The following is a 43,628-nucleotide window of genomic DNA, read 5'->3' as shown; positions in this document are numbered from 1 at the left end:
AATCAACGCACTCTAAAACCGGAAGGGCCGGTAATCCTTATTTTAAGAGCATTACAGTGCAGAGTGGAACTATCAGGATTGAACTTCGTCGAGTTGAGATAGCAATGGTATTCCGCGAACCGCTGAGGTTAGCGTCATCATGGTGGCAATGAGCGCGATTGTTGAAATGAGTCCGAGTGTTGTTGAAGCTCCCCAGTGCTCAAATCCAAAGCCAGCGAGAAATGCTCCGAATGGCATGAGAAATATTCCAGGAATGGTAGAAGCTGTGGTTACTGCGCCCATTCGGTAGTCAGGGGTAATGGCGGCAGTAAAAGCCCCAATTGCAGTATTAAAAGACGCTAGGGGTAGACCCGCGATAAACAAAGCAATGATGGTGGCGACCGTATTGCTATGTAGTGTGGTAAGCACAATAAGGCTTATTGTGAAGGTAAGTAAAGCTATAGTGCCAAGTTTTCCTAGTGGTACAACCTCTGCTAGCTTGCTGGCCAAAAAAGAACCTACGATGACACCGGATCCAAAAGATGCTGAAATCAAACCGATAATGAATGCAGATTCTCCTGTAGCGCGGTATGAAAAAATCAGTACCAAGATAAAAGCTGACATTGGAATGTTGGCAACGGCTGCCACGAGAGTGATTGCGCGCAGCCCTGTGTGGCTAAATACAAAACGGAACCCATCAGTCGAGGACTTTAAAACAGAAACATTTGTGTCGTGTTCTTCGGGTAGCTGATTTGCTGACGCTGAATTAGGCTTTCGAGGAACGAGAGCGCAGGCGATGGCATGGAATGCTCCCTGGACAAAAAGAGCTAAGTGGGGGTTTAAACCGTAAAGAAGTCCGGCGCTCGGTCCGCCGAAAACTTCCGCAGTGGATTCACGTCCATGCGCGATAGCATTTGCTGTACCTAGATCGCTTGTAGGGACCATCTGCTTGATGAGACTTTGTTCGCTTGGTGCGTCGAATGCAGAGAGCGCGGAAGCGAGAACGATGCATAAAACTATGGGGAGTAACGGAAGATCACTAAAGGAGAGCATGAGAGCAATGCTGATCCAAATGATCGTTTGAGCGAGAGTAACTCGTTTTAGCACTACTGAGGGATGAAACTTATCTGTTAATGCACCGGCAAACAGGCTCAAAAGAATAAGCGAACCTGTTCCAAAAGCTGATACTGATCCTGCCAGTGTGGCGTTTTTGCTTATGTCAAAAATCAATAGTGGAACTATTACTGAAGCCATTGCATAACCAGTTTGGTTGAACGCCATTGTTCCGACTAAGCGGCGATAGCCAGGAATACTCATTAAGGTGGCCATTTCTTAGTCCTTTCATGAAGGCTAATGTTGGCAAGACGAGGGGAAATCAATGGAATATTGATTTGAATAGTCTGCAAGGTTTTGATGTAGAACTTTGCCCATAGATAAGTTGGTTCTTGAGACTAAGAACCTTAAGGCTTCGAGTGAAGCCAATGCACTGGCTATTGACACGATAGGTGCTATCGCAGCGTTAATTCCAAGAGGGGTTTCCTCATAGAGTCCAGAAATATTATTCTGTTGCAGCCGTTGTTTTTCACTTTCTCGAAGGCATCGGTAGCACCCTGTCGTTCCGGGGACAAAAGTCGCGCAAACCGCCATCGGCCCGGCGTAGCTGCAGTCAATCCAGGGCCTTTTGGTGGCTATTGCGGCTTCTGATACCCAATATGCCGATTCGGGTGGGTTGTCGATTGCTCTTATAACTAGATCTGCTTCCTTGAAAATGGGAATTAATTCCTCTACTCCTTCAATTTTTCGCTCGATCGTACGTACTGAGCAATCGCTATTTAACTCTCTAATCCTATTTTTGAGTTCATCAGTCTTTAATTTGCCGATAGATTTTTCCGAATAAGCAATTTGTCGATTCAGGTTGGACAACTCGACAGTGTCAAAATCAACGAGAGTTATTTTTCCTATTCCACTTGCGGCCATCTGTAACGCGATGCTAGATCCAATGCCTCCGGCCCCTAAAATGCAAATGCTCGACGAGCAGATAATTTCTTGAGGAGCCCATCGATCAAATTTCCCAAATCCGCCTAGCCATGAGTAGAGCGCAGTACTGCGAGAAAAACGAGTCTGTTGTTCTGGGGTTAAGTTGGGTTGAGAAATGGCCTCAATGTGTCCTAGCTGGATTAGCTTCTCGAGCAGAGTATGTGCATTAAAGGGAGAAATTCCCGTTTGCTTAGCGATCTGTTCGGTAGCTTCTTGCTGATTTAGGGTGCCGTTTAAAATTTTATTCAATTTTTGGAGATGGTGGTCTGGATCTTGGACATAGTGGCCGATTCCTGCCGTGTTTGATCCAACAACTGACCTGCCATCCCCTAGAGGCCTAACTTCATGGGCGGTCCGGAATGATATCAAGGACATTGTTCTCCTTAAAGTAAAAAAGGGGGCCCGAATGTATTCAGGTCCCCGTGGTTGTCTGATGTTTTATGCCTGTCCAACGCGGTGGGCTTCCATCAGATTCTGGGTGGAAATCACTTCAAAATCGAATGACATTGGCCTCCTCCTTTCATAAGTGAAGTTACAGACAAGGTAGCAGGGATCCAAAGCACAGTCAATGAAAAATATAATTTAAATCTCTAAGGGGTGAACGTAGGACATATATCATAATGTTTAAAAGGCATCTCATGTGAAGGTTGTCTGGGGTGGTGGTTTGTTGCTGTGACGTCTTTCGAGTTTCCAGGGTCACAGCTTTGACTATGGCCAACTTGCCCAATGATTGCGGTGGTTGAGTGGTGTTTTAGTGTTAGTGTTATGACGTTAAAACGCTAACGTTTGACTTCAGTGATGTCGGTAATCGGGGGGTTCGCATTCTCGATGAATTGTTAGCGGACATGAAAAGCTGACCGGAGGCGGACATAAAAAGTCCACCTATGGCCATGAGAAACTGACCAGTGGCGGACACCACGGGGGCAAGGCGTGTTCGAATGATTGAGTCGTCCTGTTGGAGTATGGTAAGCGAACTTATCCCCTCTGGTTCAGAGCCCTGTTGTGACGTCGATCTAGCGCTGGGATGCTCCTCGAGTTCGAACGACGATGACGTGGTGCATCAGCCGACCGATGGGAGCCGTGTTGTTCGGTGTCGGGCGCACCTGTGGCATGAGGTCCGTGAAGCTTGGCACATGTGATTTCACGGAACGTGCCGACGGCGCGGCCGCGTGCTGTGGTTGCCTTCGATAGGCACGAGGAACCCGGTGTTGGAGTCACCATCGGCGACGGCGGGGCCACAGACCTGACACCTCAACTTCACCCCTACTTCTTCTAGAAGACAATTGCTGCTGATTAGAGACGGAGTCAGGTCCGTCCATGCTTTTCGCTAGATGAGTCCGGTTAGACTCTTCTATCGAACATCGGATGAAGACCCCTTATTTTCCTACCCCCAATAAAAACTCCCCAAACCCCTAAATCCCGTGTCCGCCACTGGTCAGTTTTCATGTCCGCCAACATGAATTGAACCGCGTAGCCTTTGACGAAACTCGTCACTTACGGAATGGTGATGATGCGGATAAATTTAATGAGGGAAACTCAAAAAATCGGCTGGCACGAGTTGTTGAAGTAGAACTTCCAGGACCAGCGAATAGTGAACTGCGTAGTTTTGTTCGTAAGGCAGTTTCGTTAGCTCATTCGATAAAACACGCACCGAACTCATCGCGCCGTGAAGCTGGCATAATCGCTGATTCCGTAATCATGCTTGTCAATATTTTTCGGCGGATGTTTGAAAGCGTGTGATGGAACATTTAATTGAAAAGCGTTGGTGAGCAAATATCGTCGCGACATAGAGCGAAACGAGGTTAGTCCGAAAGGAAAGGGCCAGTTCGTACTTGAACTGGCCCTAATTGCTAGAGGCTACGCACTCGGGAATTCACCGGTTGCGCCCAGGCGCGCATCGGCGTCGAGAAGCATGGAGATTTCCGCGGCCTTGTCGGCGTCGACGAGGCCGTAGCCGTCAATCATCACCTTGGTGTCGGCGTGCGGCATGCGGCGGCCGTCGATGACCTCGAAGAGCGGCGCGCGGCCCAGCATGCCTGCCTCGAAGCGGGCGTGACCCGCGGCGAGGCGCTGCTCGGCACGCTCGCGCCAAGCAGCTGCAGCGTCAGTGCCGCGTTGCTGCTTGATGGCCTCCTCAAACACGCCCGGGTGCGCGTACACAATGAGCGCGCCGACGTGTCCGAAGCCGAGTGAGGTCAGCGCCGCTGCCTTCACACTGCGGCCCGCGGCTGCCAGATCCAGCGGCGAACGCAGCCACACCAGGTTTTTCGCCTTCGGTGCGATGAGCGGATCAACGCAGTCCAGCGACACGTTGGCCGGGATGCGCCCGGTGCGGAAGACGTCGATGATACCGCCGGTCTGGAAGAGCGCGGCGCCGGCTTTGGAGTGGCCGGTGAGCGTCTTTTGGGAGATGACAAACATCGGTTGATCCGCGTCGCGCCCGATGGCCGGCCACAGGATGGAGTGCAGCTCCGACTCGTTGGGATCGTTGGCGTTGGTGGAGGTGTCGTGCTTGGACAGGACGCTGACGTCGTTGGGTGTCAGGCTCAGTCCGCGCAGCGAGCGTGCGAGACGAGAGTTCTCGCGACCACGACCGGCGCCCAGGGCGCCGAGGCCCGGAGCCGGGATGGAGGTGTGGGCGCCGTCGCCGTAGGAAGCGGCGTGGGCGACCACGGCGAGCACAGGAAGGCCCAGCTCTTGCGCGAGGCTACCTCGCACAAGCAGGACGGTGCCGCCGCCCTCGCCCTCGAGGAATCCGCCGCGGCGGCGGTCGTTGGCGCGGGAGATGAAGCGCTTGTCGATGCCCTTCGCAGTCATCGCTGCGGTCTCTGCGGTGGCGTTCATATCGCCAAAGCCCTGCAGCGACTCGACCTGAACGTCGTCGATACCACCAGCGACCACGACGTCGGCTTTACCCAGCGCAATCTTGTCGACGCCCTCTTCAATCGAGACCGCCGCCGTCGCGCACGCGCCGATGGGGTGAATCATCGAGCCGTAGCCGCCGACCAGCGATTGCATGGTGTGCGCCGCGATGACGTTGGGTAGGGCTTCCTGCAGGATGTCGGAGGGGCGGTCCTCGCCCAAGAAGCGGGAAACGAAGACCTTGTGCAGGGACTCCATGCCGCCGATGCCGGTGCCCTGCGTGGTGGAAACCTGGCCTGGGTGGATGGACTGCAGCAGTTCAGCAGGGGAGAAGCCAGCCTGGATGAAGGCGTCGACGGCCGTGACCAGGTTCCAGACCGCCATGCGGTCGAGCGAGTCAAGCATGTGGTCCGGGATGCCCCAGCGGGCCGCGTCGAAGTTGTCCGGCATCTGCGCGGCCACGGTGCGGGTGAGCGTGGCCTTGCGCGGCACCTTTGCGGTGGCGCCCTTGCGGCGGGTGACCTCCCACTCGCCGTCAGCCTCGCGGATGCTGGTGAACTCTGGGTCGGCCTCGGCGATATCGCGGGCGGTGGCCTCGGAATCGACGGTGAAGGTGATGTCGCGGTCCAAGAACACCGTGGTCAGGTCGATGGAGCCACGGTCAACCAGGTGGTACTTATCGGTGAGCTCGCGGACGCCGGCGCGGGCCACGACCTCGTCGCGGAAGCGCTCGTAGATGTCCTCTTCCGCAATCTGTTCGTCAGTCTCGCCGACGAACCAGCCCGGCGCGGGCTCCTCGCGCCATGCAATGAGGCCGGTCATCCACGCGAGCTCGATGACACCGGCGGCGGTCAGCTCGGCGGAGCCGTCGCGCTGCAGGCCATACTCGGCCTCGAAGCGGGTGCGGCCGGAACCCCAGGAGCTCACCTCGCCGATACCGGCGATGACGACCATGTCGTCGAGGTCGGTGGTGATGTCGCCAAGTTCCTCAGCCAGCTGCGGCTGCACCGGGCGCGCCGGGGAAGGCAGTGCCTTGATGCGGGCGGTGGTGTCCTTGGCGGCACCCTCTGCAGCGGACTGCGCAGCAGGCTTCTCGACCTCTAGAGAAGTCAGCGAGAAGCCTTCGAGACCGCCGGTGAGGTCTGCCTCGATCGGGCGTTCGGTGGCGCGGGCGCGGGACTCGGCGGAAGCTAGGTCTAGCAGCTCAGAGGAAATTTCCTCCGGCGACCAGACGTGGATGCCGGCCTTCTGCGCGGCTGGAACGAGGACGTCGTTGCCGCCCATGAGGTGAGTGCCTGCGACCCAGCCGATCTTGGCTTGCGCAAGGGTGACGCCGGCAGGCCAACCAGCCTCGACGTTCCACTTGGCCAGGATGGCGTCGAGCGCGGCCTTGACTTCGCCATAAGCGCCGTCGCCGCCGAAGGTGCCGCGGTTGGGCGAGCCCGGCAGGACCACGTGGCACCGGGTGGGGCTCGGGGCCTTGACCGCGAGGTCAGAGAGGCCGCCGATGAGGCGCTCGACCGACCACAGCAGCAGGCGAGCCTGGGATTCCGTGGAGGAACCGGCGTCTGCGAGCGAGCCGGAAACAGATGGTGCCGCGAATGGGAATGCCAAGGTTGGGGTGAGCGCTGGCTTGAGAATCTTCACCTCGTTGCCCACGGATTCGCGCTGCTCGGAGCCGATCCACTCAACCAGGGAGTCCACGTCGCGGAAGCTGGTGAGGTTGGCTGGAACCAACCACAGGGCAGATCCCTGGCGGCCGTGCTCGGCGTAGAGGCGGCGGGCGAATTCCTTACGGGATTGGGTCACTCGCGATGCCGTCATGATGACGGTTGCGCCGCCTGCGAGGAGGCGCTCGACAAGCGCGGCGGCGATGGAGCCAGGAGCGGCACCGGTGACGAGGGCGACGTCGCCGGCGTAAGCGCCGTGTTCGGTGGACTCGGCGGCTGCTGCTATCTGCTCGAAGTAGGCAGAGTCGACGGCGGTGTTGCCCGAGCGTGCCCACCAACGGGCCTGTTCAGCCACGGTGGCGCCGGCGCCCTGGAAGGCGGCTGGCTGCGCGCGCTCGTCGTCGGCATCGATCTCACCGAGTGCTACGCGGGCGAGGCGCTCGCGGGCGATGGCCCAGGCGTCGTCGAAAAGCACGGCGTGTGCCGCGTCGAAAGAAGGGGTGACGGACTTGAGCCAGCCGGAACCGAGCTCGGCCTCGACGGCCTCGATGACCTCGGTGTCTGGGGCGGTGGCCTCGGCAGGCTCGGCGACGTGGCCGAGCTGGGTGAGGACCTGGCGGGCCACGGTGGCGAGTACGCCGTTCTCACCGGTCACGGTCTCGGCGTAGGCCTCGAGGGCGGCGGAATCCACGACCCCGCCGGAGGCTCCACCTGCGCCAGTGTCCTTGGAGACACTGGCGCCGTGCGCATTGGCGACGCCCTGGACGGCGGCGTCGATAAGCTCGTGCGCCGCGGACTTGCTGGTGGCGCTGGACGGAACCGTGTTCAGGCTGCCGCCGCGGACGGAATCCTCGTCGCGGGAGCCGAGCAGGATTTCGGCCTCGACGTGGGCGACCCAAGACTCGGGCAGGCCCCAGGTGCCGGTGACGTACTCGGCCACCGCGGCGGGCTTGAGGCCCGCAGCACCGAGCAGCTGGCGCAGGCGTGCGGTGACGGCCTCGCCAAGGACGCTGCCGAAAGGCGCGTAGCCAGGGGCGGCGGCGTTGACCTTCTCGCGCAGCGAGGCGACGTCGGCGTCTGCGGCGCCGTCGATTGCAGGCACGCCGATCTCAGCGGACATGTCCATCAGGAGCTGGTTGCGGCGCGAGGACACGCCGTTGGTCAGCTCCTCCACGGTGTCGGAGTCCATAATCTGATCCACGCGAATCTTGTTTTGGAAGGCGAAGAGCACCATGATGGCCTCGGCGGCGCCGAAGCGCAGTTCGGGGGCGTCGCTCGCAGCTGACGCGGTAGGTGCAGGAGTTGGTGCAGTCGGAGCTGCCTCAGCCGGAACCTCGGCTGGTGCCTCGTTGGCTTGCGGTGCCTCCTCGGCGTCGGCTTCCGGTGCCGGTTCGGCGGCGGGGGCCTCGGAGACGTCGGCAAGCATGACCTGCTCCTGGTCTCGCTCCACATTGAGCACGCGGATGGTGCCCTCCGGGATGCCGGCGACGGCCAGCGAGCGGGTGGCCAGGTTGGTCAGCGTCGGGGAAGAAGCCAAGCCGACCTCGATGATCTGCTCGACCTTGCCAAAGAGGAGCTCCTGGGTCTCAATCCAGCGCACAGGCGAAGCGAACTGCCAGGACAGTAGCTCGATGAGCAGCAGGCGGGCGAGCTCGTGCTCGGAAAGATCCTCCACCTTCAGCCCGTCCAGCTTGCCGGAGGGAGCCAGCGGTGCCACGGCGTCGACGAAGTCTTGGGTGAGCTCGAAGGGGCGGGCCACCAGGTTCGGGATATAGCGGCCTACCAGGGCATCGAGGTCCAGCTCCTGCGGCAGCAGCTCATCGAGCTTCTCAGCGAAGGCCGGCACGCCCTCGCGCAGCACACGGGAGTGGAAAGGAACATCAATCCCCGGGACCATAACGGCTGCGCGCGGGGCGATGGCATTGGCCTTGTCTACCAGGGCCTTGAGTCCCTTCTTGGTGCCGGCAACGGAGTACTGCTGGCCGCGGATGTTGTAGTTCACGATCTCTAGGAACTCGCTGGTAGTCTCAGCGAGCTCAGCGACCCAGGCATCGACGTTGTCCGCATCAATGCCCGCCATGTTCGGGCGCAGTGCCGCCATGGCGTATTCGGAGTTACCTTCTTCGTCGCGCGGCACCAGGCTGCCCATGGCGGAGCCGCGGGAGTAAACGATGTCAATAACGCCCTCGAGGTCAAAGATATTCGCCAGCGAGGCCAGCGCGGTGTATTCGCCCAGGGAGTGGCCGGCGAAGTAGGAGGTCGGCGCCAGTGTGTCCTCGGCGCGCAGGCGCTCGGTCTGGGCATAGGCCACCACGGCCAGGGCCACCTGCGTGAACTGGGTCAGGTGCAGCACGCCCTTCGGGTGACGGAAGGTAGTACCCCGAACGGTGAGTTCCGTGGGGTTCTCATCGATGATCTTCTGGATGCTAAAGCCCAGGTTCTCGCGGGTATGCGCATCGGCACGGCGCCAGGCCTCGCGAGCTGCCGGGGAAGCGTGGCGGTCACCCTTGCCCATACCTTCGGTCTGGATGCCCTGGCCGGGGTAGACGTAGGCCGTGGTTGGCGCGGCGAGCAGGGCCTGGCCGCGGGAGACTACCTCGCCGTCGATGCGGCAGGTGACCTCGAGTGCTTGGCGGATGCCTTTGCGGCCGACGCGCTCGACGGTGATCTCAATGTCATCACCCAGCTGCACCATTCCATACATGGAGTAGGTCCAGCCCACCACGCGGCCGTGACGCCCGGCCACCTGCTGGGCGGCGGCCGAGAGCCACATGCCGTGCACCAGAGGTGCGTCCAAGTTGACCAACTGGGCCGCGTTATAGGAGGTGTGGATGGGGTTGTAGTCGCCCGAAACCAGCGCAAATGGCGTCATATCCTGCGGGGCAGTCACGGTAGCGCGGTCGACAAAGGAGCGTGGGGTAGCCACCACCTTGGTGGCGGACTTACCCCCGCCCCATTCCGGCGCGGGCTTCGGTGCCGCGGTGCCGGTGGCGCGCCCACGGATGGCAAAGCGGTGCATCTGCGTGGCTACGATGTCACCAGAGGCGTGATCCGTGAGTTCCAGCTCCACGGTGACGATGCGCCCGGAGGCGGATTCCTCCACGGCGGTGCAGGAGGAGGTGACGTCTATCTGGCGGCCGTCGGCAAGCTGCTCTAGTGGCACGCGCACGTCGATGACGTGGTCCAAATGCACCGCGTTGAGCAGGCCTTCGATGACCGGGTAGCCGTCCATCAAACGCCCGGAGCCGAGTGCCGCATAGATGGCCGGCCAGCAGGGGCCGACAAGTACATCTGGGGTACCAGCCTTGTCCGCCGCAGAATTTCCACAGGTTACCGCACTGTGTGCTGACAGCAGTGAAGCAGGAAAGTGGAAGGAGTAGCCCGATTCCACAGACGGCATGTCCGTGATCTCGTCGCCCTGCTCGGCTGTGGAACCCACACCGGCCAGGCCTTCGAGGAGGGCAAAGACGGAATCTGGCAGACGTTCTTCTGAAACCACCGGGGAGCCACCCGTGGCCACGTCCTCGGGGAGGTCCACCGGAACGGTGACTTCACGGACGTAGAAGGGGCGCTGTTCCTCAGGGAGGTCATCCCAATACGAGTCCGCCGTGATGACGATGTCCCAGTTGCCGTCGGCATCCTGGCGCAGGTCGAAGGCATTCTCATCCATCTCATAAGCCGGGTTGGCCATGAGGTGGCCGTGCCACAGCAGTGAGGGGGCGCTGCGCAGGAACGCGGCCGCATCGGCAGCGGAGTTGAGGCGGGAAAACGCCTTCTGCGGTGTTGAGCCCTGCTTCAGCAGCGCATCCGTGGTGGCTTGCTCGAAGCGGGTAAGAAGGTCAGCGACCGGCTCGTTCTTCTTGGTGATGCCCGCCACGGCGACGGGGCCTGGGATGATGCGCACCTGGTCAGCGGTATAGCGCTCATCCTGGGCTTGCCACAAGGTGTCTTTGCCAAACCAGCTCTTGAGGTCGCCATCAATGGCGGGTACCCATGGCATGGGTTTGACGTGCTTGTAGTGCAGCGAAATCCACCAGGCAGCATCGCGTGCAGAGACCTCAGTGGAGCGCGCGGCGGGGTAAGCCTCCAGCAGCTTTGCCACGGCCGCAGGGCCATCGTGGACGTCTTCACCGCTGGTGAAGAGGGTCTCAATCTGGCCGTGATCCGCTGGGTTCAGGCGGGCCTCGACGCGGTGCAAGAGATCGAGGAAACGGTCGTCCCAGCTCGGGTCCACAAACGGATGTGCCAGCTCCACGAAACGCTCGAGCCATTCGGCATACGTCATGGACTCTACGTCACCAAAGTAGGGCTTACAGGTCTTGTCCAGTGCGGCGATGATCTCCTCGCGGTGCGTCGCATACTCGTCAATGCTGAGTGCCGTGATGAGGCGCGAGGCGGCAGCGAAGGAATTATCCAGGTCGTGGATATCTGCCAAGAGGTGGGACTGCGAGGATGCCACGCCGTTCGCGCCGGTGCCGCGGCCGACCCATCCGCCGTTCTTGGAAGGCGAAATGCCTTCCGTGTTGACCAGCAGGTCCTTGACGGAATCCGTGGCCTTGGCCTCCTTGGTGGCCATGGCGACGGTGCCGAGGAAGACGGCGTCGACAGGCATGGCCGGCATAGCGTGCTTTTTAGCCCACTCACCGGTGAGATAGGAGGTGGCGCGGTCCGGGGAGGCAATACCGCCGCCCACAGCCAGATAGACAGTGGGGTGCTGGCGGATCTCACCGTAGGTCTCCAGCAGCATGTCATCGAGGTTCACCCAGGAGTGGTGGCCGCCGGCGTGCCCGTCCTCAACCTGCATGATGATGCGGTCCTCCGGGTAGGCCGTGGCGATCGCCAGAACATCCCGAATCTGCTTCGCGGTGCCGGGCTTGAAAGAGATGAAGGGGAAACCATCGGCGTGGAGGCGGTCCAGCAATTCGCCAGCTTCCTCCACTTCCGGAATGCCGGCGGAGATACACACGCCGTTGAATGGCGCACCAGCCGCACGGGACCTGGGCACGATGCGCGCTTGGCCAAAGTGCAGGTTCCACAGGAAGCGGTCGAAGAACATGGTGTTGAACTGCGCCGTGCGGCCAGGGCGCAGGTGCTGTTCCATCGTGGCCAGGTGGGCGCGGAAGACCTCCTCGGAGTACATGCCGCCACCGGCCATCTCCGTCCAGTGTCCGGCGTTGGCTGCCGCGGCGACGATCTCACCGTCAGCGGAGGTTGGAGTCATGCCGCCCAGCATGATGGGGGAAAGGCCCGTGAGATCAGAGAAGCGGGTCTGAGTGTAGGTGCGGCCATTCGGAAGCTCGATGGTGCGCGGAGCGAAGTCGGCGTAGTTCAGGGCCTCGGGCAGTTCAGTGCCCGGCGTTGCCAGTGCATTGAGCTCCCGCGGGGTAGCAGCCGAGATCACCGTGACACCCGTGCCCTCCACCACACGGCGGGTGAGGTTGGTCAGCGCGCGGTCAAGAACGATGAGGTGCTCGGAGCTGAGTGCGTCCAGCGTGGCTGGCCAATCATGTTCCGCGACGAGGATGGCCTCTGCCTGCGCGCGGGCCTCATCCACGTCGAGGCCGCACTTCTGAGCCAAGGCTACGGTGCGCTCAGCCGCTGGGGCGAGCACCGGGTTATGGAAGGGAAGAGCTACGGGCAGCTCATCAAAGCGAGGGCTAAGCTCATCGCCGCCGATGGTGCGCTTGTCCAGCTCATCATTGAAGCTTTTTACTGCTTCTTCGATGGCGGTGCGGGTGGCAGCCAGGTCTTCGGGGCTGCCGGAAAGCGCAAAGTGGCGCCGGCCGTTGACCACGGCGATGGCAGCGGTGCCGTGCAGGTGTTCAGTGACAAAGCTGCGCTCCAGCCCCCGCACGGACAGCATCTGCGAGCGGGGATCGGTACCGTTTACCGCCGTCGAGGCTGTGCCCATCAGGATTGCCAGGGCGAGGGCTTCCACAGGCTTGTCGACGGCCAACGCGCCCAAGCTGCCCTGCGAATGTCCAGCGCGTTCATCGATGTCGATGCCGAGGTCGCGCAGCTGTTCGATGGCAGCAATCTGGCCGAGCACGATGCCCGGGATGGAGACGGCTGGCAGCACATCGCCGAGCTCGCGGTCAGCCTTCCCGCCGATCAACTGCTTCAGGCGTTCCGCCGCACCAGGGCCGGAGGAGGACACCGTGCGGGCCACTGGGGCAATGAGCGTGCGAGCCTGGGAGAGAACCTCCTGCAGGCGTTGCGCAGTAGCTGGGGTTTGCGTGGCGGAGGCGATGATGCTTTGCCATTCAGAGCCCTGACCCGCGAAAAGGACAGCTGGGTGGGACATAGAATGCAGCGGAGTTATAGGCATTTTTCCTCTTTGTGCTGGTCGGGGATAGGTGTCTGACTAGATCTTGGGCATTAGTTTCCCAAACATAACTAATCATGATGACGCCACCGTAGTCGAAGGGTGTTGAAAACAGGGTCTCCCGCGCGCAAAATGTGAGGTTTTTCTCACGTTTGATGCGGGGGTGGGGGCACTCTCGTGATTCTCGCCGAGCGAAGGTGCCTAACCTTTTGTATTCTTGGCGGCACTGCAGCAGCTCGGGGGGATGCGCACGGGGTACTCATCACCAGCTCGCTCAGTATGCACGTACTACACAAGATTCTAGGGGGGACAATGTCTCAAACCGCACCTCAAAAACCGGCTAAAACTCCAGCTGTGCTCAGCGCTAGGCGCGTGAGGAAGGTCATGGAAAGGCTGGCTGGCACGCTAGAGAAAAACGAAATGGGCTTGCCCACAGTTCGGATTCCGGGTGGCTACATGAGTATTGACGTCAACGAAGAAATGGGCGGCCTTGCCATTCTTGGGTTTTGGGGCGGCTCGGTGCGCTTCGACCCAGACCGACAGCCCTTGCGTATGGACGTCAACGACTTCAATGGTGGAGGGATCTCTGGCAACGTCGTCGCTGAGGCCTGTGGGAGCTCCGCACAGCATTCGCATCTGCGCGTTTATGCCGCGCCGTATTTGCCGTCGACGGCCACGAATTCTCAGCTTAAGAGCATTATTTCTGGATACGCTAAGTCACTCTCGGCAGTCTTTGCGCGATTCGATGAGCACTTTCCGGACGAACCCTCCAGGCCCATGCGTGGTGCGGGGCTTAAGCCGGTTCCCGCGCATTATTTCAGTGAAGTCTACGAGGTTTCAGCAGTCGGGCTGTGGCGCGTGCACCAACGCGCTACGCGCTTGGCCATGATCGGGCACCCAGTCCACGTTGTGAACCATGGCGACGGCACGGTGAGCATCATTATTGATGACCACACCATCACCGTGCAGGCAGCGCAGGACGGCTCAGACGATATTGAACTGCGGCTAGTGACGCCCTCTGGGCGTTGTATGTGTGATTTCGATGCGCTTGTGCGCTGGGCCGAGTTCAAAAATGACGTCCAGTATGCGTACTCCGCGCGTATTGAGGCTGTGCATCATGATGCAGAAGAGGATCTGGTTTTCGTTGCCGCTGCTCGCATTCCCACCGCGTGGGGCTATACGGATGCGCAGCTGGACCACCAGTTGAGCACCTTGGTGAGCCAGTTGATCTGGGCTGGGGAGGAGTTCTACACAACCTTCAACCCAGATCGCTTCAAGCGTTACGTTGATCGCGCTGCTTAAGCCTTGGCGTGTTCTTCAATGAGCGCCATGAGATCCTTCTGCACCTCGCGGCGGCGGACTTTGCCTAGCTGGTCCGACGCCAAGTGCTCGAAGTGGTAGAACCTGCGTGGAACCTTATAGCGGGTAAGGCGCTCGCGGCAGTAGTCCTTGAGGCCTTCGGGGTCGAGCACGGCGCCGTCGTTAAGCACAATGCAGCCCACCACGTCCTCAGAACCGTCTGCGCGGGGCAGACCTACGACAGCCACGGCGTTCACGTCCGGGTGCTGACGGATGACGTCCTCGACCTCAGCCGGGTAGATATTGAAGCCGCCGGTAATAATCATCTCCTTGATGCGGGAGACAATCTTGATGAAGCCATCAGACTCCATAATCGCCATATCACCGGTGCGGTACCAGCCGTCGTGGAAGGCATTCTCGGTGGCTTCCGGCATGTTGAAATAGCCCTTGAACACCTGCGGGCCGCGCACGAGCAGCTCACCCGCGGTGCCGTCCGGCTGGGTTTCATCGAGGTTATCTGGGTTGCCGATGCGCACCTCGGTATCCGGGAACGGAATACCAATGTAGCCAGGGCGGCGGTTCGTGTTGAGCGGATTCACCGTCACGATAGGTGAGGTCTCCGTCAAGCCATAACCTTCCACGAGGAGGCCGCCGGTGAGCGCCTCCCACTCTTCGACGATTTCAGGCGGCAGGGCAGCAGCACCAGAGAGGCTGTTCTCGATGCCATGTAGGTCGATTCCTTCCTTCTTGGCGGCTTCCATGACCTTGGCATAGATGGTGGGCACGCCCGGCATCCAGGTGGGGCGGCGCTTCTTCATGATCTCCAGCAGCAGAGGAATCTTCGGTGCCGGCGTGAGCACGAGCTCGCCACCAATCTGCACGCCCAGAGCGGCGATCAGGGTGAGGCCGTAGACGTGGAAGAGAGGCAGAGCCGCCAGCATGCGTTCAGGCTTGTCACCCAGGGACGGAACCCACGACTCTGCCATCTTCATGTTGCAGTAGAGGTTGGAATGCGTCAGCTCCGCGCCCTTCGGTGTGCCGGTGGTGCCTGACGTGTACAGGATGAGCGCGGTGTCGTTGAGATCGACGTCCGCGTTGACCAGCTTGTGGCCGTGTCCGCCGATGGCGCGGCCGGTGAGGGCGCTCCATGGCACGGTATTGGGTGCTGGGACGGAGAGCTCCTCCCGCTTGTCCTTGATAAAAGGAATAGGCAAGCGCAAGAGCACCTGCTTTCGACGTGGCATGGCGTCAATCATGTTGACCGTCACGATAGTCTCCAACGGGGTGGAATCGCGCAGCTTCTCGAAGGTCGGGCTCGACTTGTCCCAGACCACAGCCACGCGGGCAGCGTGGTCCTTGAAGAGCGGCTCCAACTCCGGCGCGGTGTACAGCGGGTTGTGCTCCACCACGGTGGCACCCAGCTTCAAGATGGCGTAAAAAACGGCCACGTGCTGCGGACAGTTGGGCAGTGCCACCGCCACGCGGTCACCCGGGCGAATGCCGAAAGCCTTGAGTCCTGCCGCTGCGGCGCGCACGTGGGTATCGAGCTCGCGGTAAGTCATCTGGTGGCCGAAGAACCACGTGGCTGGTCGGTCGCCATAAGTCTCAACGGTCTCTTGATAGGAGTCGAGGAGAGTCTTGTCGCCGTAGTCCAAATGGGGCTTGGTCCATTCCGGGTAATACTGCAGCCAGGCCTTGGTCTCGTAGGCGGATGGTGCGTGGGCAGAGGATTCGGTCATGCGCGCGAACTCCTTAGGTGGTCAAATATGTTACGTGTGGAACAGTATAACTAATTTGTGACAGGAGTCTCGCAAAACTTTGCAAAGTTGCTTCTAATAACTAAAAGTATGTGCTCGGGACCCTGGTAGGCAGGGATGGGGAGGAGAAACCTGGAAAACGCACACGTCTGGCCAGAACCGTGGCTGTTGATAGGGCTTTCGCCCGTAAGCCAGGTCCTGGCCAGACGTGAGGGGAGTGGAGCTTATTTCTCTGCTTCAAGGCGCTCAAGCAGATCCGCTTGGACCTCGCGGCGGCGGATCTTGCCCAGCTGGTCGGTGGCGAGGTGCTCGAAGTGGTAGAAAGTGCGCGGAACCTTGTAGCGGGTAAGGCGCTCGCGGCAGTAGTCCTTGAGACCTTCGGGATCCATAGCGGCACCGTCTGACAAGATGATGCAGGCTACAACATCTTCGGAGCCATCCGAGCGCGGGCGGCCCACGACGGCTGCCTCCGTGACGTCGGGGTGAGAGAGCAGGACTTCCTCAACCTCGCCTGGGTAGACGTTGAAGCCACCGGTAATGATGATTTCCTTGATGCGGCTTACCAGTCGGATGAAGCCGTCGTCCTCCATGACGCCCATGTCTCCGGTGCGGAACCAGTCACCGTGGAAGGCATTCTTGGTGGCTTCCTCATCGCCGAAGTAGCCCTTGAACACCTGCGGTCCGCGGGCCAAAACTTCGCCCTCCTGGCCATCCGGCATGGTTTCGTCAAGGTTATCCGGATTAGCGATGCGGACTTCGGTATCCGGGAACGGGATGCCCACATAGCCGGGACGGCGGTCGGAGCTCATGGGGTTGCCCACGATGATCGGAGAACACTCGGTGAGACCATAGCCCTCTACCAGCATGCCGCCGGTGTACTTTTCCCATTTCTCCACTGTGCTGACCGGCAGGGTGGATGCACCGGAGAAGGCTGCGCGGACGCCGTCAAGGGAGACACCATCTTCCTCGGCCGTAGCCACGATGCGCTCGTAGAGGGTCGGCACACCCGGAATCCAGGTTGGGGTGTGCTTCTTCATGAGCTGCATGATGAGGGGCATCTGTGGGCTCGGCAGGAGAACGAGCTCGCTGGCGATGAGCGGCGCCAAGGTGGCATTCATGGTGAGGCCGTAGGCGTGGAAGAACGGCAGGGCCGCAAGCATACGCTCCGGGGAGTCGCCCAAGCCCGGAACCCAATGCTTGCCCATGAGCAGGTTGGAGAACAAGTTACCGTGAGTCAGCTCCGCACCTTTGGGCTTACCCGTGGTGCCCGAGGTGTACAGGATAATCGCGGTGGTGTCCTTGGTGACTTCTTCCGGGGAGAGGACGTCGGAGCCATCGCCGCCGATAGCGTTGCCCACAAGGGACTCCCACGGCACGGTGTTTGGGGCCGGCGCGGTGAGCTGCTCGCGCTTGGCCTTCAGCGGCGGAATAGGCAGACGCAGGGCCAGGCGCTGTGGGGTGGGCATGGCGTTAATCATGTTGATGGAGACGACGGTCTCCAGGCTCGTCGTCGCGCGCAGCTTTTCCAAGGTCGACGCTGTCTTGTCCCAGGAAATGGCGATGCGCGCGCCGTGGTTCTGGAACAGGCCCTCGAGCTCGTGCGCGGTGTAGAGCGGGTTGTGGAGTACGGCGATGGCACCCAGCTTGAGCACGGCCCAGAAGGACGCGATGAACTGCGGGCAGTTCGGGGCGACGATAGCCACGCGGTCACCTGGGCGTACGCCGAAGGCGCGAAGACCGGCGGCGGCACGGCGCACCTGCTTATCCAGCTCCGCATAGGTCTGTGTGCGGCCGAAGAAGTAGGTGGCGGGTTTGTCGGGGTTGAGTGCGAGGTTGTTGTCGTAGACGTCGAGAAGCGTGGTGTCCCCATATTCCAGGGTGTGCGGGGTCCACTCTGGGTAGTACTGCAGCCACGCTTTGGACTCTGATGCCGACATTCCTTCACCTTTCGGTCACGAAACTCAAGTTGGGGGCCAGTATAACTCTCTCTGATTCGGGATACACTGGATGACTATGCGCATCGCGATGATTTCTATGCACACCTCACCCCTTGAGCAGCCCGGATCAGGGGATGCCGGTGGCATGAATGTGTACGTCCTCAATACAGCCCGTCAGCTTGCGCGCCTTGGCGTCACCGTGGATGTTTTCACGCGCGCCACACGCCCGAGTCAGGGTGAGGTGGTGGACGTCGAGGAGCGCCTGCGCGTTATCAACATTGTGGCTGGCCCGTATGAGGGGCTGAGCAAGGAGGAACTGCCCACTCAGCTCGCCGCCTTTACCGGTGGAATCTTCAATTTTGCTCGCTGCTTCAACGTGGACTATGACGTCATCCACTCCCATTATTGGCTTTCCGGGCAAGTGGGTTGGCTGCTGCGGGACCTGTGGGATGTGCCCCTCGTGCATACTGCGCACACCCTGGCCGCGGTAAAGAACGTGCACCGCACTCTCGATGACACCCCGGAGACCGAAGCTCGCCGCATTTGCGAGCAGCAGCTCGTGGACAACGCTGACATCCTCGTGGTCAACACCGCACAAGAGACGCGCGACTTGGTGGAGCACTACGATGCGTCGCCGGAGAATATCGTCGTTGTTTCCCCTGGTGCAGACACAGAGCTGTACACGCCGGGCACCGATCGCATGACGGAGCGTGCCCGCCGCCAGTTGGGCATTCCACTCCACACCAAGGTCGTGGCCTTTGTGGGGCGCCTGCAAAAGTTCAAGGGGCCGGAGGTTCTCATTCGCGCCACGGCTGAGCTCATGGAACGCGATCCGGATCGTAGCCTCCGCGTCATCATTTGCGGCGGAGCTTCTGGGGCGAATTCCTCGCCGGAGATCTACCATAATTTGGCCCGCGATCTGGGGGTCGAGCGGGTTGTCCGCTTCCTTCACCCGCGCCCGCCGCAGGAGCTCGTTGCCATCTATCAAGCAGCGGACATTGTGGCGGTGCCCAGCTACAACGAGTCTTTTGGCCTCGTGGCCATGGAAGCGCAGGCCTCGGGAACGCCCGTGGTTGCGGCTGCGGTCGGCGGCCTGCCCATCGCTGTTGCAGACGGCGACACCGGTCTCCTTGTCCATTCCCATTCGGCGCCGGACTGGGCTGACGCTCTGGAGCAGTTGCTTGATGACGACCCCCGTCGCATCGCCATGGGTGAAGCCGCCGTCGACCATGCCCAGCAGTTCAGCTGGGCTGCCGCCGCGACCCAACTAGAAAACATCTATGCCGACGCGATGAGTATTGAGATTCCGGACTGCCATACGCGCCGAGCAATTGGCTACTAAACCCACACAAGTGGGCGCAAACCCACACCCAGGGGTAGTGTGCCTGGGTTCACAGGCGCAATGCCCGCAAACGTGGCATGCTGGTGTTTATGAGTAACGGAAAGCTGATTCTACTTCGACACGGACAGTCCGAATGGAACGAGTCCAACCAGTTCACCGGTTGGGTTGACGTCAACCTCACCGCCAAGGGTGAGAGCGAGGCTAAGCGCGGCGGCGAGCTGCTCAAGGAGCAGGGCATCCTGCCGGAGGTTGTTTACACCTCTCTTCTCCGCCGTGCCATCCGCACCGCTAACATCGCACTCAACGCCGCAGATCGCCACTGGATTCCGGTTGTGCGTGACTGGCGCCTCAACGAGCGTCACTACGGCGCCCTGCAGGGCCTCAACAAGGCAGAGACTAAAGATAAGTACGGTGAGGAGCAGTTCATGGCTTGGCGCCGCTCCTACGGCACCCCGCCGCCGGAGCTTGAGGATGGCTCCGAATACTCCCAGGCCGGCGACCCGCGCTACGCCAACCTCGATGAGGTTCCGCGTACTGAGTGCCTCAAGGACGTCGTCGAGCGCTTTGTACCTTACTTCGAGGAGGAAATCCTCCCCCGTGCCAAGAAGGGCGAGACCGTCCTCATTGCCGCGCACGGCAACTCCCTGCGCGCTTTGGTCAAGCACCTCGACAACATTTCTGAGGACGACATTGCCGGCCTCAACATTCCGACGGGTATCCCGCTGGTCTACGAGATTGCTGAGGACGGCTCTGTGGTGAACCCAGGCGGCAACTACCTCGATCCGGAGGCAGCCGCTGCTGGCGCCGCCGCGGTTGCTGCTCAGGGCGCGAAGCAGTAGTCCTGCTTTCGCGCACTGCGCATAATCCCCAGGGAGCCTATACTCCTTGGGGATTTCTTTGAGGTGTGAATCGTCGTGGAACTGATACTCGCTTTCCTAGCCGGTGTGGTGGCCTGTGGCCTAGCCATACCGGTGATAACCCGTATCCGCGAGCGGCTGGAGCGCCGCCGCGCCCGCGACGCTGATTCCAACCAGGTCACCAGTGTGAGCCAAGTTCTTCACCTTGCCGTGGGTGGTTCACCAGCGGGTATCACCGTGTTGTCCCGCAGCAAAGAAATCATTTTTTCCAACCCTTCCGCACACGAGATGTCGATGGTCCATGATCGTGCTGTGAACCCGGATATTTGGTCCGTTGCTCAGGAGGTCTTCGACGATAAGGAGACCCGCACGCTGGACTTGGCGATTCCTAAGCGTCGCACCGGAAACCGCGTGACTCAGGTGCGTGCCGTGGTCAAACCGCTGACGCTGAACGACGACCGATTCGTCATCGTGTACGGCACCGATGAATCCGAATCGGTGCGTATGGAATCCGCTCGCCGTGACTTTGTGGCCAATGTCTCCCACGAGCTTAAGACACCCGTCGGTGGTATCGCTCTGCTGGCGGAAGCACTCCTCCAAGACACCGGCGACCCCGACCATGTCGAGTATTTCGGCAGCAAGGTTCAGAAGGAAGCCGCGCGCATGGCGGACATGGTGAGTGAGCTCATCTCGCTATCCAAGCTGCAAGGTGCAGAGGCCCTTCCGGAAATGAAGCCGGTCGATCTTGATGACATCATCGATGAGGCGATGACGCGCAACCAGCTTGCCGCGGACGCCCATAACAATCAGCTCACGCGCGGTGAATCCGTCGGAGTGCAGGTTATGGCAGATAAATCCCTGCTGGTCACAGCCGTTTCCAACCTCATCTCTAATGCCATTCACTACTCTCCTGATGAGATGCCGGTGTCAGTCACCCAGAAGGTCGTGAGTGGAAACGTTGTCCTCATTCGCGTTACCGACCGCGGTATCGGCATTGCCCCGGAGGACCAGGAGCGCGTGTTTGAGCGCTTCTTCCGCGTGGATAAGGCGCGCTCTCGCCAGACCGGCGGAACCGGACTGGGACTGGCCATTGTCAAGCACGTCGTGGCGAATCATGGCGGCAACATTAAGCTGTGGTCCCGGCCGGGAACAGGCTCGACGTTCACAATCGAGCTCCCTATATACACCGAAGAAAAGCCAGCGGATAGTGTAGAAAATCAGGATAATAAAGAAGACGGAGCCGTCAGCTCCGCCGCTCCTGGTCTGCAGCGCGCTGTTGCGCGTGTCGCCGCCCGTCGAAAGGATAAAGCTCAATGACCACCATCCTCATCGTCGAAGATGAAGAGTCGCTGGCCGATCCCCTCGCCTTTCTGCTCCGTAAGGAGGGCTTCGACGTTCTCCTAGCCCCAGACGGCCCCAGCGCGTTGGAGCAGTTCGCCGCAAACACCGTGGACATTGTGTTGCTCGATCTCATGCTTCCAGGCATGTCGGGTACGGACGTCTGCAAGCAGCTGCGCGCCACCTCCTCGGTGCCGGTCATCATGGTCACCGCGCGTGACTCTGAGATCGACAAGGTTGTGGGTCTCGAACTGGGTGCGGATGACTATGTGACCAAGCCCTATTCCTCCCGTGAGCTTATCGCTCGCATCCGTGCGGTGCTGCGCCGTGGTGGCGAGGTCAGCTCGGAGGGCAGCGAGGAAGAGCCGGATGACCAGGTACTGGAGGGCGGTCGCGTGCGCATGGATGTGGAGCGCCACACCGTGCTTGTCGACGGTCACCCGGTCTCCATGCCCCTCAAGGAGTTCGACCTCCTTGAATATCTCCTACGCAACGCCGGTCGCGTCCTCACCCGCGGCCAGCTCATTGACCGCATTTGGGGCGCGGACTATGTCGGCGACACCAAGACTCTCGACGTCCACGTCAAGCGCCTGCGCTCCAAGATTGAGTCCGAGCCTTCCCACCCCAAGCACCTTGTGACCGTGCGCGGCTTGGGCTACAAGTTCGAGGCCTAAACCGCTCCTGAGTTCCCGCCGGATTCATCCGCAGGGTGCCGCGGGAATGTCACTCCGGAGCGTGCCCGTGCCTCACAATGACGGGCCAGGATGTCATAGGATTCCTCGCCCAGCAGGGCAATGAGCTCCGTCTTCTGTGACTTCCACAGCGGCTCGTCTGCCGTGTGGCAGGACGGGTCGGCCGAGCAATACCAATCGAAGTCCTCTCCGCCATTGCCCCATCCGCGGCGATCGTATTCACCGATGGTGGTGCGCAGAATCTCTTCACCATCGGGGCGCTCTTCGTAGTCTTCGTGGCGGCGAATCGGCACCTGCCAACACACCTCAGGTTTGACTACGGTGAGCTCTTCTCCAGCATCGAGAGCCCACTGGTGGATGGCGCAGCCGGTGCCGGTGGGCCAGCCGGCGCGGTTGGCGAAGATACAGGCGCCGTCGACAAGCGGCGTCTTGAGCGCTGGTTCTGGCTCGCCATCGTCTCCGTCGAGTTCGTCCCATTCCAACCACGGCTCCAGTTCTTCTGGTTGGCCGTTCTTCAGATACTCGTCGACATCCGCTGGGCGGTGCTGCCAGTAGCGTGCGGGCATGCGGGAGACGGCGTCGGCAAGCTGCTCCCGATCCGTCTCGTCGGCCATGTACGCGCCATGCACACAGCAACCGACGTCGGGCTGCTGCTTATCGATGCCGTGGCACGCCGCCGTTCCAAATTGGCAGGCGTAGTGTGACTCGAGCCAGGTCAGATCGATGGAATAAACGTGCAACGGATCCTCGGGATCGGTGAACTCAAACCATTCACGCGGAAAGTCAGGGGCCTTTTCGCGGCCCGCAAGGATGGACGTGGCGGCGGGGGAGGAGGCGGGAAAACCCAGGTAAACCTCATTTGATTTTGGGCGATTCACACCTACCCACGGTAGACCTACTACTCTAGGGGTGTGCGATTAGGTGTGTTAGACGTCGGAAGTAATACCGTCCACCTCGTTGCGGTCGATGCCGCAACCGGTGGCCGCCCCACCCCGATGAGTGACTGGAAGACTCCACTGCGTCTGGTGGAACAGCTCGACAAGAAGGGCAACATCCACGAGAAGGGCTTGAAAAAGCTCATCTCCGCCGTGGGTGAAGCCAATGAGCTGGGCCAGAAGCTCGGTTGTGATGAGTTCATGGCTTTTGCGACCTCTGCGGTGCGCTCAGCCCCCAACTCGGCCGAGGTCCTCGATGAGGTGGAGAAGCAGACCGGCGTCCGCTTGGAAATCCTCTCCGGCGAAGAAGAGGCACGCCTGACGTTCCTGGCGGTGCGTCGTTGGTATGGCTGGTCCGCTGGTCGCATCACCAATCTCGACATCGGTGGCGGCTCCCTAGAGCTGTCCACTGGCACGGACGAGCATCCGGAGCTCGCTTTCTCCCTCGATTTGGGAGCTGGCCGCCTGACCCATAACTGGTTCGACACTGATCCGCCGGAGAAGGCAAAGGTAAACCTGCTTCGTGATTACATCGATGCGGAGCTGGTCAGCGTTGCCGATCAGATGCGCGCTCTCGGCCCCTCGGGCCTGGGCGTGGGAACCTCCAAAACCTTCCGTACGCTGGCCCGACTTACCGGTTCCGCGCCTTCTTCTGCAGGGCCGTACGTCAAGCGCACCCTCACCGCACCGGGTCTGCGTCAGCTCATTTCTTTCATCTCTCGTATGACTGCAGCTGACAGGGCAGACCTTGAGGGTGTAAGTTCTACCCGATCGCACCAAATCGTCGCGGGCGCTCTTGTGGCCGAGGCGAGCATGCGTGCCCTGGGCATCGAGAAGCTGGAGATTTGCCCATGGGCTCTCCGTGAAGGTGTTATTCTGCGCCGTACCGATAAGGGACTGGAATAGGAAAGAAACGTGGCTGACGAGAAACAGTTGACAGTTGCGGAGCTGCTGGCCCGTAACGCGAAGAACCACTCCGATGGAGAGAAGAGCTCGCGCCGCCGTCGCCGCAGCCTTGATGAAGGCGGCATCTCCGTTGCGGAATTAACCGGCAACCTCGAGAAGGTCAAGGCGGCCCCGGCGGAGTCGAAGCACTCCAACGTCTCCATCGACGAGACTGCTCCCGTCATTCCCGCTCCGACCAAGGACACCGACAAGCCGCAGGCCGCCGCTGTCCGCGTCGAGAGACCGGACACTTCTGTTAAGGAGGAAGCGGCCGAGAAGCCTGACAAGTCCGAGAAGGCCGATAAGCCGTCCGACGAGGACACCCGCGTTATCCAGCGCGTGAAGGACGAGCCCGCGAAGAAGGGTGAGGACACGACGGTCGACAAGGCCGTTGCCGCGCCCGTAGTCGCACCGGAGGATGAGACCACCGCGACGGGTGAGCTTGAAGCCATCGACCACGATCATGACGATTACGACGATGAGCATGACGAGGACTACGAGGAGGAGAAGCTCAATCCCTTCGCCGTCGTCCTGCTCGCCCTCGTGGGCATTGTGTTGGGGGCAGTCGTGTTCAAGGGCTTCGAAATCCTCTGGGATCGCTTCGACCGCCTTGTAGTCGTGGTGTTGGGCGTCGTCGTTACCGGCGTAATCGTTGGCATTGTGCATGCACTGCGCACCAGCCGTGACGGTCTGTCCATGTTCCTCGCGGCCGTGGCCGGGCTCGTGCTGACCTTCGGCCCGCTACTCGTGGTGATGTAAGCACCTGTTCCACAGGGCATCTTTTAAAAGGCATCTGCTGGGATGTTGTGCGCTTACTTGGTGGCCGCGCCCTCGCCTTTCTGGCACCCTGGGAAGCATGACAAAAATTGCAGTACTTGGTGGAGGACAAATCGGCGAGGCCCTGGTGTCGGGGTTGGTGAACGCGGGCTATGATGCCGCAGACATCGTGGTGACCAACCGCCGTCCGGAGCGTGGCGAGGAGCTGCAGAGCGCCTATGGTGTGGCCGTCACCAGTGACAACGCCAAGGCCATTGACAGCGCGGACTACATTTTTGCCTGCGTCAAGCCCTACGCCATTGTCGAGCTCCTTGAGGGCCTCGACATCTCAACGGACGCCGTTCTCGTGTCCATGGCGGCCGGCCTCACCCTGGACACTCTGGAGAAGGCCGCCGGCAACGGCGTGCCAGTCGTTCGCGTCATGCCGAACACTCCGATGTTGGTGGGCAAGGGCATGTGCACGTGTGCGGAGGGACAGCACGTGAGCGAGGGGCAGCTAGGGGGCGTCGTCAAGCTGCTTGAGGCCGTCGGTGAGGTTGCTGTCATCGAGGAGAAGCACATCGACGCCGCAACCGCCCTGGCTGGCTCCGCGCCGGCTTACTACTTCCTTGTCACCGAAGCGCTTATCGACGCCGGCGTACAGCTCGGCCTCACCCGTGACGTCGCCGAGCAGCTCGCAACCCGCACCGCCCAGGGCGCGGGCACGATGATGGCGGAATCTGGCAAGGATCCCGTCGCCCTGCGTGCAGGGGTTACCTCCCCGGGGGGAACCACTGCGGCTGCCCTCCGTGAGCTTGAAGAGTCCGGTCTTCGAGGCGCCTTCTTCCGTGCTGCTGAAGCATGTGCCCAGCGTGCGCAGGAACTTGCCTGAGTTTGCCGCCTCACCTGAAAATAATGTGACACCTGTTGTCCGGCGAGTTTCTGGGGAACAGCGTTGCGAATGTGGAAAAAATTGGCACTTGGGTCGCATTAGTCACAGGTTTCACGCTAAGCTGGCATGAGCGCGTGCGTGATAGTCCTGTGGGAGGGGAAGCCTACAGCGCGTCACGTGCTGAAGGGTTAAATAAACTATGACGAATGAAGATAAGGGAACTTTCCTGACCATCGCCGAAGTTGCAGAGATCATGCGTGTCTCCAAGATGACGGTCTACAGGTTGGTTCACGCAGGTGACATGCCGGCAGTGCGCGTGGGACGATCGTTCCGCGTTCATGAATCTGCCGTCAAGGAGTACCTTGAGGCATCCGTATACGGAGCCTAACTTTTTCATCTCTCTTCGGCAGCGCCCACCACTGCGGACTCCTACGGTCCACGGCGGTGGGCGCTGCCCTTAGTTTTGGTGATGGGCATGGCGCTGGGTAAGATGGTGGGCATTCGTGTCGGCAGAGGTACGTCTGCGTCTCCCTGTTTTGCGGGGCCGCATCGAGTGCACCGTGCGGTTTTATTCCAGGCGTCGCCGGCCGGTTTACGTACGTACTGATACCGAAAGTGAGGAAACCAGTTATGGGTTCTGTCATCAAGAAGCGCCGCAAGCGCATGTCCAAGAAGAAGCACCGCAAGATGCTGCGCCGTACCCGCGTTCAGCGTCGCAAGCTCGGCAAGTAAAGCTTCGAATCGAACTCCCCGCATGATCCTCCGCGATCGTAGCGGGGAGTTCGTCGTATCACACGACGGAGACGACATCTAGTGGAGATCCTTTCTGTGGTGAGGGGAGGGGCTCGTCGTTTGAAACGACGACGCCGGTAGGCATCTAGAACGGAATGTCTTCCGGAGGGGTGTTCGGAACCTCCGGCTGAACCTTTACAGCTGCTGCGTCCAGCTCCTCTTTGAGAGCCTGGGCTTGTTCGTGGGCACGCTCGCGGGTGGCGGTAATCTTCTGTGCCACAGTCTGTGCCCAACGCTTCGTCTTGTTTGCCAGCGGGCCAGTCGGTTCCGTCATGGCCCAGGTGCCGTCTTCGAACAGCCAGACGATGTCCCCTGTGATGGGATCCATGATGTAGTGCGCGCGGCCATCGGTCTTCATGTTGTGATGATGTTGGCACAGCGATGCGAGGTTGCTCGGATGCGTTGGCCCGCCATCGGCAAAGTTGATGCGGTGATCCATCTGGCAGAGGTATGCCGGGCGGTTGCAGCCAAGTGCGCGGCAGGTGCCGTCGCGTCCCTCGACGAACTTGCGGATGAGCTCTGCGACAACGTAGTTATCCGATGCTGCCGGCTCTGCAGAAAAGTCGCGCGTCCGAGTGGCCGGCATGTCCTGCGAGGTCCAGCCATAGCCTTGAACAAAAGTGGGGGCGTTCTCAATGTCCGTGGCTTGGTAAGTGTGGAGGATAATCGTTGAGGCTGGGGTGATGCTGCCGGCGATAAGCTTCTTCAGGGCATCGGCTGAGGAGATGCCGTTCTTCTTTGCGGCCTCCCTGATATAGGAGTCCAGAATCATGCCGGTGGCGCTGTCGGTGTTGAGCTCCAGAATGGCGCGTTTACCGGTGTCAGTCATCGTGTAGGTGTCCTTCTTGCGCGTATCGCGGAAGGACACCGTTTTGTCGATGCTCTTGCATATATCGCGGACCTTGCGTCCTATCTGGGCGGGCGTGGGAAAGACCTGGTTGGGTGAGGTTGGGGTGAGGTAAGTGGCCAGGGAATCGTCGACAAGCGCGAGCATTTCCTTGGGTACGTTTCCCAGCTTGGTCAGTGCGCAATCGATGGCGATGAGGGCCTTCATGTCGAGCAGATAGGACGTGTCCTGCAGGTTCTTGAGCTGTGGGAGCTCGGTGAGGCGGTGAACGGCGAGGCAGCATTCGGTGATGGTGTAGACACCGACGCCGAGCTTGGCGACGAGCCTCTGGCACGCCACATCAAAATCTTCATCGAGCGGTGGCATGGCGGCTGTCCACGAACGGTAATCAGCGCGCCGGGCGGCGCTGCGCTCGACGGCGAGCGCGCACTCGGGGTTCATGTGGGAGAAAAAGGCGGTAGGAGTGGTGGTGTTCAACGTGAATCCCCCCGGATTCTTGAGAGATATGGGCAGTGTATGGAGAGGTGAACAGAAGTTCTAATAGAAACCTACAACATGCCTTGGACATGTGTCTCTACCTGCATCTATGTCGAATTGAAAAGTATGAAAAGTGGCACGCTTTCGACCTTGTTAGCGCAGTGGGGAGTACTATCCGTGTGAGCCCATCCACGGCGGGGTATGCGTATGATGGCGAAGTATGTTGCCTAAGCTCTTAACCCTCGAGACCCTGGTGATTTCGCAGACCAAGTCTTTTCTGCAGGATCAGTTCCTCATCGCGGATGAGCAGGGAGTGCCCGTCGGAACCATCCTGCAGTCCGGCGGAATGAAGGACATGCTCTTTAACTCCTCCCGCAGCTTGGAGGTGGCCTTCACGGATGATCAAGGAACACCACAGCAGTCACTCATGCTCATCAAGGACCCGCCAAACTTCCTGAGGGATACGTATGAGGTGTATTTGCCGGGCGTCGAGAAGCCTATGGCGGTGGTGACCAAGCGATTTTCCATGCTCAAGACGCGCCTGACCATGGAGATGGAGAGCTTCCCGGAAATCGAGATTGAAGGTGATATCTGGGATTGGAACATCACCATTAGTAGTCAAGGCCAGCCGCTCGCGGAGGTGCGTAATGAGTGGGCGGGCGTGGGGAAGTTCCTTTCGGGGAAGAACACCTACCGCCTGAGCATCGCGCCGGGGCTCGACCCGCAGCAGCATGCGGGGCTTATCGGCGCGGTGATGTGCATGGATATGCTGCGCACGAAGGCACAGCAGAGCGGTTAGCGGCGATGTGCCATGCGCCAGCCGCCGTAGGAAAAGAGGGCGGTGGCTAGCGCGGGCAGGCCATAGGTACGGATGGCCTTGCGGACGGAGCGGTAATCACGAATGAGCCAGCCTTTCTCCTCGGCGATGTCACGCAGCTTCGAATCCGGGTTGATGGCCACGGGAGTGCCCACCATAGACAGCATGGGGACGTCGTTGGCGCTGTCGGAGTAAGCCGTGCAGCGTTCAAGGTCGAGGTTTTCGAGCGTGGCCAGGGCGGCGACGGCATGCATTTTGCCAGGACCATGGAGAATATCGCCCACGAGACGGCCGGTGAAGCGCCCGTCGTCGACCTCCGCCACTGTGCCGAGGGCACCGGTGAATCCGAAGCGCTGGGCTAGGATCTGGGCTAATTGCACCGGGGTGGCAGTCACCAGCCACACTTGCTGGCCTGCGTCGAGGTGCATCTGAGCCAGCTGCTTCGTGCCCGGATAGGCCTTATCCGCCATGGATTGGTCCACAATTTCTTCGCACAGTGCGACCATGTCCGCTACCGAACGACCCTTCACGAACTCGAGGGCCTGGACGCGTCCGGACGCAACGTCCTCAGTGTTTTCGGACCCAGAGATGCGGAATTTCAGTTGCTTCCATGCGATGGGCAGGATTTCTGAGAGGCTGAAGTATCGACGCCGTGCCAGGCCAAACGCGAAGGCGACGAGCGATGAGCCCTGAACCAGCGTGTTGTCCACATCAAAAAAGGCCGCGGCGCCGACGTCTTGGGGAACATCTGGGTCCGGCTGCGTGATGGAACGTGCGCCGGCAGATTCGAAAGAGCCCTGGACGGATTCCACACCCGAGGAGAAGGAATCCAAGTCGATGCCGAAGAGCTGTTCCACCGCCGCGGCTGCCGACGCCTCACCTGCCGCACGCTGACTCTCCTCATCCAGTGGGGCAAAGGCCTGTTGTTCCAAGAAATTGCGGAGGTTTCCCCTACTCGCGGTCCAGTTGGCAAGGAACTCGCGGGGGGAGTCGGGCATACCGGGTGGCAAGGGGAGGGGCACGCGTTCAGCTTTCAACGGGTAGGCAGGCTAACGTGTCCATAGTAAACCGCACAAAGTTCAGAGTCTCACTAAGGAGCCCTTTTATATGTCCCACACAGTCGAGCTCATGGTGCGCACGACGTGCGGCTCGTGCGCGCGGGTGCGTGAGCAGATAACGCCAGTAGTGAAAAACGCTGGGGCGGAGCTCATCGTGCGCGTCGTTGACCAGGACAACGAGCTGGCCATGGAATACGGCGACCGTGTGCCTGTTGTGGTGATTGATGGTGATGAGTTTTCGTGCTGGGAAGTCGATAATGAGGAGCTGGCACAGGCGTTGGCAGGATAAGTCCCCACGGTGCGCGTGAGTTTCAGAATCGGGCTTGAGACTAGTAGTCTTTTGGTTGATTTGAGTCATCCAAAGGGATGATGAAGGACTGGAGGGTAGTGCATGAGTGTGCTCGTCGTGGGCATGTCGCATCAGTCGGCGCCAGTAGCGCTGCTGGAAAAGCTGAGCATGAACGAGACCGTGCAGACCAGCGCCTGCCAGACCCTGGTCCAGGCGGACTCGCTCTCTGAGGCGATGATCATTTCCACGTGTAACCGCATGGAGGTCTACACCGTCACCAACTCCTTCCACACAGGAGTGCAAGATGTCGTTCGCACCCTTGCCCGCGTGTCCGGTGTTGATGAAGGCGAGCTGCGCTCTTACCTTTATGTGCGTTATGCCGACGCAGCTGCTGAGCACCTCATGTCGGTGACCTCCGGTCTGGATTCGATGGTGGTGGGCGAGCAGCAGATTATCGGCCAGGTCCGCACGGCTTATCAGTCCGCTACCGATCAGGGAACGGCCGGCCCGCGCATCCACGCGTTGGCGCAGTCCGCGCTGCGCGCCGGCAAGCGCGTCCATTCGGAAACGGAGATCGATGAGGCTGGGGCCTCCATGGTGTCCTTCGCCTTTGATCAGGCGTTGAGTCGAATGGGTCGGGAGCGGCTGGACGGCGCGCGCGTACTGATCCTTGGCGCTGGCGCCATGGCGTCGCTGGCGGCCACTCATGCCGGACGTTTGGGAGCCCATCTCATCATTGCGAACCGCACCACCACACGCGCGCAGCGCGTGGCCGAGCATGCTCACGAGGCGGGCGTCTATGCGGACGTCATCGAGTTCGCTGACCGTGCCCAGGCGCTGCGTGATGTGGACATGGCCATATCTGCGACTGGCGCACAGGATTTCACCATCACGGCTGCCGACGTCGAGCGCTATCACGGTGCCGGCCGTGAGCTCATGCTCGTGGACCTGTCTCTGCCACGCGACATCGATGATGTCACCGCCTCTGTCGAAGGTGTGGACTTGGTCAATATCGAGCGTCTCAGCAAATCCTTGGAGGCTGCCGATACGGACATCGCTGCAGGTACCAGCCCGCATGCCCAGGCACGCCGCATCGTTACTGAGGAGCTCAATGCCTATGCCTCCGCCCAGCGCGTGCGCGATGTCGTCCCCGCCGTGTCTGCTCTGCGCAAGCGTGCCGCCAACCTTGTGCAGTGCGAAATTGCCCGTCTCGAACAGAAGCACCCTGAGCTGGACGAGCGCCAGATGGGGGATGTCAACCGCGCGCTTAAGCGAGTGGCAGACAAGTTGCTCCACGAGCCCACCGTCCGCGCAAAGCAGCTAGCAGCCAATTCCGGTACGGTCAGCCATGAAACCGCGCTCCAAGAACTCTTTGGCCTGCAGCTTGAGGGCAGCGGCGTGGCAGTGGACATGACCGAGCTGCCGGACGCCACACAGATGAAGGCTGCGGAGAATAAGAAGACAGAGGAAGAGGACGCATAAATGTTGAAGATCGGTACCCGAGGTTCCTTGCTCGCCACGACACAGTCCGGCCATGTGCAGGGCTGGCTTCAGGACGCAGGCTACGAGGCCGAGCTGCACATTGTCACCACGCAGGGAGACGTCAACATGGCGCCCGTTGAGCGGATTGGCGTGGGAGTGTTTACCCAGGCTCTGCGTGAGGCTGTGTATCGCGGCGAGTGTGAGATTGCCGTGCATTCTTTCAAGGATTTGCCAACGGCCGTCGATGAGCGCTTCGACCTTGTCGTGCCCCAGCGTCAAGATGTGCGTGAAGCACTCATTGCTCGCGATGGGTTGACCCTCAACGAGCTGCCGGAAGGCGCGCGCGTAGGTACGTCCGCTCCGCGTCGCATCAGCCAGCTCAAGGCACTGCGCCCCGACCTGGACATCCGCCCACTGCGCGGCAATATCGATACCCGCATGGGCAAGGTGACCAGCGGCGAACTCGATGCTGTTCTTTTGGCGTATGCCGGGCTCGTGCGCGCTCACTACGCCGACCGCGCCACCGAGGTCTTCGACCCCGCGGTTTTCATGCCGGCACCCGCCCAGGGCGCGCTTGCGATTGAGGCTGTGAAGGGCACGGAGGCAGCCCAGGCTATCGCCCTGCTTGGCGACGCCCTCGCAACCGCCGCCACCCGCGCCGAACGCACCGTGCTGTCCCAGCTCGAGGCCGGCTGCACCGCCCCGGTGGCCGCCACATCGCGCTGGGAAGGCGAGGAGCTCATCGTCCGCGGTGGCGTCTTTGCCCTCGACGGCTCCCGCCAGCTCACCGCCCAGGCGCGGGGCGCGGCCGAGGAGGCGGAGGCCTTGGGCCGCGCGGTCTCTGAGGAGCTCTTTGCCCAGGGAGCTGCAGAGCTGCTGGCTAACTAATTTTTGGTTTCGGGGCTTTTCCTTTAGTGTGTATCTAGCACACAATCATTGGCGTCAATGATTCAGCCCCCCTTAAACCGCAATTGAGGGGTGGGCTTTACTCTCCCGCCGCGGTGAGCGGCGCAGGAATCCCCCGGAATCCACAAACTAGAAAAGAACCTTATGAGCAATGCCGTGCCGGATACTCAGTCTGAACTGGGCTCGTCTGACCTGGGCTCGTCTGACCTGGGCAAAGTCGTCTTCGTCGGCGCCGGCCCGGGGAATCCCGATCTCTTGACCGTCCGTGCTCGCGAGGTTCTGGAAACCTCCGCCATTGCCATCACTGATGCTGAGGTGTCCTCCGGCGTGCGCGAGATGGTGGCCCAGCAGGTGCCGGTGCCGCAGGAGCTTCTCGACGCCGCCGAGGCCGAGTACGAGCGCATCTGCGCCGCAGCCAAGGAGGCTGGTGCTCGCCGCAAGCCCCCACGTCCGGCACCGCCGACGGCGGCGGTGTTCGAGGAGGTCGAGGGGGACGTCGTCAAGCAACTGCGTGAGGCGCTGACCCGCGCCGAGGGTCGCGATGTGATTCGTCTGGTGACGGGCAACCCGCTCAACCGCGAATCCATCAAGGCGGAGATTTCTGCGGTGGCGAACGCCGGTATGGAGTTTCAGGTCGTGCCCGGCATGTCTTTGCCGTCGACGGTGCCGTCCTTTGCCGGTATCGCGCTGGGTGCGACGTACACCGAGGCGGATATTACGGAAGGTGCGGACTGGGATGGTCTGGCCTCCGCAACGCAGCCTTTGGTGCTTCAGGCCACGGCTGATGACCTGCCCGTGATCTCCCGCGAGTTGGTGGAGCGCGGCATGCCCGCCGACACCGAGGCTTATGTCACTGTCCATGGCACGACACGCCTGCAGCGCACCCACGAGACCACCCTGGGAACCCTGGGCAAGCTTGATGCCGAGCTTCCCGGTGTCCTCGTTGTGACGCTGGGGCGTAGCTTCGATGACCGCTCGAAGTACTCCTGGTGGGAAAACCGCTCCCTCTACGGCTGGCGCGTGCTCGTGCCACGCACCAAGGAGCAAGCGGCAGCCATGAGCGCACGGCTTGCTGGACACGGCGCTATCCCACAGTCGGTGCCGACCATTTCGGTGGAGCCGCCGCGCAACCCGGCGCAGATGGATCGCGCCATCAAGGGCATCGTGGAAGGCCGCTACAAGTGGATTGTGTTCACCTCCGTTAACGCGGTGAGCGCGGTGTGGCAGAAGATTGCGGAGCTTGGACTCGACGCACGCGACTTCGCTGGCGTGCACCTGGCCGCGGTGGGGCAGAAGACTGCTGATGCTATCCGCGCCAAGGGCATGGTTCCGGAGGTCATGCCGAAGCCGACTAAGCAGAATGCTGAGGGCCTCGTGGAGGTCTTCCCCAACTATGTTGAGGACATCGATGCGGTGGGCCGCGTGCTGTTGCCGCGCGCCGATATCGCCGGCGAGGTGTTGGTCAATGGTCTGCTGGACCTGGGCTGGGAAGTTGATGATGTCGTGGCCTACCGCACCGTGCGTGCGGCCCCGCCTGCAGCGGAGATCCGTGACATGATCAAGTCGGGCGGTTTTGATGCTGTGGCCTTCACATCGCCGTCTACCGTGCGCAACCTCGTGGGCATTGCGGGTAAGCCGCATGCGCGCACCATCATCGCCTGCATCGGTCCCTCCACCAAGGCAGCGGCCGAGGAAGTGGGGCTGCGCGTGGACGTGGTTCCAGAGGTTGCGGATGTGCCGATGCTTGTCGACGCCCTCGCAGACCACGTCGCTGGCCTCCGCGCCGCCGGTAATTTGCCTGCGCCGCGCAAGAAGCGCCGCTCGCGCAAGAAGACTTCCTCGACCGCGTCAGGGCGAGCAGAGTAAGGGCGACTAGAGTCGAGAAGGTAGTTTATTTTCTCGTCGCTCAAAGGAGAGTTTCTACTCATGAGCATTGCTCGCCGCCCCCGCCGTTTGCGCCAGAATCAGGCCTTCCGCAATCTCGTCGCGGAAACCACGCTGCGCCCGTCCGACCTCATCCTCCCGATGTTCGTCGTCGATGGGCTGAACGAGCCTCGTGACATTCCCTCGATGCCGGGCGTGCAGCAGCATAGCCTGGATTCCCTCAAGCGTGCCGCGCATGAGGCCCTCGATGCGGGCGTGACCTGCGTTGATCTTTTCGGCGTGCCGCGCGAGGAGGACAAGGACGCGACCGGTTCCGTGGCTTGGGATCCGCAGGGCATCCTCAACGTGGCTATTGCGGAGCTGCGCAAGGAATTCGGCGATGATCTCATTGTCATGGCGGATACCTGCCTCGATGAATTCACCTCTCACGGGCATTGCGGTGTGGTTGATGACCAAGGCCGCGTGCTCAATGACGAAACCGTCGAGCTCTACCAGGACATGGCGCGCTCCCAGGCACGTGCCGGTGCGCATATGGTCAGCCCGTCCGGCATGATGGACGGCCAAATCGCCGCTATCCGCGAGGCCCTCGATGACGCTGGTCATGAGGATGTTGCCATCATGGCCTACTCGGCGAAGTACGCCTCCGCCTTCTTCGGCCCCTTCCGTGATGCCGTGGGTTCCTCCCTGGAAGGTGACCGCCGCACCTACCAGCAGGATCCGCGTAATTACCGCGAGTCGATGCTGGAGGTAGACCTCGACATTGAGGAAGGTGCGGACATCGTCATGGTGAAGCCGGGCCTGCCGTATCTCGATGTGCTGGCCGGTACGGCGGAACGCTCCTCCGTTCCCGTGGCCGTCTACCAAGTCTCTGGTGAGTACGCGATGATTCAGGCTGCCTCCCAGAACGGGTGGATTGACGGCGAGGCCGTTATGCTGGAGTCCTTGACCGCGTTCAAGCGCGCTGGTGCAGACCAGATCCTGACGTACTTCGCCACGGACGCTGCCCGCCTGCTCGCATAACCTGCCCACCTTTAAGGAGAGTCGTGACGCTTAGCCCGAACACCACGCCGGCCGCACAGCCACGGGGAGAGGATTCCACGAAGTCCAAGCGCACCGAAGCTGTCTCCCTCATGCTTAAGGTGTGGACCGTTGCTTTAGGTCTTGAGGTCGTGCACCTCGTCTTGAGCATTGTGCTCACACTGCTCAACCGCGATGAACTCTTCGCGCAAGCACGAACCGCCGCGGAATCTGCAGCGGAGCGCTCTGGTCAAGACATGACGGAGGCGTTCGTCCAGATTATGGCCTATGGTTCGGTAGCGCTGAGCTCGCTCATCTCTCTGGCCATTGTGGTGCTGCTGGGCATCATGCTGTGGATGATGAACAGCAAGTCCAAGGCCGCCGGCACCGGCCGGCGCCTGTGGTTCGCGTTCTCCCTCTATTTTGGTCTTCGCGTGCTCGTCGTCTTCTTCAGCAGCCCGGCCGGGGCGAATGTTCCGGATTGGCTCTTCGTGCTGGACGGCGGCGTGCAGATTCTCGTTGGCGTGGCTGCCGTCATGGGCTTGCTCTTCGCCGGTAAGGAGGAAGTCCTTGAGTACACCGGGGAGATGGAGCAGGTGCGTCAGATGCGCAAGGAGATGGAAGAGCAGCGCCGCCTAGACAACCAAGCGCAACGCGATAAGGACCGTGACAGCAAGAGCAAAGACAGGAAGAACAAGAAAGACGACCGCTCATGAACGATCGCCCAGGTCCCGCAGACTATAACCGCGGCCCCCGTCGAAAGAAGAGGCAGGGCGATCAGGATTATTCCTCATGGCCCTCGCAGCTGCGGATCGCCTACTGGATCTTCGTCGTGGGGGCAGTCGTCATGCTCACCGCCGGCATGGTCGGACTCTTTGGTTCCTATTCCCAGGTGACTAACACGGAATTGAGCGTGGAGCAGGTGGACTATATCCGCTTCAATACGCGCTTTGCGGCTATTTCTAACATCGTGAGCGCTGTGGTGATTGCTGCCTGTTCCGCACAGTTGGCAAGCGGCTCGGTGTGGGCCCGCCGCATCATCACTGCAGTGTCGGCTTATGCCATGTTCGTCAACGTGGCAGCGCTCATCGCAGGAGTGGGTGGGTTGCTGTTGCTGCTCATACCGATGGTGCTCATGGTGGGCATTTTCTTCCTCTTCCACCCAGATTCCACGGCCTTCATTAAGGCGCGGCGCGCGGAGCGGGCGTAATTGGCGCCGACTCCAACTTTTGATTCATAATGGACGGTATGTCTCGACTGTCTGCCGCGCCGCTCATTGAGGCCGCTTCCGGCCGTACCCCGTCCCGCCCACCCGTCTGGTTCATGCGCCAGGCGGGTCGTTCCTTGCCGGAATACCGCAAGGTCCGCGAAGGAATCAGCATGCTGGATTCCTGCTTCATGCCGGAGCTGCTGGCGGAGATTACCCTGCAGCCGGTGCGCCGTCACGATGTCGATGGTGCCATCCTCTTCAGCGATATCGTCGTTCCGCTCAAAGCCGCAGGCGTGGGGGTGGAGATCGTTCCCGGACGCGGCCCCGTCATGGATGCGCCGGTGCGCACCAAGGAGGATGTGGCCAACCTGCCGGTTCTTGATGTCGACGTGCCCGAGGTCCGACAGGGCATCGAGATTATTCTGAACGAGCTCACCGACAAGCAGGCGCTCATCGGCTTCGTCGGCGCGCCTTTTACCTTGGCCAGCTACCTCATTGAGGGCGGCCCCTCGAAGAACCATGAGCGCACCAAGGCGCTCATGCACTCCGAGCCACAGACCTGGCACGCGCTCATGGAGCGTCTCACTCTGACGATTATTGCCTTCCTGGAACTTCAGCTTGATGCCGGCATTGATGCCATGCAGCTCTTCGATTCCTGGGCGGGCTACCTTAACGAGCGCGATTATCGGGAGTTTGTTCTTCCGTACTCAACGCAGATCCTCAAAGTGGCAGAGGGCCGCGTGCCGCGCATTCACTTCGGTGTGGGCACCGGCGAGCTGCTCGGCGCGATGTCGGAGGCCGGTTCTGAGGTCATGGGTGTGGATTACCGCGTGACCATGGATTCTGCCGCCGCCCGCGTGCGTGCGAACATCCTGCAGGGCAACCTCGACCCAGCTCTGCTGTTTGCTGGCGACGGCGCCGTGCGTAACGCCGTGCGTACCATCAAATCTGAGGTCACCCGCGCTACTGAGCGCGGTGACATGAACGGGCATATCTGGAACCTTGGCCATGGGGTTCTGCCTACTACCGACGCCGACGCAGTGACCCGCGCCGTCGCCATCATCCACGAGGAGGGCTAAATGAAGATCGCGATTATCGGCGCTGGACTAGCTGGTCTGACGGCGGCTTGGGAGCTGCGCTCCCACGAGGTCTACGTGTTTGAGGCCGCCGGCCGCATCGGCGGCAAGCTGCACACGGTTGCCTTCAATGGCGGGCCGACGGACATGGGCGCGGAGGCTTTCATCCGTCGCCGCAAGGATGCCGTGGACTTCTTCGAAGAATTGGGCCTTGCGGATTCTATCGTGGAACCCAACGGCGAGCTGCGCCCACGCGTGTATGCGGGCGGTGAACTGCACTTCCTTCCGAAAGGCGGCGTGATGGGCATTCCGTCTGAGCCGCAGGACTTCTTTACTGCTGCGACCAATGAGCGCATCACCAACGAGCAGCCTTTCGAGTGGGAAATTGGTGGGGATGTGTCCGTCGGTAAGCTCGTGCGTCAACAGTACGGTGATGACGTCGTTGACCACCTGGTTTCTGCGCTGTTGGGTGGAGTGTACTCCTGCGCCGCCGATGACCTGGGCCTGCGTGCCACGGTTCCGCACGTGGCGGCTGCGTTGGACACGATGGCTCAGGATGGGCCTGTTACGTTGTCCGCTGCCATCAAGCAGATCGAATCCGGCCGCAGCCCGGCCGAGGGCTCTGTCTTCGGCACCTTCAAGGGCGGCTACGCCGAGCTCTACGAGGCCCTGGCGGAGAAGTCCGGCGCGCAGATTCACCTCGACACTTTCGTTTCCGGTGTCACACGCAAGGGCGATGCCTTTGAGGTCACAGGCGCCCCGGGTGACTTGGGGCCCTTCGACCGCGTCCTGTTCGCCACCCCGGCGCCGACCACCGCGCGCCTCATCAAGGCCGTAGCTCCTGAGGCCGCCGAGCAGCTTGCTACGGTTCAGCTGGCCTCCTCTGTGGTTGTGGGCTTCAACTTTGCTTCCGCCACGGACCCGGAGGGCAACGCGCTTCCCGACGCCACCGGCATCCTCATCGCCGCCGACGAACCCGACCTGCACGCCAAGGCTTTCACGCTGTCCTCCAATAAGTGGCCGCACCTAGGTGAGCGCGAGGGCTTCCTCGTGCGTGCGTCCTTCGGACGCTTCGGCGATGACGCACTTGTCCGCGCGGAGGAGGACGATCTGGTGGACTATGCCCTCGATGACCTGAAGGCAATCACCGGCTTCGATGGCCGCGCTACTGGCGTGGAGGAAATCTACACGCAGCGCTGGTTCGGCGGCATCCCCCGTTATGACGAGAAGCACCTGGCCACGGTGGCCGCCGTGCGTGCCGCGCTTGCCGACGTCCCCGGTATCGCCACCGCCGGCGCCTGGGCCGATGGCGTCGGCGTGCCCGCTGTTATCGCCGGTGCCCGCGCTGCCGCGCAGGCACTCGTCAGCTAGCTCGCTGTCCCCTCACATGGCGCCCGCAAAGGGCGTCCTGCAAAAGGCATCTTCTAGAAGGCATCTTTGGCTCTAAAAACGCCATTTGTCATGCATAAAAGGCGTTTTTAGCCGTGAAAACGCCTTATGACTGATGCCTTTTGTCAGATGCCTTCAGCTGGTCGATGGAGCCACGCAGACGCTCTGCGTTGCGAGGCGAACGCAGAAGATATTCCGTTTCGCGGAGCGAGTTGTAGTCATCCATGGAAACGGTCGCTGTGAGGTTTAGCCGCTCGCACACGTGCTCATCGTGACTGACCAAGATGAATGCCCCGCGGTAGCTGGTGAGCACCTCAACTAGCCAGTCGGTGGTGGGGATGTCGAGGTTATTCGTTGGTTCGTCGAGAAGCAGGAAGCGCGGGGCTGGATCACTGAGCAGGACGCGGGCGATTTCGACGCGGAAGCGCTCGCCACCAGAAAGCTGTCCCACGGGCTGGTGGATCTTGTCGTTGATGAAGAGCATCTGGGCCAGCTGGTCGCGCAAGAACTGCGGGTCGGCGCTGGGGTTGGCTTCCCGCACGATGTCGAGCACCGACTTTTCTGTAGGTAAGACGATGCGCTGTCGGATGTATCCGCAGGGCAGCGTGTACTCGACGTCGCCGCGGACAATGCGGTTGAGGAAGGTGGTCTTGCCGCTACCGTTAGCTCCGGCGAGGCGAACCCGTTCGGGTCCCGTGATACTCAGCAGATCGCTGACGAGCACTCGGGTGCCCGCGGGCAGCTCTGTGCCGGGGAGGTCGATGTGGACATGGGAGTCGGCGCGAAGCGCGCGCTGTGCCTCGTCATGGGCTGATTGGGCGGCAGCAACTGCATCGTTGGCCTGTTGAGAACGCCCAGCGGCTGAGCGCTCGGAACGGTTCTTGTCATTGCCCATGGCCATGCCGGGTTTACGCTTTGAGGCGGCGAAATTCTTGCCGCGGCGGGCATCGCGGGCGACACGGGTCTGCATAGCGGCGCGCTCGCGGACTTGTTTGCGGTGCTCAGACTTAGTTTCCCTGACCTTGGCCTGCGCGCAATCCTGCTCGGCATCAATCGCTGCGCGGTAGGAGGAGTAGTTTCCCTCGAACTCGCGAAGTGTTCCGTGGTAGAGCTCCGCAATGCTGTCCGCGTGCTCGAGGAGCTCGCGGTCGTGTGAGACGACGAGAACCGGCATCGGTGCGGTGCGAATGAGCTCGAGTAAGCGCTGGCGGGATGAGGAGTCCAGGTTGTTGGTGGGCTCGTCGAGGATCAGGAAATCCGGCTTGTGGAAGAAGGCTGAGGTCAGCGCCACGGTCACCGCTTCACCGCCTGACAGTGTTCCGATGGTGCGCTCTAAGGGGAAGGGGAGACCCGCGGCGTCGAGAGCAGCCTCGATGCGCTCTGCTAAATCCCACTGCTCACCAACAGCGGCGGCGAGCTCGTCTGAGTATTCGCCAGCCTCAATGCGGGCAATGGCGCTGAGAATCTCTGTCGCGCCAAAGACATCGGCGATGCTGTCAGACGTATGGAGGCCTAGATCCTGGTCGACATAGCTGACTGAGCCCGCGGATACCGTTCCCGAAGTCGGGGCAATGAGGCCCGCAAGTACCTTGGCCAGCGTTGATTTTCCGGAACCATTCGCACCCACCAAGCCCGTGAAGTGGGAGGAAAACGTGCCGGTGAGGTCCGTGAAACAGGGGGTGCCGTCGGGCCAGGTGACGGTGAGATGAGAAAAAGAAATAGGCATGAAGAAATCCACCTTCGAGTAAGTCGCGTAAAAGAGTGACGTCGAATTAGGAAAAAATCTTCATGCCTGAAAGGCTAACACCGGCTAATACCCGAGCGCAAGGGCCGCCACGCCAAGGCCGAGAGCGCCGCGGGCAATGTAGTGCAATACCTCGGGGGAGAAGGAGACGCCGAAGCCGCCGCTATCCAGCATGGACATGCTGTCTACCCGTGCCGGGCGGGAACGCTTAAACGACGCCCAGCTAAGGCCGGCGATGATGAGCGCCACTGCGATGGCGGAAAGATTCCACACCAAGAGGAGGACACCGGCACCAAGGAGTGCTGTGCCCACTGAAGCGATAAGGGGAAGGCCCCAGTCGGGCCATGCATCGTCGCTGACGCGGCCGAAGGAGGCGGCGCGCCCAACCGCCGCACCGACGATGCTCCACGCAGACATGAATCCGACGATAGCCAGCGCCCCGAGCTGTGGGGCGAACCCCAACGACAAGCCGAGGGCCGCGAGCGCACCGACGCCGATGTACCACCGTCGTCCCAGACGACGGAAGAAGAGACCCACCAACGTGGAGGGTGCATGGGCGCGACGAGGAATCCATGCGGACTGGTTCGCAATGGCATCTGAGGTGACCTCCGAATCAAGCAGGCCAAGGCCAGATCCACCGACCAGGCGCGTGCGCCCAGCGCTGAGAAGCGAAGCCAGCGTGAACGAGCGCCACCCCACGACGAAACGCAGGGCCGGGACTGCCAGGGCGAACCACGGGGAAAGCCCGGTGGACACGCAGATACCGAGGCCCAAGACCCCGAAGCCGATCAGCTGCGTCCATGTGATCCAGTCTGTACCACGGAGCTTGCCGCGCGGGCGATCAACGTACACCCAGCGTTCCCGCGACAGTGCGCGCAGAGGATAGAGAACCTCGGTGAGCACCATTAGCGCGAGCAGTCCCACGACGGCGGCAATCGGGGCGACGCTAGTTAGCGCGACGCGGGCCGGGATGATAGGCAGGACTGCGCCGACTTCTTGCCAGACTGTGTAACCGAAGCCGAAGACGATGCCGGCGAGGATGAGATACCAGATACCATCGCCCAGCCGGGACAGTACGCGCATCACAGCTGCACCACCTCGTCGCAGGCCTGGGTGATGATGTCGGAATGCGAGGCCACGACGATGCAGCGATTCTCCTCGTCGGCTAGGTAGCGCAATTCGCTGGCGAGGAACTCGGTCCAGGCGGAGTCGAGGTGGCGCTCGGGTTCGTCGATAAGCACTGCACGCGCTGGCTGGTATAGCTGCGCGGCCAAGAATACGCGCTGGCGCTGGCCCGAGGACAGGCGCGAGGCTGGGTGCGGAAGGAGAGGATCGAGCGCCCAGAGTTCGCAGAGCTTGGCGACGTCCACCCCTGCCGCCTTGCCCATCAGGTCCAGGTGCTCACCCACGGTGAGGTCGGGGAGGAAAACCGGCTCCGCCACTGTAATGACTGCGCTGGGGTGTTTCTTCGTGCCAACGCTATGGCCGTCGCACTCAACTGTTCCATCGAGTGGTGCGAGTTCCCCGCCGAGTGTTGCGAGAAGCGTAGACTTACCCGAACCATTGGGGCCAGCAAGGCCATAGATGTGGCCTGAGGCGAAGTTTTTCTCAAGGTGTCCTAGCGGTGCGGTGTGTCCGTAGTCGGCGTTGATTGAAAGCATTGCTGGGTGGCGAACTCCTCGCGTTGAATGAGCAAAAGATTATTAACAATTATTGATGAAGTTTAGCGAAATATGGGTTACCGCGTTTTCTGTAGGTAGAAAACACTCTTGGAACAGATGCTTTGAGCTGCTAAAATGGTGAAAAGTAGTTGATAGCTCGGGAGGGTAGCGATGTCTAAGCCGATTCGTGTTGAAAGTAACAGTAGCGACCGCGATCCGCTAGCGCTGAGTGACGCTGCGCTGCGGTTGGCAGGCCACGATGTGACGGATGAGCACGTGCGCCAGCTGGGCCGCGAAGTGGCTGCAGGGACATTATCCGCCGTTGAAGCAATAGCTCGCGTTCGACGCGCTTCGCTCAAATAGAGGCCGGGAGAGAGACATGAGCGGGGGCTGGGAGAACTATTTCATTCCAGGGACCAAGGTTCTGAAAAATCGTTTGGGATTGGACGATGCAGAAGAACTCCGGATTGTGGAAGAGAAATTGGTATTTCTTCGAATCGCGGAGTTGGAAGCGGCGCCTCTGAAAGGTGCGTTTGATTATGCACACTTCAAGGCGATACATCGGCATCTTTTTCAGGATGTGTACGAGTGGGCGGGCGAAGAACGGACTGCGCCTGTAGGCCAGTTCATGATTAAGGCAGGGCATGCCTACTACCCGGCAGGGCCGGAAATGACGAAGGCGGCGGAGAAGTTGTTTGCCGGGCTGGCGCAGGACAACTTTCTACGTGGTTTAGGGTTTGATGAGTTCGTGGCCAAGCTGGCTGAGCTGTGGGGTGAGCTCAATGTGGTCCACAGTTTTAGGGAGGGAAATACCCGAACACAGACAGTGTTTTTCGATGCTCTAGTCAAGGCGGCGGGGTACCGCCTTGACGTGGAGCGTCTGGCCAATGATGCGGACGTGCGCGCGGAGTTTATCGCCGCGCGCTTTCACAGCCAGGACACCGGAGATAACGCGCAGCTGGAGGAGGTGCTGCGCGGGCTCGTCGCACAGCAGCGCGGCTAGACGCCGGGATTCCTCAAAACATGAGGACACTCTCTGCGGATGCGCTACCAGAAGACATCTTCCTCGCCGCAGTCGAAGAAGCCTACACACAACGCCAACAACGCAACATTGCCAAGGCTATAACCCAGGCACAATTCCGATACCCGGATGCAAGCTTGGCTGAAATCACCCGGGCAGAACAGCGCGGTATCAACATGCGCCAGCTGAAACGAATCGCGGCAACTAACTGGCGGGAAAACCCGACCAATATTCACATCCTCGCCCCGACGGGAACAGGCAAGACATACATTGCCTGCGCCATCGGCATCGCCGCGTGCAAGGCTGGATATTCCGTGGCGTACTACCGGCTGGAT

The 43,628-nt window shown here is 60.8% G+C and carries 34 protein-coding genes; 23 read left to right on the top strand and 11 right to left on the bottom strand.

Annotation, left to right across the window (positions count from 1 at the left end; all coding sequences use genetic code 11):
- Nucleotides 1–72: 72 nt before the first annotated feature.
- The 3 genes from HMPREF3149_RS12875 to HMPREF3149_RS01780 form a co-directional block, all read right to left on the bottom strand.
- Entirely contained in the window at nt 73–1,308 is a 1,236-nt protein-coding gene (locus HMPREF3149_RS12875; protein WP_083280740.1) for an MFS transporter, read from the bottom strand.
- A gap of 21 nt (nt 1,309–1,329) precedes the next feature.
- Complete coding sequence (locus tag HMPREF3149_RS12870; RefSeq protein WP_083280739.1) at nt 1,330–2,391, bottom strand: HesA/MoeB/ThiF family protein; 1,062 nt, start codon at nt 2,389–2,391, stop codon at nt 1,330–1,332.
- A gap of 1,482 nt (nt 2,392–3,873) precedes the next feature.
- Nucleotides 3,874–12,876, bottom strand: coding sequence for a type I polyketide synthase (locus tag HMPREF3149_RS01780; RefSeq protein ID WP_070536153.1), 9,003 nt, complete (start codon nt 12,874–12,876; stop codon nt 3,874–3,876).
- A 381-nt stretch (nt 12,877–13,257) separates the two neighbouring features.
- Between HMPREF3149_RS01780 and HMPREF3149_RS01775 the strand changes: the two genes are divergently transcribed.
- Nucleotides 13,258–14,175, top strand: coding sequence for a hypothetical protein (locus HMPREF3149_RS01775; RefSeq protein ID WP_042529106.1), 918 nt, complete (start codon nt 13,258–13,260; stop codon nt 14,173–14,175).
- Here the strand turns inward: HMPREF3149_RS01775 and HMPREF3149_RS01770 are convergent.
- On the bottom strand, nt 14,172–15,911 hold the full coding sequence (locus HMPREF3149_RS01770) for a long-chain-fatty-acid--CoA ligase (RefSeq protein WP_070536150.1): 1,740 nt from the start codon (nt 15,909–15,911) through the stop codon (nt 14,172–14,174). The genes HMPREF3149_RS01775 and HMPREF3149_RS01770 overlap by 4 nt on opposite strands.
- A 242-nt stretch (nt 15,912–16,153) precedes the next feature.
- Complete coding sequence (locus HMPREF3149_RS01765; protein ID WP_070536148.1) at nt 16,154–17,866, bottom strand: long-chain-fatty-acid--CoA ligase; 1,713 nt, start codon at nt 17,864–17,866, stop codon at nt 16,154–16,156.
- A gap of 76 nt (nt 17,867–17,942) precedes the next feature.
- Here HMPREF3149_RS01765 and mshA point away from each other — a divergent pair, with 76 nt between their 5' ends.
- From mshA to HMPREF3149_RS01745, 4 genes are all read left to right on the top strand, one after another.
- Complete coding sequence (gene mshA, locus HMPREF3149_RS01760) at nt 17,943–19,208, top strand: D-inositol-3-phosphate glycosyltransferase (protein WP_070536156.1); 1,266 nt, start codon at nt 17,943–17,945, stop codon at nt 19,206–19,208.
- 89 nt (nt 19,209–19,297) lie between these two features.
- Nucleotides 19,298–20,047 carry a phosphoglyceromutase gene (locus HMPREF3149_RS01755; protein WP_070536155.1) on the top strand — a complete coding sequence of 250 codons (750 nt, stop codon included), beginning with the start codon at nt 19,298–19,300 and terminating at the stop codon, nt 20,045–20,047.
- Nucleotides 20,048–20,122: 75 nt separating this feature from the next.
- Nucleotides 20,123–21,382, top strand: a complete 1,260-nt coding sequence (locus HMPREF3149_RS01750) for a sensor histidine kinase (RefSeq protein ID WP_210385391.1) — start codon at nt 20,123–20,125, stop codon at nt 21,380–21,382.
- Nucleotides 21,379–22,077 (top strand): response regulator transcription factor, encoded by a 699-nt coding sequence (locus HMPREF3149_RS01745; protein ID WP_070536142.1) that lies wholly within the window; start codon nt 21,379–21,381, stop codon nt 22,075–22,077. The genes HMPREF3149_RS01750 and HMPREF3149_RS01745 overlap by 4 nt, the downstream gene beginning before the upstream one ends.
- Here HMPREF3149_RS01745 and HMPREF3149_RS01740 read toward each other — a convergent pair.
- Nucleotides 22,074–22,973, bottom strand: a complete 900-nt coding sequence (locus HMPREF3149_RS01740) for a DUF3109 family protein (protein ID WP_042529117.1) — start codon at nt 22,971–22,973, stop codon at nt 22,074–22,076. The two genes, HMPREF3149_RS01745 and HMPREF3149_RS01740, sit on opposite strands and share 4 nt — an antisense overlap.
- Before the next feature lie 33 nt (nt 22,974–23,006).
- Between HMPREF3149_RS01740 and HMPREF3149_RS01735 the strand changes: the two genes are divergently transcribed.
- From HMPREF3149_RS01735 to HMPREF3149_RS12865, 5 genes are all read left to right on the top strand, one after another.
- Nucleotides 23,007–23,936: a Ppx/GppA family phosphatase gene (locus HMPREF3149_RS01735; protein ID WP_083280738.1), complete on the top strand. Its 930-nt coding sequence runs from the start codon at nt 23,007–23,009 to the stop codon at nt 23,934–23,936.
- 9 nt (nt 23,937–23,945) lie between these two features.
- The gene (locus tag HMPREF3149_RS01730) at nt 23,946–24,734 is read left to right on the top strand and encodes a hypothetical protein (RefSeq protein ID WP_042529119.1); all 789 of its coding nucleotides are present in this window, start codon (nt 23,946–23,948) and stop codon (nt 24,732–24,734) included.
- Nucleotides 24,735–24,831: 97 nt separating this feature from the next.
- Nucleotides 24,832–25,623, top strand: coding sequence for a pyrroline-5-carboxylate reductase (gene proC, locus HMPREF3149_RS01725; protein ID WP_070536139.1), 792 nt, complete (start codon nt 24,832–24,834; stop codon nt 25,621–25,623).
- Nucleotides 25,624–25,822: 199 nt separating this feature from the next.
- The gene (locus HMPREF3149_RS01720; RefSeq protein ID WP_010189818.1) at nt 25,823–26,011 is read left to right on the top strand and encodes a helix-turn-helix domain-containing protein; all 189 of its coding nucleotides are present in this window, start codon (nt 25,823–25,825) and stop codon (nt 26,009–26,011) included.
- 242 nt (nt 26,012–26,253) lie between these two features.
- Complete coding sequence (locus tag HMPREF3149_RS12865) at nt 26,254–26,355, top strand: 30S ribosomal protein bS22 (protein WP_003855542.1); 102 nt, start codon at nt 26,254–26,256, stop codon at nt 26,353–26,355.
- Between the two features lie 145 nt (nt 26,356–26,500).
- On the opposite strand, the gene HMPREF3149_RS01715 is transcribed toward HMPREF3149_RS12865, so the two are convergent.
- Nucleotides 26,501–27,739, bottom strand: a complete 1,239-nt coding sequence (locus tag HMPREF3149_RS01715) for an HNH endonuclease signature motif containing protein (RefSeq protein WP_070536137.1) — start codon at nt 27,737–27,739, stop codon at nt 26,501–26,503.
- A gap of 220 nt (nt 27,740–27,959) precedes the next feature.
- Here HMPREF3149_RS01715 and HMPREF3149_RS01710 point away from each other — a divergent pair, with 220 nt between their 5' ends.
- A complete protein-coding gene (locus tag HMPREF3149_RS01710) occupies nt 27,960–28,538 on the top strand; it encodes an LURP-one-related/scramblase family protein (protein ID WP_070536135.1) in 579 nt (192 codons plus the stop codon).
- Here the strand turns inward: HMPREF3149_RS01710 and HMPREF3149_RS01705 are convergent.
- Complete coding sequence (locus HMPREF3149_RS01705; RefSeq protein ID WP_042529126.1) at nt 28,535–29,554, bottom strand: HAD-IB family hydrolase; 1,020 nt, start codon at nt 29,552–29,554, stop codon at nt 28,535–28,537. The two genes, HMPREF3149_RS01710 and HMPREF3149_RS01705, sit on opposite strands and share 4 nt — an antisense overlap.
- 109 nt (nt 29,555–29,663) lie before the next feature.
- On the opposite strand from HMPREF3149_RS01705, the gene HMPREF3149_RS01700 reads away from it, so the two are divergent.
- The 9 genes from HMPREF3149_RS01700 to HMPREF3149_RS01660 all read left to right on the top strand — a co-directional run bounded on the left by HMPREF3149_RS01700 (nt 29,664) and on the right by HMPREF3149_RS01660 (nt 38,849).
- Nucleotides 29,664–29,903, top strand: a complete 240-nt coding sequence (locus HMPREF3149_RS01700; protein WP_042529128.1) for a glutaredoxin family protein — start codon at nt 29,664–29,666, stop codon at nt 29,901–29,903.
- A gap of 102 nt (nt 29,904–30,005) precedes the next feature.
- Nucleotides 30,006–31,385 carry a glutamyl-tRNA reductase gene (locus HMPREF3149_RS01695; protein ID WP_070536132.1) on the top strand — a complete coding sequence of 460 codons (1,380 nt, stop codon included), beginning with the start codon at nt 30,006–30,008 and terminating at the stop codon, nt 31,383–31,385.
- Nucleotides 31,386–32,273: a hydroxymethylbilane synthase gene (hemC, locus tag HMPREF3149_RS01690; RefSeq protein ID WP_070536130.1), complete on the top strand. Its 888-nt coding sequence runs from the start codon at nt 31,386–31,388 to the stop codon at nt 32,271–32,273.
- Nucleotides 32,274–32,435: 162 nt separating this feature from the next.
- Nucleotides 32,436–34,157 carry a bifunctional uroporphyrinogen-III C-methyltransferase/uroporphyrinogen-III synthase gene (locus HMPREF3149_RS01685; protein WP_070536129.1) on the top strand — a complete coding sequence of 574 codons (1,722 nt, stop codon included), beginning with the start codon at nt 32,436–32,438 and terminating at the stop codon, nt 34,155–34,157.
- Nucleotides 34,158–34,217: 60 nt separating this feature from the next.
- Nucleotides 34,218–35,195 carry a porphobilinogen synthase gene (gene hemB, locus HMPREF3149_RS01680; RefSeq protein WP_070536126.1) on the top strand — a complete coding sequence of 326 codons (978 nt, stop codon included), beginning with the start codon at nt 34,218–34,220 and terminating at the stop codon, nt 35,193–35,195.
- Between the two features lie 23 nt (nt 35,196–35,218).
- Complete coding sequence (locus HMPREF3149_RS01675; protein WP_070536123.1) at nt 35,219–35,908, top strand: hypothetical protein; 690 nt, start codon at nt 35,219–35,221, stop codon at nt 35,906–35,908.
- A complete protein-coding gene (locus tag HMPREF3149_RS01670; protein WP_042529141.1) occupies nt 35,905–36,402 on the top strand; it encodes a hypothetical protein in 498 nt (165 codons plus the stop codon). Before HMPREF3149_RS01675 ends, HMPREF3149_RS01670 begins: the two co-directional genes overlap by 4 nt.
- A gap of 38 nt (nt 36,403–36,440) precedes the next feature.
- The gene (gene hemE, locus HMPREF3149_RS01665) at nt 36,441–37,481 is read left to right on the top strand and encodes a uroporphyrinogen decarboxylase (RefSeq protein ID WP_070536120.1); all 1,041 of its coding nucleotides are present in this window, start codon (nt 36,441–36,443) and stop codon (nt 37,479–37,481) included.
- Nucleotides 37,482–38,849, top strand: a complete 1,368-nt coding sequence (locus tag HMPREF3149_RS01660; protein ID WP_070536117.1) for a protoporphyrinogen oxidase — start codon at nt 37,482–37,484, stop codon at nt 38,847–38,849.
- A gap of 124 nt (nt 38,850–38,973) precedes the next feature.
- Here HMPREF3149_RS01660 and HMPREF3149_RS01655 read toward each other — a convergent pair whose 3' ends face one another.
- The 3 genes from HMPREF3149_RS01655 to HMPREF3149_RS01645 all read right to left on the bottom strand — a co-directional run bounded on the left by HMPREF3149_RS01655 (nt 38,974) and on the right by HMPREF3149_RS01645 (nt 42,272).
- Entirely contained in the window at nt 38,974–40,593 is a 1,620-nt protein-coding gene (locus HMPREF3149_RS01655; protein ID WP_070536114.1) for an ATP-binding cassette domain-containing protein, read from the bottom strand.
- An 84-nt stretch (nt 40,594–40,677) separates the two neighbouring features.
- The gene (locus tag HMPREF3149_RS01650) at nt 40,678–41,694 is read right to left on the bottom strand and encodes an ABC transporter permease (protein ID WP_070536111.1); all 1,017 of its coding nucleotides are present in this window, start codon (nt 41,692–41,694) and stop codon (nt 40,678–40,680) included.
- The gene (locus HMPREF3149_RS01645) at nt 41,694–42,272 is read right to left on the bottom strand and encodes an ABC transporter ATP-binding protein (protein ID WP_070536108.1); all 579 of its coding nucleotides are present in this window, start codon (nt 42,270–42,272) and stop codon (nt 41,694–41,696) included. The genes HMPREF3149_RS01650 and HMPREF3149_RS01645 overlap by 1 nt, the downstream gene beginning before the upstream one ends.
- A gap of 171 nt (nt 42,273–42,443) precedes the next feature.
- Between HMPREF3149_RS01645 and HMPREF3149_RS13260 the strand changes: the two genes are divergently transcribed.
- From HMPREF3149_RS13260 to HMPREF3149_RS01635, 3 genes are all read left to right on the top strand, one after another.
- Nucleotides 42,444–42,635, top strand: coding sequence for a hypothetical protein (locus HMPREF3149_RS13260; protein WP_141741430.1), 192 nt, complete (start codon nt 42,444–42,446; stop codon nt 42,633–42,635).
- A 16-nt stretch (nt 42,636–42,651) separates the two neighbouring features.
- A complete protein-coding gene (locus tag HMPREF3149_RS01640) occupies nt 42,652–43,275 on the top strand; it encodes a Fic/DOC family protein (RefSeq protein WP_070536105.1) in 624 nt (207 codons plus the stop codon).
- 20 nt (nt 43,276–43,295) lie between these two features.
- Nucleotides 43,296–43,628: ATP-binding protein (locus HMPREF3149_RS01635; protein ID WP_246819913.1), on the top strand; the 333-nt coding region annotated here is incomplete at its 3' end.

Origin of the sequence: Corynebacterium sp. HMSC05E07 (genome assembly GCF_001807225.1) — a bacterium.
Lineage (GTDB): Bacteria > Actinomycetota > Actinomycetes > Mycobacteriales > Mycobacteriaceae > Corynebacterium > Corynebacterium singulare.
This window is presented reverse-complemented; position numbering and strand designations above follow the sequence as displayed.

What these genes read in the sequence shown, in the direction of transcription:
- HMPREF3149_RS12875 (WP_083280740.1), bottom strand. Translation starts at nt 1,308, where the DNA reads ATGGCCACCTTAATGAGTATTCCTGGCTATCGCCGCTTAGTCGGAACA.
- HMPREF3149_RS12870 (WP_083280739.1), bottom strand. Translation starts at nt 2,391, where the DNA reads ATGTCCTTGATATCATTCCGGACCGCCCATGAAGTTAGGCCTCTAGGG.
- HMPREF3149_RS01780 (WP_070536153.1), bottom strand. Translation starts at nt 12,876, where the DNA reads ATGCCTATAACTCCGCTGCATTCTATGTCCCACCCAGCTGTCCTTTTC.
- HMPREF3149_RS01775 (WP_042529106.1), top strand. Translation starts at nt 13,258, where the DNA reads ATGGAAAGGCTGGCTGGCACGCTAGAGAAAAACGAAATGGGCTTGCCC.
- HMPREF3149_RS01770 (WP_070536150.1), bottom strand. Translation starts at nt 15,911, where the DNA reads ATGACCGAATCCTCTGCCCACGCACCATCCGCCTACGAGACCAAGGCC.
- HMPREF3149_RS01765 (WP_070536148.1), bottom strand. Translation starts at nt 17,866, where the DNA reads ATGTCGGCATCAGAGTCCAAAGCGTGGCTGCAGTACTACCCAGAGTGG.
- mshA (WP_070536156.1), top strand. Translation starts at nt 17,943, where the DNA reads ATGCGCATCGCGATGATTTCTATGCACACCTCACCCCTTGAGCAGCCC.
- HMPREF3149_RS01755 (WP_070536155.1), top strand. Translation starts at nt 19,298, where the DNA reads ATGAGTAACGGAAAGCTGATTCTACTTCGACACGGACAGTCCGAATGG.
- HMPREF3149_RS01745 (WP_070536142.1), top strand. Translation starts at nt 21,379, where the DNA reads ATGACCACCATCCTCATCGTCGAAGATGAAGAGTCGCTGGCCGATCCC.
- proC (WP_070536139.1), top strand. Translation starts at nt 24,832, where the DNA reads ATGACAAAAATTGCAGTACTTGGTGGAGGACAAATCGGCGAGGCCCTG.
- HMPREF3149_RS01720 (WP_010189818.1), top strand. Translation starts at nt 25,823, where the DNA reads ATGACGAATGAAGATAAGGGAACTTTCCTGACCATCGCCGAAGTTGCA.
- HMPREF3149_RS12865 (WP_003855542.1), top strand. Translation starts at nt 26,254, where the DNA reads ATGGGTTCTGTCATCAAGAAGCGCCGCAAGCGCATGTCCAAGAAGAAG.
- HMPREF3149_RS01710 (WP_070536135.1), top strand. Translation starts at nt 27,960, where the DNA reads ATGTTGCCTAAGCTCTTAACCCTCGAGACCCTGGTGATTTCGCAGACC.
- HMPREF3149_RS01705 (WP_042529126.1), bottom strand. Translation starts at nt 29,554, where the DNA reads ATGCCCGACTCCCCCCGCGAGTTCCTTGCCAACTGGACCGCGAGTAGG.
- HMPREF3149_RS01700 (WP_042529128.1), top strand. Translation starts at nt 29,664, where the DNA reads ATGTCCCACACAGTCGAGCTCATGGTGCGCACGACGTGCGGCTCGTGC.
- HMPREF3149_RS01695 (WP_070536132.1), top strand. Translation starts at nt 30,006, where the DNA reads ATGAGTGTGCTCGTCGTGGGCATGTCGCATCAGTCGGCGCCAGTAGCG.
- hemC (WP_070536130.1), top strand. Translation starts at nt 31,386, where the DNA reads ATGTTGAAGATCGGTACCCGAGGTTCCTTGCTCGCCACGACACAGTCC.
- HMPREF3149_RS01685 (WP_070536129.1), top strand. Translation starts at nt 32,436, where the DNA reads ATGAGCAATGCCGTGCCGGATACTCAGTCTGAACTGGGCTCGTCTGAC.
- hemB (WP_070536126.1), top strand. Translation starts at nt 34,218, where the DNA reads ATGAGCATTGCTCGCCGCCCCCGCCGTTTGCGCCAGAATCAGGCCTTC.
- HMPREF3149_RS01670 (WP_042529141.1), top strand. Translation starts at nt 35,905, where the DNA reads ATGAACGATCGCCCAGGTCCCGCAGACTATAACCGCGGCCCCCGTCGA.
- hemE (WP_070536120.1), top strand. Translation starts at nt 36,441, where the DNA reads ATGTCTCGACTGTCTGCCGCGCCGCTCATTGAGGCCGCTTCCGGCCGT.
- HMPREF3149_RS01660 (WP_070536117.1), top strand. Translation starts at nt 37,482, where the DNA reads ATGAAGATCGCGATTATCGGCGCTGGACTAGCTGGTCTGACGGCGGCT.
- HMPREF3149_RS01655 (WP_070536114.1), bottom strand. Translation starts at nt 40,593, where the DNA reads ATGCCTATTTCTTTTTCTCATCTCACCGTCACCTGGCCCGACGGCACC.
- HMPREF3149_RS01650 (WP_070536111.1), bottom strand. Translation starts at nt 41,694, where the DNA reads ATGCGCGTACTGTCCCGGCTGGGCGATGGTATCTGGTATCTCATCCTC.
- HMPREF3149_RS01645 (WP_070536108.1), bottom strand. Translation starts at nt 42,272, where the DNA reads ATGCTTTCAATCAACGCCGACTACGGACACACCGCACCGCTAGGACAC.
- HMPREF3149_RS13260 (WP_141741430.1), top strand. Translation starts at nt 42,444, where the DNA reads ATGTCTAAGCCGATTCGTGTTGAAAGTAACAGTAGCGACCGCGATCCG.
- HMPREF3149_RS01640 (WP_070536105.1), top strand. Translation starts at nt 42,652, where the DNA reads ATGAGCGGGGGCTGGGAGAACTATTTCATTCCAGGGACCAAGGTTCTG.